Genomic DNA, 55490 nt, shown 5'->3' on the forward strand with positions numbered 1-55490 from the left:
CCGGGGTGCCCGCGTCTCGGCCCCGCTGTCCGTCCAGGGCCGCAGGGCCGGGGTGCGGCGGGTTCCGGCGCGCAGGGCGACCTGGTCGTCGTCGCCGGCGCGCAGCAGTTCGTCCACGACCCGCTCGGCCTCGTCGTCCCCGCCGTCCGGGTCGAGGTCGACGATGAGCGCGCGCAGTTCGCCGTGCTCCAGCGTGATGACCCGGGCCAGGCCCCACAGCGGCGCCTGGGCGACCGCGGTCCGCTGCTCGTCGGCGGCCTGCTGGGCGCCGCGCGTGAGCAGGGTCAGGCGGGGCGCGGCCTCCCGCTCGGCGAGGAGCCGCACGAGGTCGAGTACGGGCAGGCAGGCGGCGTCCTGGGCGGCGAGGAGCTGCTCGGGCGTGGCGTCCTCGGCGAGGACGAGGTCCAGGGCGCGGGCGTCGAGGATCCCGTCGAGGCCGTTCGGGAGTTCGGCGCGCAGGGCGCCAAGGGCGTCCTCGCGGACCGTCACACAGATACCCCCGCGTGCGGTGAGTGCCGCCGCGACGCCGCCGCCGACCCCGTCCCGGTCGGCGAGCACCAGCCAGCGCCCCGGGGACCGGTCCCCGACGGCTTCGGCCTCGGTCTCCTCCCACGCGACGCGGTACACGTCCCGCCCGGCCGGCTCGGTGGCGCCACTCCCCTGCACGCGGCGCAGCGCGACGCCGGTCAGTTCCCCGACCACGGCACCGGAGTCGTCGTAGAGCACGACCTCGGCGCCCGTGATCTCCTCGGCGTCCGCGTCCGGCGCGCTGACCGAGGCGTGGGCCCAGCGCGGGAACGCCCGCTCGGCGAAGAGGGTGAACGCCCCCACCCGCACCGGCAGATACGTGGCCTCCCCCAGGGAGTCGCCGAGGGCGGCGCCCAGGGTCTGCAGGGCGCTGTCCAGAACGGCGGGATGGATCAGGTGGGCAGCAGAGTCATCGGTCAGCTCCGCCCGGTCGCGCAACCGGGCGAGCGCCTCCCCCGCCCCGCGCCACAGCTCGGCGGCACCCTGGAACGCCGGACCGTAGGACAGTCCCGCCCGCCGCATCGCGGCGTAGTGGTCGCCCGCGTCGACGGCGTCGGCGCACCGCGCCCGCGCCTCGGGCAGCGGACCGGCGGCGGGACGCCCCGCCCCACGGCGGCAGGAACCCCGCGCCGCCTCCACCCAGTCGTCGTCCAGTTCCGCCCGCGTGAACAGGCGCAGCGAGCCGGTCCCGGGCAGCAGGACCAGTTGCACGGTGTCGCCGTCGCAGCGCTCGGGCAGTGCCGTCAGCCGGGTCAGGTGCAGGTCGGTGACGGTGGCGTTCGGTCCGAACCGGGTGCGGGCCGCGGCGAGCGCCGCGTCCAGGACCAGGGCGGCGGGGAGCACCGCTGCCCCGGCGACCTTGTGGTCCGCCAGGTACCGGAAGCCCTCCAGGTCCACGGGCGCGGACCAGTGGTCGGCGTGCGGGGCGAGAGCCGAGCGCACCGGGGAGCGCAGGACGGGGTGGCCGTCCCCGGCCGGGCGGCGTACGGCCCTGTCGTCGCCGAACCAGCACCGGGTGCGCTGCCACGGGTACGTCGGCAGCGGTGTCACGGGGCCGGGTGTGCCGTACAGCCGCCGCCAGTCCACCGGGAAGCCGGAGCTGTACAAGCGCCCGAGGCCGGTCAGCAAGGCGGGGCGGCCCGGTTCGTCGCGGCGCAGCGAGGGCACGGCGACGGTGTCGTCGTACGAGTCGTACGAGCCGCTGGAGTCGCTGGAGTCTCCGGAGGTGAGGCGTTCCGTCAGGGCGTCGATGAGCATCGGGTGCGGGGAGAGCTCGATGAACGTGTTGTGCCCGGACTCGGCGAGCGCGGTGATCACCTGGTCGAAGAGGACGGGGCGGGTGAGGTTCGAGGCCCAGTACTCGGCGTCCAGGGACTCACCGGCCACCGGCTCTCCGGTGACCGTGGAGTGCATGGGTACGGCGGCGGCGCGCGGGGTCAGTCCGGACAGCAGCCGCCACAACTCGCTCGCGACGGGTTCCATCAGCGGGCAGTGCGAGGCGAAGTCGACGGACTCCAGGAGGCGGCAGTACACGCCCTCCCCCTCCAGGGTGCGGGCCAGCTCCGTCAGGGCGGCGGCCTCGCCGGACAGGACGGTGGCGTGGGGGCTGTTGGCCGCCGCCACCCACACCTGGCCCGGCCTGCGCTCGGCGAGCATGCGGCGCGCGTCGTCGGAGGGCAGTCCCACGACGGCCATACGGCCCCGGCCCGCGGCCGAGTGCAGCACGGTGCCCCGGTGCAGCGCGACGAGGAGGGCGTCCTCCAGGGACAGCGCGCCCGATATGTGGGCGGCGCTGATCTCGCCGACGCTGTGCCCGACCACCGCTGCGGGTTCCACGCCCCAGGACCGCCACAGCGCGGCCAGCGCGATCTGGACGGCGACGAGGGCGGGCTGTCCGACGGCGGTGTCCGCCAGCCGGGAGTGATCCTGGTCGGCGGTGAGCTGTTCCAGCAGGGAGAAGTCGGTGTGGCGGCGCAGCAGCGCGTCGGCGCGTTCGACGGCGGCCCGGAAGACGGGCTCCTCCGCGAGCAGGTCGGTGGCCACGGGCCACCAGCGCGGACCCTGTCCGGCGCAGACGAACACGGGCTTGGGGCGGCGTCCGACGCGCCGGACGCCCGCCGTGAGGCCGGGGGCCTGCTCGCCGCGGATGAACGCGGCCAGGGCGGCGCGGAGTTCGTCCAGGGTGGTGCCGGTGCAGGTCAGCCTGTGCTCGTGATGGGTGCGGCGCAGCGCCGCCGCCGCGGCGAGGGCCCCGGGGGCGAGATCGGTGTCGGCGAGGTGGGCCTCGTAGCGGGCGGCGAGGTCGCGCAGCGCCTGTTCGGTGCGGGCCGAGACGGGCAGCAGCACCGCTCCCTCGGGCACGGGCCGGGGGTCGGCCGGCGGGGCGGCCTCCAGTACCACGTGGGCGTTGGTGCCGCCGAACCCGAAGGAGCTGACGCCCGCCACCGCGGGGGCGTCGTCGTCGGGCCAGGGCCGCAGGGTGTCCGCGACCCGCAACGGCAGCTTGTCGAAGGGGATGTGCGGGTTGGGCGACCGGTAGTGGACGGTGGGCGGTACGGCCCGGTGGTGCAGTACGAGGGCGGTCTTGATCAGTCCGCCGATCCCGGCCGCCGACTCCATGTGCCCGAGGTTGGACTTCACCGAGCCGATCAGGCACGGCCGCCCTGGGTCCCGCCCCTCGCCGAGCACGGCGCCGAGCGCCTTGGCCTCGATCGGGTCGCCGAGGCTGGTGCCGGTGCCGTGCGCCTCGACGTAGCGCACGTCCGCCGGACTCACCCCGGCCCGTGCGTACGCGTCCCGCAACACCGCCTCCTGTGCCTGCGGGTTCGGCGCCATCAAACCGTTGCTGGCCCCGTCGGAGTTGACCGCGCCGCCGCGGATCACCGCGTAGACCCGGTCGCCGTCCGCCAACGCCCGGCTGAGCGGCTTGAGTACGACGATCCCGGCGCCCTCGGAACGGACGTAGCCGTCGGCGGCGGCGTCGAAGGGCTTGCAGCGGCCGTCGGCGGACATCGCGCCCGCCTTGCTGAAGTTGATGGCCTGCGCCGGGGACAGCACCAGGTTCACCCCGCCGGCGAGCGCCAGCTCGCAGTCCCCTCGCTCCAGGCTCGCGGCGGCCTGGAGGACGGCAACGAGAGAGCTGGAGCAGGCGGTGTCCACGGCGATGCTGGGGCCGCGCAGGTCGAGCAGGTAGGACAGGCGGTTCGCGGCGATGCTGAGCGCGCTGCCGGTGCCGGTCCAGGCGTCGATGGCGTCCAGGTCGCGCAGTTGGCGCATGGCGTAGTCGAAGGTGGAGATCCCGACGAAGACCCCGGCGCGTGCCCCGGCCAGCCGGTCGGCTGGCAGTCCCGCGTCCTCCAGCGCCTCGTGGGCGACCTCGGCGAGCAGCCGCTGCTGCGGGTCCATGCGTACGGCTTCCTGGCGGGCGATGCCGAAGAAGCCCGGGTCGAACCGGTCGACGCCGTCGAGGAATCCGCCCCAGCGGCTGTTGGTGCGGCCGGGTGTCCTCGGGTCGTCGGAGGTGAAGTCGTCGGCGTTCCAGCGGTCGGCGGGGACCTCGGTGATCGCGTCGCGTCCTTCGCGGAGCAACTGCCAGAAGTCGTCGGGGTTGTCGGCGCCGCCCGGGAAGCGGCAGCCGATGCCGACGACGGCGATGGGGTCGGCCTCGGCGGGCGTCACCGGTGCGGGTGTGGCGGCCTCTTGGAGGGGGGTCACCGACGCACGACGTGCGGGCTGCTGGACGGGCGTCCCCGGCACAGGAGTTGCGGCCCGCCGGACGGGTGTCCCCGGCGCGGAGGCGGCCCCCGGCTCCCCACCCGCCAGATGCGCGGCGAGCCTCTCCACGGTGGGGTGTTCCCACACCACCGTCGCCTCCACCGGCCGCCCCAGGCGCCGTTCGAGGTCTCCGGCCAGGGTGACCATCTGCACCGACTGCAGGCCGTACGCGGCGAGCGGCAGCGTCGGGTCGACGGCTTCCGGTCGGCTGCCGGTCGCCTCCGCCAGAGCCTCCCTCAGCCACCGCTCGATCTCGGGGGCACTCGCGGTCGAGAACTCCTGCCCGCCGGTGGGCAGGGCCCCGTCCCGGTCCTGCCGCCATGCGGCGATCTCCCTCAGCTCGCCGCGCAGGAAGGCGTCGAGGCAGGCGCCGCGCTGGAGTTTGCCGCTGGTGGTCTTCGGCACGGTGCCCGCCCGTACGAGGGTGACGGCGTAGGCCTGGAGGCCGTGTTCGCGGGCGAGTTCCTCGCGGATCGCGGCGATGATCCGCCGGTGTTCGGCGGGGTCCTTGCTGCCGCGGTACTCCTGGACGACGATCAGCCGTTCCTCGCCGTCGAGGTCGCGGGAGCCGGCCACTCCGCAGCCCTGCCGCAGTCCGCGGTCCACCGACTCCACGGTGCGTTCGATGTCCTGCGGGTAGTGGTTGCGGCCCGCGATGATGATCACGTCCTTGGCCCGGCCGGTGACGTAGATCTCCGGGCCGTCGGTGAAGCCGACGTCGCCGGTGCGCAGGAAGGGGCCCTCGCCGGTGCCGGCCAGACGGGCGCGGAAGATGTCCTCGGTCTCCTCGGTGCGGCGCCAGTAGCCGTGGGCGACGCTGGGACCGGCCACCCAGATCTCACCGACCCGTCCCTCGGGCAGTGCGGTGCGGGTGCGGGGGTCCACGATGACGACCCGCTGGTCGGCGACGGAGGTGCCGCAGCCGACGACCGTGCGGGCCGGTCCGTCCGGCGCGGCGATCTCGGCGCGGCCTGCCTCCAGGGCGTCCGGGGTCAGGTCCCGCCACAGGGCGTCGGCGCGCACATCGCCGGTGGAGACCATCAGGGTGCCCTCCGCAAGCCCGTAGGAGGGCAGGTGGGCGGTGGGGCGGAAGCCGCAGTCGGCGAAGGCGGCGGAGAAGCGCTCCATGGTCTCCCGGCGCACCGGTTCGGCGCCGTTGGCCGCCGCCCGCCAGCGGCTCAGGTCCAGCGTGCCGCGCTCCTGCTCGGTCACCTTGGCGACGGCGAGGTCGTAGGCGAAGTTGGGCGCGGCGCTCGCGGTGGCGCCGGTGTCGGAGATGGCCTTCAGCCAGCGGTAGGGGCGCTTGAGGAAGGAGTACGGGGCCATGAAGGTGACCGGGAAGCCCGCGTAGGCGGGGGTCAGCAGGCTGAAGATCAGGCCCATGTCGTGGAAGGGCGGCAGCCAGCTGACGACGTGCTGGCCGGTGGCGTCGTGGTCGAAGAGCCGGTCGAAGAGGGCGTCGATGTTGTGCAGCAGATTGCCGTGGCCGACCATCACGCCCTTGGGGCGGCTGGTGGAGCCGGAGGTGTACTGCAGGAAGGCGATGTCCTCGCGGCGGGTGCCCGGGTGCCGCCATCCGCCGGCGGCGCCGGTGTCCACCTCGTCGACGGCGAGCCAGGCGATGTTCCGCAGTGCCGGGGCGTGTTCGGCGAAGGTGTCGGCGAGGGCGACGGTCTTCGCGGGGGCGAGGATCACGACCGGCTCGGCGTCCTCGATGACGGCAAGAAGGCGCGGCAGGGTCCGTTTGAGGAAGGCGGGGTCCGGCGGGTAGGCGGGAACCGCGATGACGCCGGCGTAGAGGCAGGCGAAGAACGAGACCATGTAGTCCAGGCCCGACGGGCAGAGGATCAGGGCCCGTTCGCCCGCGCCCCACCGCTCGCGGAGCGTCGCGGCGATGGCGCGTGCCCGCAGGTCGACCTCGGCGTCGGTGAGGGTGTGCGGCTCGCCCTCGCCGTCCACGAGGAAGCGGAAGGTCCGGTGCCGCGGATGCTCCGCGAAGGTCAGCCGGAAATGGTCGACAAGGGATTCGGAATCACGGCCCGGCATCGGACGTTCCTCTCACGTTGGGCAGCTCGAAAAGCCGTCGCGGGACGCCGCGGGAATCCGTCATGCGCACGGAGTTTCCCGGACCTCATGGGTCCGGGCGCGGCAGGTCGGCGGTCAACGAATGAAAAGGCGCCGGGGCAGTAACTAATTTCGTGATGAATTTCCCCGTTCGGCAGTCAGCATCCAGGAGCCCGCGCGACGCGTCAAGCAACGCCCGCAGCACCGGAAGCCGGACGGAATTCGGCGGTGTTCAACTGACCGGATCGGACAGTTGAACACCCCGGTGCGGGATTGTGTGAGTACCCCTGGACTCAAGCGCCGGTGGAGTGCAGCATGAATGGAATTTCCCCGTACCGAACGTGACCGAAGCCGTGCTCCGACGACCGAAGGGAATCCGAATATGCAGGCGGCCGTGCGTGGACGCACCGCGCCCCGCCTGGGTGCCGGGACGGGATCCCGGGACCCAGGCGGGGCGCGAGGGGGTGATCTATAGGTTCCCTTGAGGAGCGCTCAGGCGCCGGAGGAGAGCTGACGCACGTTCCGCTCCTCCGTCCCGCCCTCGGCGGCCGTTCCCCTGCACTCGATGTCGATGGCGAACTCCAGCCACCGCGAGGCGCACACCCGGGCCATCTGCGCCACGTCCGCGGCGCGGTGGGCGGGGATGCCGGCGATGAGGTCCTGGCGCTGCTCCGTGGTGAGCAGGTGGGCGCGCAGCAGTTGGAGCAGGGTGCGGCCGATCTCGGACATCCTGAGCGAGGGGTCGCGGCGCATGCTGGACAGCACGCCCTCCCACACCGGCTGCGGAGCGGCCGGTTCGGCGGCCTCCGGCCGGTCCGCGGGCAGCTCCTCGCGGGCGGGTGCGCCCAGGGCGGGCGAATGCAGCGCGGTGGGACGGAACTTGGGTGCCACCGGGTCCTCTCCCAGCCGGATACGGCGTCTTACGTCGCGTGCGGTGGCCACCGCGATGCCCGCTCTGCTGGCGATCTCACGCAGGGAGGCGTCCGGGAACTCCGCGATGACCCTGCTGGCGGCGAGCCGTCCGGCGGTCGCGTCAACAGGGCGTTTCCGGCCGTCCCTGCCGATGCGCAGGGTGAGTTGAGGGGTGTCCTGGGCGTTGGCGCGCAGGGATCCCACCGCGCCGGGCGACAGCCCGGTCACGGCGGCGATGCGCCGGTCGGACCAGGCGGGGTGGCTGCGCATGATGCGTACGGCGGCCGCCGTGCGGTCCTGCCGGGACAGCGGCATCCCGTGCTCGGCGTTGAGCTTCACGGCGAGGACGAAGGCGTCCTCGACACTGCCCTCGACGAACCGGGCCTCGATGAGGCGGTCGCCGCGCAGCTCGGCCGCGCGCAGCCGGTGCATGCCGTCCACGACGCGCATGGTGGGCCGGTGGACGACGATGGGCGGCAGCGCGGCCCCAGACTCGGCCAGCGACCTGGCGTGTTCCTCGATCTCTCCCGCGAGCCGAGGAGAGTCGGCCGCCGCCAACGAGTCGACGGGGATCCACTGGGTGGGTTGAGTGAGGTGATTCTCGTCGATGGGCGACTTCGGCTTGCCGTCCGGCCGTGAGTCGGACACGCGGCGCTCCCTCCATAGCTCTGCACTGGACGGGGTACGTGTGGTGCGTCCCGCCGGAACTCCGGCGGGTTCCGGGGCGCATGGGGGGTCCAACAGAATTTGACGGCCTAATATCGGTCGCTCCGGAGGTGGGTGTCAAGGCTCACAGCGGAGGTAAAGAATTCGGTATCTACGCGCGTCCAACTCACTGAGCACTCTCAAGCACCCGACGTCCCACCGAGGTTGCCGAGACATCACCCACAAGTGGCCGAATAATTGCGGTCGGTTCACCCGCACGCCCCTCTTCCCGGGCCGCGGCGTGGACATGCGAGCGACCCTTGACTGCACGGAACCCATTCCTGGAATGTGGGGTCAGCACACGTCCAGCATTTTGAGCCCTTGAACGACATGGCGCGTGCACGGAGGATTCCGCGTACGTACCCCGGTTCGTAACCCCCGGTAACTTTGCGGCCCTTTCCGTCTGGAGCGAGGACGAGCATGCGTATCGAGGCCGATCCCGAGGTCTGTATCGGCTCGGGCATGTGTGCGCTGACCGCACCCGATCTGTTCGACCAGTCCGAAGCCGACGGCACCGTGGTGGTGCTCAGTCCCGAACCGCCGGCCGCCCGCGTCACCGCGGTCCGGGGCGCCGTGGGCCGCTGCCCGTCCCGCGCCCTGAGCCTGCGCGAGAACTGACCGCCACGCGCCCGGACCACCCCCGCCGAAGGAGCAACCCGCCGTGAACAACCCGTGGTTCGGCCGCTGGACGCCCCGAGAGCAAGCCTCATTCCGGCTGTTCTGCCTCCCTTACGCGGGCGGCGCGGCCGCGGCGTACCGCGAGTGGCACGCGCTCGCGCCCCCGCACATCCAGGTCTGCCCGCTGGAACTGCCCGGCCGGGGCAGCCGCTTCAGCGAGCCGCCGGTCAGCAGACTCCGGCCGCTGGTGGACGGGCTGGCGGGCGCGGTCGAACCGTATCTGGGACGGCCGTACGCGATCTTCGGGCACAGCATGGGCGGTCTGCTGGCCTTCGAACTGACCAGGACCCTGCGCCGCCGCGGACGCCCGCTCCCCGCCCATCTGTTCGTCTCCGGCCGCTCCGCGCCCGACGCGCCCCAGGAGTTCCCGCCCCTGGAGGGCGCGCCGGACGAACGCGTCCGGGAGCGCCTGCGCGAGCTGGGCGGAACCCCTCAGGAGGTCCTGGACGACCCCGAGTTGATGGATCTGGTCCTGCCCGTGCTGCGCGCCGACTTCTCCGTCCTGGAGAGCTACGAGTACCAGGAGGAGCCTCCGCTACCGGTACCCCTGACGGTGTTGGGCGGCACCGCGGACACCCTCGTCACTCCGGCCCGGCTGCCCGGCTGGCGGCGCCAGACCAGCGCGGGCTCCCGGCTGCGCATGCTCACCGGCGGCCACTTCTTCCTCCACACCACCGCTCCGGCGATCATGTCGGAGATCTCCGCCGCCCTGCCGAGGACGGTCGCGCGGGACACGGCCGCGTCCTGAGGGCCCGGCCGGTCCGCTCATCACTAGTGCCAGTCGCTGATCCGCACGTCTCGCGGAGAGGGGTCGCCCTTGCCGGTCTCGGCCAGTTTCTTCAGGCTCATCAGATAGACGGCCCACTTGGTGGAGCAGTGGTACATGAATTCCACCTGCTCCTTCCAGCCTTCGTGCCGGAACAGCACGATCGTGAAGTCATCCTGCCGTTTCAGTTCGAAACGCACCCGCGTCCCGATCCACTCCTCGGGTCCGTCGACGACTTCCCAGAGCACGAGTTCGGCCGGCTTGGCCTCCAGCACCTTCATGTCGAAGCCGCCGGGCAGGAAGCGGAACCGGATCACTCCCCCGACGTCGCTGTCGCCGTCGGTGTCCTCGGTCCACCAGCCCGCGAGCCCGTCGACGGTCGTCAGGGCGTCGTAGACCTTCTCGGGCGACGCCAGCGCGCCGACCCGGTGCAGGATGTCAACCATCTCACTGCCTCATTTCCACTCGTGTGTGCGGTGTCATTCCTCGCGCTCCCGCTGGATCGCCTCAGCGATCCGCTTGATGCGCTGCAACCTGGCGTCCCACATCGCCCCGACGGCCGACAACTGGGCGACGGCTCGGGCGAGTTGCGCCTCGTCGACCTCGTAGCGGCGCTCACGCCCGGCCGGTGTGACGTGCACCAGGCCGACCCGGTGGAGCACTCCGAGGTGCTTGGTGACGGCCTGCCGGGTGACGGGGAGCTGCCCGCTCAGACTGGTCGGCGTGCCGCCGCCGTCGGCCAGCAGTACGTCCAGCATCCGCCGCCGCGTGGGGTCCCCGACCGCGGACCAGAGTTCGTCGTCGACGGTGACGCTCATCGCGTCGACACCACCCGGGCCACGTACGCGACGAGCCGGGGCAGGAAGTAGTCCCAGCCGGTGACGTGGTCGCGGTACTGCTCCTCAAGTACGGCGGCCTCCCAGCCCTTCTCCCGGAAGCCGGTCTCGCTGAAGCGCAGCAGCGTGCCGGTGCCGGAGGGGATCAGCTCGAAGGTCACGAGGAGGGAGTTGTCCGGCGCCGCCGCCCGGCCGTCGTCGTAGACCCACCGGAAGGAGAAGCGGCGGGGCGGGTCGGCCTCGACGACCGTGACGGGGACGACCTTGGCCTCCGGGCCGGACTTGTCGCCGAAGGTGATGGCCCCGGTGGCGCCGGGCACCGGAGCGAGGTCCGCCTCGTCCGGCCACCACTGCCGGATGTGCTCGGGCCGGCTGACGACCTCGTAGACCACTTCCGGGGCGGCGGCGATATTGATCTCCCGCTCGATGCTGCCGTACTCCATGGGGCACTCCCAGCTATTCGCAACCTTTGGTTGCGTATAACCCTAGGGCGCTGCGGAGCGTCGCGCAACCGATGGTTGCATATTGGGTCTCAGGCGGCCCTCGCCCGGGCGGTGGCGGGGCCGACCCGGTACGTGGTCTTGCCCGGATCGTGCACCGGGTTCCCCAGTGTGATCCGCCCCGCCGACCGCAGCTCCTCGCACACGTCCGTCGGCAGGGCGACGTAGCAGCCGCCGGCCGCCCGCCAGTACCCGTACCGGAGCCGCCCGCCCGCGTGGGCCGTGACGAAAACCGGGGTCCGCGGGTCGGAGACGATGCGCAGCACATCGGCGGCGGGCGCGGCGAGCGGTGTCGCGGGCCGTCGCGGACGGGAGGTGTACGGCATCGGTACGACCTTTCCGGACAGAGGACGGGACACCGTTCACCCCGTCAGGGCCCGGTGTTGATCATGCTGTGCCGCATTGTTGCCCACCCCTGTGACAACGGCCCTCCCTCACCCTCGCGCCACCCACCGCTCCGTGATGGCGAGCGCCGCTGCCATGATGCTGACCTGCGGATTCACCTCCGGGCAGCTCGGCAGGACGGAGCCGTCGGAGATCAGGACGCCCTGGATTCCGCGCAGGTGTCCGGCGGGGTCCGTCGGCGCCGACTCGGGGGCCGATCCGGCGGCGGCCGTGCCGGTGGGGTGGAAGGCGGACACATGGAGGTGGCGGGCCCGGACCTTGCTCAGCAGTTCCCTCAGTTCCCGTGGCGTGCGGGCGCGCGGGGCATGGGGGACGCCGGTGAGGACCTCCTCGGCGCCGGCCGCGAACAGCAGCTCCCCCATGGCCAGTTGGGCGCGCAGGAGGCGGGAGGCGTCCCGGGGTGACAGGTCGTAGCGGAGCAGGGTGTGCTCGCGGCCCAGGACCCGGCCCGAGGGTTCGTCGGCGATCATGGCGCCGAGGGTGGCGAGGTGGTCGGCGGTCTCCAGTTCGCGGCGGAGGGAGCGGCCGACGCCGGGGAGGACGAAGGAGGTCATGCCCGGGGGCGCGGCCGTGGCCTCGATCAGGATGCCGTCGGAGTGCAGTTCCTCCACTCCGACGCTCTGCAGCACCGCCCGGCCGTCGGAGACCGGGTCGCCGAACCGGCCCGCGACGCTCAGCGCCGGGTGCACGCTGAGGTTGCGGCCCAGCATCGGGTGCCCGCCCAGGCCGGAGCGGCGCAGCAACTGCGGTGTCTGGAGGGCGCCCGCCGCGACCACCACCAGGGGGCTGAGGATCTCCAGTTCGCTGCCGTCGGGCCGGCTGGCCACCACGCCCGCGGCCCGGGGGCCGCCCGGCCGGTCGGGGTCGGTGAGGATACGGCGGACCCGGGCCCCCGTGACGATCCGGGCGCCGTTCGCGCAGGCGTCCGGCAGCACGGAGAGCTGCACGCTCTGCTTGGCGCCCGAGGGACAGCCGACCACGCACTGGCAGGAGCCCCGGCAGCCGGGGGCGTTCCGGCGCAGGGGCGCCGCCTCCCAGCCCAGCTTCCGCGCACCGGCGAGGGCGAGCCGTCCGTTGGTGCCGAGGACGTCCGTCGGCTGGCGTGCCACCCGCAGGGTGCGTTCGACCTCGTCCAGCGCGTCGGCGAATCCCTCGGCGGCGGCGAAGCCGTACCGAGTGCGCCAGCGGGCGACCACATGGTCCGGAGTGCGGTAGCAGGTACCGGAGTTGACCACCGTGGTCCCCCCGACGGCCCGCCCCACCGGGAGCACCAGCGGCGGGCTCCCGAGCGCGATCGTGGCGCCCCCGTCCCGGTAGAGGTCGGTGAACCGGTCCAGCGGCGCCCGCCGCCCGAAGGAGGCGGTGGAATGGTGCTCGCCCTCCTCCAGGACGACCACGCACAAACCCGCGCGGGCCAGGGTACGGGCGGCCATGGCACCGCCGGCGCCCGAGCCGATGACGACGGCGTCGGCGGTCGACCGGCTCGGCCAGTCATCGGAGGGAGTCAGGTCCAGCGGGGGGTCGTCCAGGGCGGTCTGTCGCCGCAACGCGGCCTGCTGCAGGGCACGTTCGGTCCCGGCCGCCAGCAGCACCGGCACCTTCAGCGCCTCCAGGAGGGGCAACAGACTTTTGCTGGAGCCGAGTTGTGCCATCACCCGCTCACGTCGGTCCCCGTCGAGTGCGCCCAGGCGCTTACCGGTCCGGGCCAGGGCATAGGCGTCGATCGCATGGGCCGCACCGCGAATCCCGGCGCGGGCGGGGGCGGGCAGCGAGTCGAGCAGCCCTCGCAGACGACCCGCCCACGGTGCCGTTCCGTCCTCGGCGATCAGGGCCGCGGCCGCGGCGGCGACGGTGGGGTTCATCGGGTGCCCACCTCCGCGTGTGCGGTGCCGGACAGCCGCCACTCGGCCTCCTGCCGCCATGCGCCCCGCCACTTCTCCAGCGTCACCACCGCGTCCGCGGTCTCGCTGTTGCGGCAGACCGCGCCCGATCCGTCGGGGTCGGTGTAGTCCAACGCCAGCGTCCGCTCGGGCGGTTGGGTCACCGTCACCCGGATACGGCGCCTGCCCGCCCGTCCCGTCACCCGCCACTCGGGCAGCCCCAGCTCCGCCCGGAACCGTCCGAGGCCCGCCCACCCCACAGCCGCGCGCTCCGAACGGCTGGGCCAGGCCCGCCCGTTGCGCAGCAGGCGGAGGAAGACCAGGGGCGGCAGCCGGTCGAGGCCGGGGCGCATGGAGACGGCGGCGACGATCTCCAGGACGTCGCCGCCGCCCAGGTCGGCGTGGAGCCAGGCCCAGCGCCGGGCGTTGCCGTGGCCGTAGATCCGGGCGCTGGCGCCGACGGCCCGCTCCAGCCGGAGTTCGCCCCACTCGCTGTGGCGGAGGGTGCCGTGGTAGACGCAGCGGGCGGCGGGGAGCATCTGGCTGGCCGGCAGCAGGGGGCGGCGCCAGGACCAACGGGGAAAGGTGTGCAGGGGCGGCGCCTGCGGTGTCTCGGTGAGTTCCCAGGCGAACGGGCCCGCCGAGCCGGTCAGCAGGCCGGGCTGGGCGAGGATGCCGTCGGCCGTGTATCCCGCTCCCTGTCCGGTCCACGGCACGGGCCCGAAGCGGGCGTGCTCGACGGGGCCGTCCTTGGGGAAGAGGGCCACCCAGCCGTGCGCGTGGGCGCGGGAGCCGTCGGTGGGGGCCACGACTTCGTGGTGCAGCCAGATTCCGGCGCCGGTCGCCGGGTCGGTGAGCGTCGTGTACCAGACCTCGGTCCGGCCGGGCTTGCCGTCCCAGCGGGGGGTGAGGTCTCCGGCCCCCTCGGTCGCGCGGGGGAAGCGGAAGCTCGCCAGGAAGGGGGCGAGGCCGGTGGTGAGGGGGAAACGCAGTCGGCCCTCGCCCACCCGTTCGCCGTCCTCGTACAGGGTGAAGGGCAGGACGGTCATCGAGGCGACGGGCCGGGCGGGGGTGATGGACTTCCAGCCGTCGAGGGCCAGGCGGCGGCCGTCCAGGGTGAAGCGGATCCGGTAGCGGATGCGGCGGCGGGCGAGCGGCGATATCTCCAACTCGCCGACGGCTTCGGCGTCGTCGGCCCGGCCCGCGATACGGACCCGGCCGGTCACTCGTGCCCGTGTCGTGCGGTGGGGCAGCAGCACGGACTCCGTGCGCACCACCAGGTCCAGTCGCATCGGGCGGTCGCTGTCCTCACCGGCCAGGCGGACCCGGCCCAGCATCGTCTCGCCGAACGTCGTCGTCCGGGCGCTCATCAGGCACCGGCCCGGCGCCGGCGGGCGCGGGCGAGGTCGTCGAGCATGATGCGTTCCGTGGTCGACAGGTAGACGCCGGCCGCGGCGCGGGCTGCCGCCTCGTCGCGCGCGGCCACCGCTGCCACCACCGGGGCCAGCCGGTCGTGTGCGGTGCGCGCGTCGGCGAAGGGGCCGGCCAGAGCCGCCCGGACCGGCAGGTAGGCGTTGAAGAGGGTGTTGGTGAGCAGGACGTACACCCGGTTGCCGGTGGCGCGAGCCAGTGCCCGGTGCACCTCGGCGTCCGCCAGCTGGGCCGCCTCGCCGCCCTCCGCCTCACCGACGGCCGCCAGCAGGCGGCGCAGGTCGGCGGCCTGGGCCGGGGTGGCGCGGGCGGCGGCGCGCTCGGCGATCAACTCGCCGATACTGCGCCGCACTTCGAAGATCTCGCCGATCCAGTCCGGGCTGTGCCCCACGAGCATGGGCAGCAGATCCGCGCCGCCGTGGCGCAGGAAGTCCCGGACGCGGGTGCCGACTCCGTGCTTGGTCTCCAGCAGCCCGGACTGCACGAGCCGTCCGAACGCGTGCTTGAGCGTGGTGCGGTTGACCCCGAACTCGTCCGCCAGTTCCCGCTCGGGCGGCAGATAGCTCCCGGCGGGGCGGCGGCCGCCGAGGATGTCCTCCCGCAGCCGCTTCTCCAGTAGGTCGACCGTGCTCTCGCGCGGCAGTGCGCCCATCCCTGCCTCCCAGCAGTGCAGTGGTCCAGTGGCTCAGCCACTCAACCACTACGTAGACAGGGCGTCAACAAGTCGGCTCGTGTGGGGCAACGCAAATGGCCCGCCCCGGAGTTCGGGACGGGCCATTTTCTGGAGCGCCGGGCAGGCCTTGCACCTGCATCTCCCCGCAGGAAGCGGGGCGTCTTTCCTTGGACCACCAACGCATCACCGGTTCCCCGGATTTGGGGTGACCAGCGCAAGATCGACTATACCGCATCCGCTCGGCGCCGCGCGTACACCTCGATCTCGATCTTCATCCGGGGGTCGGCCAGCCCGCACACCATCATCGTCGCGGCCGGGCGGACCGCGCCGAACCGGCGGCGCAGCACCGGCCAGCAGGGCTCGAAGTCCGCGCGCTCGGGCAGCAGATAGCGCACCCGCACCACGTCCGCGAAGGTGCAGCCCGCCTCGGTGAGCGCGGACTCGATGGTGCGCAGGCACTGTTCCGCCTGCTCCACCACATCGTCGGAGATGGTCATCGTGGTGTAGTCGAAGCCGGTCGTCCCGGACACATGCACCCAGTCGCCGTCCACCACGGCACGGGCGTAACCGATCTGCTCCTCGAACGTCGAGCCGCTGAGGATCACGCGTCGCTCTGTCATGCGCCGAACGCTAGGTGACCAGGGTCGATACGTCGAATACTGTCAATGGCATCGACCGATATCTCTACGCGTATGGAGACACGCAGAGGGAGGACCATGGAGCGCCCCGAACTGCCCCTCCCCCAGCTGCACGCCTTCGTCGTCCTCGCCGAGGAACTGCACTTCGGACGCGCCGCCGCCCGCCTGGGCATCGCGCAGCCGCCGCTGAGCCAGCAGATCCGCCGGCTGGAGGACAGGGTCGGGCACGCGCTGTTCACCCGTGAGCCGGGGCGGGTCGCGCTCACCCGGGTCGGGCACGAGCTGCTGCCCGCCGCGCGCCGGGCCCTGAGCGACCTCGCCGACGGTCTGGCCGCCGCCCGCGCGGTCGGCAGCGGCCGGACCGGACGGCTGCGGATCGGGTTCGCCGCCTCGCTCGCCCTGACCGTGCTGCCCGGTCTGCTGCGCGACTTCCGGCACAGGTTCCCCGAAGTGCGGCTGGAGATCCGGGAGATGACGACCGCTCCGCAGCTCACCGCGCTGCGCGAGCGGACCCTCGACATCGGTCTGCTGCGGGAGCCCGAGAAGCCGGACGGGGAGCTGGACTTCCGCACCGTGCTCACCGAGCCCTTCGTCGCGGTCCTGCCCAGCGGGCACCCGCTGGCCGCCGGGCGGACCGTTCGACTCGCCGACCTGGCCGGCGCACCGTTCGTCCTGCTGCCCCGGGAGGTCGGTCCGGGGCTGTACGACCGGATCCTCGACCTGTGCGCCGGGGCCGGGTTCGTACCGGACGTCGTCCAGGACGCGGTGGAGTGGCAGACCGTGTGCGCCCTGGTGGAGACCGGGCTCGGCGTCTCGCTGGCACCGGCGAGCATCCGGCGCATCCGCCTCAAGGGGGTCGCCTTCCACCGGATCGAACCCGGCACCGCGCGGACGCGGGTCGCTGTCGCGTGGCGCACATCCGACCGGAACCCCCTGGTCGCCCATCTCCTGGGGACCGTCAGCCCGAAGGCGGCCCAGTGAGCCTGCCGGACACGGTGCGTGCTCCGCGCGAGTGAGCCCGCGTGCGCCGCCCCTGCGCCCCCGAGGCGCGCTTGTCAGCCGAGCTGATCAGGCATTACTGTCACCAGGCCTTGGTGAACGGGAAATCCGGTGCGAAACCGGTGCGGCCCTCGCCACTGTGATCGGGAAGTCCGGCTCCGGCCCTCGCGGGCAGCCACTGGATCGTAGTGATCCGGGAAGGCGGAGCCGGGCGGTGTCACCCGTCAGCCAGGAGACCGGCCAGGGCACGTCAACCATCCACGAGGTGCTGGAGAGGGTCTGCTGCGCCATGCACATAGCCGAGGGTTTCCTGCCACCGGCGCACGCCGTCGCCTGGGGTGTCGCGTCCGCGCCGTTCGTCGTCCACGGAGTCCGCTCCCTCACCCGTGAGGTCAGGGAGCATCCCGAGAGCACCCTGCTCCTCGGCGCCTCCGGCGCCTTCACCTTCGTCCTGTCGGCACTCAAACTGCCCTCGGTGACGGGGAGTTGTTCCCACCCCACCGGCACGGGCCTGGGCGCCATCCTGTTCCGGCCGCCGATCATGGCGGTGCTGGGCACCATCACCCTGCTCTTCCAGGCCCTGCTGCTGGCGCACGGCGGGCTGACCACGCTCGGCGCCAACGTCTTCTCGATGGCGATCGTCGGCCCCTGGGCCGGATACGCCGTCTACAAGCTGCTGCGGCGCTACGACGTCCCGCTGATGGTCGCCGTGTTCTGCGGCGCCTTCGTCGCCGACCTGTCCACGTACTGCGTCACCAGCGTCCAGCTCGCGCTCGCGTTCCCCGACCCGGGCAGCGGATTCCTGGGCGCGCTCGGCAAGTTCGGCTCCATCTTCGCCGTCACCCAGATCCCGCTCGCGGTGAGCGAGGGTCTTCTCACGGTGCTGGTGATGCGGCTGCTGGTGCAGTCCAGCAAGGGCGAGCTGACCCGGCTCGGCGTGCTGATCTCCGGCGGCAGGCAGGCCCGCACCGGGTCGACGGAGACGGAGGCGGTGGCCCGATGAACCGCAACACGAAGATCAACCTGCTGCTCCTGCTCGCGGTCGTCCTGCTCGCGGTCGCGCCGCTGGTGTTCGGGATGGGCGATCACAAGGAGGAGCCGTTCACCGGCGCCGACGGCGAGGCCGAGACCGCGATCACCGAGATCGAACCGGACTACGAGCCGTGGTTCTCGCCGCTGTACGAACCACCGTCCGGCGAGATCGAGTCGGCGCTGTTCTCCCTCCAGGCGGCCCTCGGGGCCGGTGTCCTCGCCTACTACTTCGGCCTGCGGCGCGGCCGCAGGCAGGGCGAGCAGCGGGCCCTGGAGCGCGTGGGCGGCACCAAGGAGTCCGACGGCGAAGAGGGCTGACGCCCCGTGCTGCCGATCGACGCGGCGGCGCACAGCAGCCGCTGGCGCCGCCGCCATCCCGTGGACAAGGCCGTGCTCGGGCTCGGCCTGACCGTGCTCGCGATCTCGCTGCCGCCCTGGCCGGGTGCCGCGCTGGTCCTGGTGACCGCCCTGACGGTGCTGCTGGGTCCGGCGGGTGTGCCCGGCCGGAAGCTCTGGCGGGCCTACCGGGTGCCCCTGGGCTTCTGCGTCACCGGCGCGGCCACCCTGCTCATCCAGGTGGGCGGGCCCGAGGGATTCGTGTCGTACGCCGACGACGGCGCCGTACGGGCCGGGGAACTGATGCTGCGCACCTCGGCGGCCTCGCTGGGCGTGCTGCTGTTCGCGTTCACCACGCCGATGTCGGACCTGTTGCCACGGCTGGTGAAGGCCGGGGTGCCCCCGGCCGTGGTGGACGTGGCGCTGGTGACGTACCGGATGAGCTTCCTGCTGCTGGACTCGGTGCGACGGGTCCGCGAGGCGCAGGCCGCGCGGCTCGGGCACACCACGCGGGCCGCGACCTGGCGGTCCCTGGGCGGGCTCGGGGCCACCGCGTTCGTGCGTGCCTTCGACCGGGCGTCGCGGCTCCAGGCCGGGCTCGCCGGGCGCGGCTACGAGGGCACGCTGCGCGTGCTGGTGCCCGAGGCCCGGGTCTCGGTCCGTTTCACGGTGGCGAGTTGCGCGCTTCTGCTGACGCTGGTCGCCCTCACCCTCGTACTGGAAGGTCCCCTGTCATGACCGAGCTGGTGGCCCTCGAAGGCGCGTCCTACGCCTACGAGGAAGGGCCGACCGTCCTGGACGGACTGGACTTCGCGGTGTCCGAGGGCAGGTCGCTGGCGCTTCTCGGCCGCAACGGCAGCGGCAAGACCACGCTGATGCGGCTGCTGAGCGGGGGACTTCGGCCGCGCGAAGGTCGACTGACCGTCGAGGGGCGGCCGGTGTCGTACGACCGCAAGGGGCTGACCCGGTTGCGGACGACCGTGCAGCTGGTGGTGCAGGACCCCGACGACCAGCTCTTCGCGGCCTCCGTCGGGCAGGACGTGTCGTTCGGCCCGCTCAACCTCGGCCTGTCCGACGCCGAGGTGCGCACACGGGTCGAGGAGGCGCTCGCCGCCCTGGACATCACGGCGCTCGCCGAGCGGCCCACGCATCTGCTCTCCTACGGTCAGCGCAAGCGGACCGCGATCGCCGGTGCCGTGGCGATGCGGCCGCGCGTGCTGATCCTCGACGAGCCGACCGCGGGCCTGGACCCGGACGGGCAGGAGCGCCTGCTGGCCACCCTCGACCGCTTGCGCGCCGGCGGCACCACGGTCGTCATGGCCACCCACGACGTCGACCTCGCCCTGCGCTGGGCCGACGACGCCGCCCTGCTCACCCCGGGAGGCGTGCGCACCGGCCCGGCGCCCGCGATGCTCGCCCGCACCGATCTGCTGGCGCGGGCGGGGCTTCGCCTGCCGTGGGGTGTGGCGGCCGCCGAACTGCTGCGGGCGCAGGGCCTGTTGAGCGGTGCCGCCGTCGGCCCGCGTACGCCGGAGGAGCTTGCCGCGCTGGTCGCTGCGGCACCGGCCGATGGCTGACGCTCCCCGGGGTCGTCCGGTCGAGGTGGACGGGCAGGAGCTCATCGCCGTGTCCGGCGAGGAGTTCGCCCGTCTGCTGGCCGCCCGCCGTCAGGTGGGTGGCCAGAATGCCCGGGTGCGTGTGCTGTCGGGCACTGTGGAGAAACTCCGCCAAGTACTGGACGAGGTGGCGGAGGCGCTCGCCGAGGTGGGCGCCGTGCACGTGTGCGCGGGCACCGGCTGCGCGGTGTGCGCCGTGCTCGGCGAGGTGGCCGGGCGGGTGCGGGACACCCGCGAGGGCGACGGGCGCCGTCGGTCAGGCCGCTGAGCCGGGGCCGATCAGCTCCTCGGCGGTCCAGCGGGCGACCTGCGCCGGGTACGGCGCCGGAAGCCCGAGCACGAGGTGCCCGAACCCGGCGTCGACCGCCTCCCGGATCGCCTTCCGGGTCTCGGCGGGCCGGTCGTAGGAGACGGGCAGGTGGAGGGAGCGGGTGAGGGTGCCGGGGTCGCGGCCGAGGTCCTCGCAGTAGCGGTCCAGCAGGGCGCTGCGCTCGGTGACGTCATCGATGTCACCGCCCGGGATGTTCCAGACGGCGGCGTGCCGGGCGGCCACGCGCAGGGTCGCCTTCGACCGGCCGCCGATCAGGATCGGCGGGTGCGGGCGCTGGACGGGTTTGGGGCTGCCGAAGGCGCCGGTGAGGTGGTAGTGGGTGCCGTGGAAGTCGAAGGGCTCCTCCTCGGTCCAGATGCGGCGGATCACTGTGCAGGCCTCGTCCAGGGCGGCGACCGCGCGGGCGGCGTCGTGGAAGGGCAGGCCGTGGGCGTCGTACTCGCGGCGGGCGAGCGGGTGGTCCGGGCGGGACCCGGCGCCGATACCGAAGTCCAGACGGCCGCCGGAGACGATGTCGACCGTGGTGGCGATCTTCGCCAGCAGGGCCGGGGGCCGGAATCGGTTGCTGGTGACCATGACTCCGATGCGCAGCCGCCGGGTGTGGGCGGCGAGGGCCGCGAGCAGGGTCCAGCCCTCGTAGGTGGGCCCGTCGGGGGCGCCGAAGATCGGCATGAGGTGGTCGAAGAGCCAGGCGTGCGCGATCTCGGGGATGGCGTCGGCCTCGCGCCAGACGCGGAGGATGTCGTCGTAGTGCACCTGTGAGGGTGCGGTCATGATGCCGAAGGTGGGCGGTGCCATGACTGCGGTCCCCCTTCAGTGGCGGCGGCGCAGGGCCGGGTCGAGCAGGGCGGGCGGGGTGTCGTGCCGCTCGTCGGGGGCGAGGTCGGTGCCGGGGGCGACGGCGGTGTCGATGGCGTCGAGGACGTTGGCGGGGAGCACGGTGTCGGCGGCGGCGAGCTGGGCGTGCAGGTGGTCCAGGGTGCGGGGGCCGATGAGGGCGGTGGTGACGGCGGGGTGGGCGGTGACGAAGCCGAGGGCGAGCTGGATCATGGTGAGTCCGGCCTGGTCGGCGATGGCGGCGAGGCGTTCGACGGCGTCCAGCCGGGCGCGGTTGACGGGGCGGGAGAGGTCGAAGCGCTCCGGGAGCACCTTGGAGCGGCTGGTGGTGATGTCGCGGCCCGCGCGGACGGCGCCGGACAGCCAGCCGGAGGCCAGCGGGCTCCACACCAGCACCCCGAGGTCGTACTCCTCGGTGACGGGCAGGACGTGTGCCTCGATGCCGCGCTGCAGGACGGAGTAGCCGGGCTGCTCGGTCACATAGCGGCTCAGGCGGTGTTCGCGGGCGGCCCACTGGGCCTGGACGATGCGGTACGCGGGGAAGGTGGAGGAGCCGAAGTAGCGGATCTTTCCGGCGCGTTGGAGGTCGGTGAGGGCCGAGAGGGTCTCCTCGTCGCTGGTGCTGGGGTCCCAGCGGTGGACCTGGTAGAGGTCGATGTGGTCGACGCCGAGGCGGCGCAGGCTGTCGTCGAGGGCGGTGGTCAGCCAACGGCGGGAGCTGCCCTGGTGGTTGGGCTCGTCGCTCATCGGCATGGTGGCCTTGGTGGCGAGGACGATGTCGTCGCGGCGTCCGGCGATCGCCTTGCCGACCATCTCCTCCGACTGGCCGGAGCTGTACCAGTCGGCGGTGTCGATGAGGTTGATCCCGGCTTCCAGGGCGGCGTCGACGAGAGCGGTGGCCTCGTCCTGGGTGGTGTTTCCGATGCGACCGAAGTTCATGGCGCCGAGGGCGAGGGTGCTGACCTTGACTCCGGTGCGGCCGAGCGTGCGGTACTGCATGACTGCGTCGCCTCCATGGCAGGAGATAAGGGCGAAAGGGTGAGGTGAACAGGGCACGGCTTGGTGAGCGGTCGTTCGCTCTGGCATCATGGCCAAACGGAACCGCGTCCCGTTTTGACGATACGGAACAGTGTCCCGTTTAGCAATGGCAGCAGTGTCCCGCTGGCGATGGCGGTCAGCGTCCCGTTGGCGACGGCGGTCGGGGAATGGAGTGGCGCGATGAGCGAGGGAGCGGGACGGGCGGCCCGGCCCAGGAGGGCGGACGCCCGGCGCAACGAGCAGACGCTGCTCGACGCCGCCGCGTCGGTCTTCGTGACCTCAGGTGTCGACGCGCCGGTGCGGGACATCGCGGCCGCGGCCGGGGTGGGCACGGCGACGATCTACCGCCACTTCCCCACCCGGGCGGACCTGATCATCGCGGTCTACCGGCACCAGGTGGAGGCGTGCGCGGCGGCGGGCCCGGAGCTGCTGGCCTCGTGTCCGACCCCGTACCACGCGCTCGGGCAGTGGATCGACCGGTTCGTGGACTTCCTGGTCACCAAGCACGGCCTGGCCGCCGCGCTGCACTCCGACGAGGCCGGCTTCGAGACGCTGCACGCCTACTTCCTGGACCGTCTGGTGCCCGTGTGCACGGAACTCCTGCGGGCCGCGGCGGCGGCCGGGCAGGTCCGCTCCGACATCGCCGCGATCGAACTCATGCGGGGCGTGGGGAACTTGTGCATCGGCGCGGAGAACAGCACCGACTACGACGCGCGGAAGGTGGTGGGCGTGTTCGTGGCCGGGCTGCGCGCGGCGAGTTGATCTAGACTTCGGGTCCACCACCGCCCATCGCCGCCGCCGGCGCGAGGCAGGAAGAGGACCGCGCACATGGCCGCCGACACCGTCCCCCACCTCGTCGACCGCAGCGGCCGACGCTACCCCTGCGACGAGCCCCGCTGGCGCGGCGACGACGGCTCACCGCTGATGACGGAGCCACTGCCGGGCATCACCCGCGACGCGATCGACACCTCGGTCAACTCGCAGTGGCGCTACCGGGCCGCCCTCCCCCTGCCGGAGACCGACCCGGTGTCCCTGGGCGAGGGCCGCACCCCTCTCCTCCCGCGCACCCTGGCCGGGCTCCAGGTGGCCGTGAAGCCCGAGTCCATGAACCCCACCGGCAGCTTCAAGGACCGCGGCAGCTCCGTCCTCATCTCAACCCTGCGCGCCCAGGGCGTCGGCCGCCTGCTGGAGGACTCCAGCGGCAACGGCGGCTCCTCCATCGCCGCGTACTGCGCCGCCGCGGGCCTGGAGGCGCAGATCATCGCCCCCGCCTCCACCTCCCCCTCCAAGATCGTGCAGAGCCGGCTGCACGGAGCCGGGGTGGACCTGGTCCCCGGCAGCCGCCAGGACGTCGCCGACGAGGCGGTACGCCGCTCCGGCTCCGTCTTCTACGCCAGCCACAACTGGCACCCCCAGTTCCTCCAGGGCGTCAAGCTGATCGCCTACGAGATCTGGGAGGACCTGGGCTTCACCGCACCCTCGGTCGTCCTGGTCCCGGCGGGCGCCGGAAGCCTCGTGCTGGGCTGCGCGATGGGCTTCGCGGAACTCCACCGCGCCGGTGAGATCGACCGCGTACCGCGCATCCTGATCAGTCAGCCCGAACAGTGCTGCCCGCTGGTGCGGGCCTTCGAAGCAGGCGCCGACGAGGTCGACCCCCGGACCTGGCCCAAGACCCTCGCCGAGGGCACGGCCATCGCCCAGCCGGTACGCGACCGCGAGGTCCTCCGCGCGATCCGCGACAGCGGCGGCGCGGCCACGTCCGTAGCGGAGACCGACCTCCTCCCGGCGGTGACCGAACTGGCCCGAACCGGCCTCTTCGTCGAGCCCACCAGCGCCCAAGTCCTCCCGGCGCTGCGCCGGTTCCGGGAGGCGGGCCGGGTCACGGAGTCCGACACGGTGGTACTGGTCCTGACGGGCTCGGGCCTGAAGGCGGCGCAGACGCTGAGCCAGCTACTCACCGACTAGGTCGCGTCCGGGCGGCAGACGGGACTTTACGGGCACGGCCCAGCGCCCGGCAGGCCACGCCCCGCTCGGCGACGCCACCGTCCCCCACGGGCTCCACCCGGTACAGCCGGGCGTCCGCCCTCCGCGCGACGGCCGCCTCCAGCCGCCCGCCCCTGAAGTGCACGGCCACACCGTCCTCCAGGGCCCAGCCGCCAGGCAGCGCCCCACTGGCCACGGCCTGCCGGTACCCGTCACGGCGGCCCGGCTCGCTGTCGTAGTGCGGACAGACCGACCCGGGGAGCAGCCCCAGCCCGTCGGGCAGGAAGGTCAGCGGGCCGAAGGAGTCGGTGTGCGAGGCCTCGGCCCAGCAGTTGGCACCGGCGCTGATGCCGCACAGCAGGGTGCCCCGGTCGTGGGCCTCTCGCAGCAGCCGGTCGATGCCATGGGTGCGCCAAATCGCCAGCAGGTTGGCGGTGTTGCCGCCGCCGACGTAGACGATGTCCTGGGCGAGCAGGTGGCCGCGCAGGGCGGTGTCGTCGAGGTCGCGCGCGAAGAGCCGCAGGACGGACGGTTCGCAGGCGCGGGGACGGAAGGCGGCCAGGAAGCGGTCGATGTACCCGGGGGCGTCGCCGCTCGCCGTCGGGACGAAGCAGATCTTCGGGTGCGGATTGGGCACGCGGGTCAGCAACCAATCGTCCAGCAGCCCGTCCTCGTCCGTGGAGAACCCACCACCCAGCAGCACGATGCCGGTTTCCGGTCCCGCCATCCCCCACCCCCTGGCTATAACGACCGTCATAGTCTACCGTGACGCTCGGTCTATAACACTCGTTATAGACCGCGCCGGGAGAGAGGTATGCCCCATGCCGATGATTCGGCTCACCGTGCCCGCTGGTTCGCTCACCGACGAAGGGCGACGGACCGTCCAACAGGACTCGGCTGCCGTGCTGTTGAAGTGGGAAGGCGCACCGGACACCGCCTTCTTCCGGGCGCAGGCGTGGAGCTACCTCGTCGAGTTGCCCGAGGGCGCACAGGTCACCGCGGAAGACGCGGCACCGAGGTTCCTCGTGGAGGTCACCGTCCCGCAGGGCGCGCTGTCCGAGCGGCGGAAGGCCGGGCTCGTGAAGGACGCGACGCGGGTCGTCCTGGACGCCGCCGGGCTCGGGGAGGAGGAGGCGCTGCGCGTCTGGGTGCTGGTGCACGAGCAGCCGGACGGCACGTGGGGTGCGGGCGGGTCCGTCATCCGGTACGAGGAACTCGTCGCCCTGGCGAAGAACTCGGCGGAGGAGCAGGCCACCCGTGCGTGAGCTCACCTACGTCGCCCGCCGTACCGTCGAGTGGCGCGAGGCCACCGACCCCGAACTCCGCTCCGATCGGGAGGCGATCGTCGCCCCCGTCGCCGCCACCCCCTGCGACGTGGACTCCTCCATCCTGGCCGGCCACGGCTTCATCGAACCGCCCTTCGCGCTCGGCCACGAGTGCGTCGCCCGAGTCGTCGAGACCGGCGCCGCCGTCACCGCCGTCGTCCCCGGCGACCTGGTCGTCGTGCCCTGGTCCATCAGCTGCGGCACCTGCGACCGCTGCCGGCAGGGCCTGACCGCGCACTGCGCGAGCGTGCCGTACATGGCGATGTACGGCGCCCCCATCGGCGGCAGTTGGGGCGGACTCTTCTCCGACCTGGTCCGCGTCCCGTACGCCGACGCCATGCTCGTCAAGCTCCCCGCGGGCCTCGACCCGGTCGCCATGGCCTCCGCCAGCGACAACTGGTCCCTCGCCTGGCGCCTGGTCGCCCCGCACCTCAGGTCGCGCCCCGGCGCACGGGTGCTGGTCGTCGCCCGGGGCAGTATCGGCCTGTACGTGTGCGACATCGCGCGTGCGCTGGGCGCCTCGGACGTCCTCTACGTCGACCCCGACCCGCACCACCGGGCGCTCGCCGAGGACTTCGGCGCGACCACCGCCGAGGCCCTCGAACCGGCCGCGCACAAAGACGGCTTCGGCATCGCCGTCGAGGCGACGGGTCGCGTCGAACAGCTCGCTCTGACCGTCAAGTGCCTCGCCCCGGAAGGGATCTGCGAGAGCGCGGGCAACCACTTCCGCCCCGGCGAACTGCCCCTGCTCGACATGTACCTCACGGGCGTCACCCTGCGCATCGCCCGCGACAACGTCCGCGCCCACATGCCCGACGCGCTCGCCCTGGCCGCGTCCGGCAAGGTCAACCCGGAGAAGGTGGTCTCCGACGTCATCGACTGGGCGGACCTGCCGAACGCCCTGCCACGCAAGCTCCTCAAGCCGGTCTTCGTCCGCTCCGAGAACTGATCACGCCCTCACGCACCGGCAGCCGCGTCCGCGCCCCGCGCCTCCCGCACCCGCGACACCGCGAGCACCCCCGCCTGCGCCACGGCACCCGTCAGCCCGACCCACAGGGCGAACCGATAGCCCACCTGATCGGCGAGCACTCCCCCGAGTGGCGCACCCACCGCCACCATCCCCCAGTTGAAGGACCGGATCGTGGCGTTCATCCGCCCCCGCAGCCCCTCCGGGGGTAGCCGGGGACGTCCATCAGGCCGGGCACGATCGGGACGGTAGCAGTCCATCGGGCTGACGGACCTTCACCAGCTCGCCACAAGTGGCCTGTTGACGCGCGTAGCGCGGACCTTCAGTCTGGCTGCAATCGAGAGCAGTCGACGGACTGGAGGTCGGATGTTCAGACGGACGGCACGTTCCCTCCTCGCTTTTGTCATGATCACGGCAGGTACAGTACTCGGGGTCGGTGCGACCGCCGGTGCCGCGCACGCCGACGAGTGCTACACGTGGAGCCGCACCCTGTCCCAGGGTTCCTCCGGCGGCGATGTCACGCAGTTGCAGATCCGGGTGGCGGGCTGGGTCACCTCAGGCGAACGGCTGTCCTACGACGGCCAGTACGGCGCCCGCACCGCCGCCGCCGTGAAGAAGTTCCAGGCCGCCTACGGCCTGCCCGCCGACGGGGTCGCGGGGCCGCAGACCTTCGGCAAGATCTACACCCTCCAGGACCCGGACTGCACCCCGGCCCACTTCAGCTACGGCGAGCTCAACCGCTGCAACTCCGACTGGTCCGGCGGAGCCGTGTCGGCCGCGACCGCCAAGGCCAACGCGCTGAAGACCATGTGGAAGCTGGAGGCCATGCGGCACGCTCTCGGTGACGTCCCGATCAGCGTCTCCAGCGGTTTCCGTTCCTACGCCTGCAACCGAGCCGTCGGCGGGTCCGCCACCAGCCGCCACCTGTACGGCGACGCGGCCGACCTCACCGGTTCCCCGTCCTTCTGCCGGCTCGCCCAGCAGGCCCGGACGCACGGCTTCTCGGAGATCCTCGGCCCGGGCTACCCCGGCCACAACGACCACACCCACGTGGCCTTCGACCCCTCCCCCTACTGGTCCGCGCCCAACTGCGGCATCTGACGGCGCTGTTGGGCACTCCTCAGCGCCTCCCTCAGTGCCGCCACCGCGCCGCCCGCGTCCTCCGCGTAGAAGCGGAGGACGCGGGCCTCGGCGAGTTTGCCCAGGGGGCGGACGTACGCGACTGGCTCGGTGAGTTCGACCGTGACCGTGGTCTGGCCCGCCACGGCGATGTCCGCCACGCCGTCGGCGTCCACGGCGCCCGGCCTGCCCTCCGGGAAGCTGCGCTCCACGCGGACGGACGCGATGCGGTCGGCCGGGACCCGGATGTCCAGGAGGGCGCCGTAGCGCAGCCGCAGGGAGCCGTCGGAGGCGATGACATGCGGGCGGACCACGCAGGAGGCGTGCAGGGCGATGACGAAATAGCAGCCCCAGATGTCGAGGACCAGGGTCACCGCGTGCACCACCGGCCAGGGGATCAGGAAGGCCAGGGCCACCGTCTCCACCACGCAGACGAAGAAGAAGCCGAACATCGTCGCCGACTGACCGGGCGCGTACGGAACGGCCACGTCTCCTGCGCGTACGCCGTGCGGGCCGCGGCGGGTGATCCAGCGCAGGAAGCTGGTGGAGAGGAACACCTCGTGGGTGGTCAGTCTGCGCACCGGCGCCGGGACCGTGTCGGCGATCGCCGCGCGCAGGGCCGTACGGCGGTCCAGTCCGGCGCGGCGGTGGCGGCGGTGGTCGAGGAAGAGCAGGGCACTCGCCGCGATCAGCAGGAGCAGCGCCGCCGACCGCGTCACCGTCCGGGCGGCGGGCGGGACCGACACTCCCCCGGCCAGGCACAGGATCAGCACCAGCTCGCCCGGCACCAGCGCCGCCGACGACCAGCGCACGGCCTTCCTCAGCAACCACGTTCGGCTCCGCATGCGGCCAGTAGAAACGTTGCCGTTGCGTCAAGGTCAAGCCAAGGCGCGAAGTGTACGGTCGTACACATGGCGACGGACTACTTCGCGGACGATCCACGGACCAACCTCGAACGCATGCGGGCCGGTGATCTCTACATCGCCGACGACCCGGAGATCGCGCACCGGCAGCAGCGGGCCGCGCGGCTCTCGGCCCGCTTCCAGGCCGCCTACCCCGAGGACCCCGGCAAGGCACACGAGATCCTCGCCGAGCTGCTCGGCTCCCTGGGGGAACAGGCGCACGTACGGCCGCCGTTGTTCGTCGACTACGGCAGCAACATCACCATCGGCGCGCGCACCTTCGTCAACTTCAACCTCACCGCGCTGGACGTCGCCGCGATCACCATCGGCGCGGACTGCCAGATCGGGCCGAACGTCCAACTCTTCACCCCCACACACCCGTTGGAGCCTCAGCCGCGGCGCGACAAGCTGGAGGCGGCGCGCCCGATCGGCATCGGTGACAATGTGTGGCTCGGCGGCGGGGTGATCGTACTGCCCGGGGTCAGCATCGGCGACGACTCGGTGATCGGTGCCGGTTCGGTGGTGACGAGGGACGTGCCCGCAGGTGTGGTCGCCGTCGGCAGTCCCGCCCGCGTCGTCCGCACCCTGTGAGGCGCTACCCGATGATCTCCCGGAGGCGGGCGAGGTCCGCCTCCGTCACGTTGGGCGGGCGCAGCACGGCGTTCCAGGCGTCCACGTACTCGCTGCGGTACCGGTGGCCGTGCCCGGACGGGACCTCGGTGGCGAATGGCAGGTCGGCGGTGATCTGCCAGAAGGTCACGAACGGCACCCAGAACATGTCCTCCAGTACGTCCCGGCCGGGCGCCTCGCCGATCCAGTCCGGCTCGTCGAGGATCAGGTGCGGGCCCCACCACACGATCGGGTCGGAGGCGTGCAGCAGGTACAGGACCCGGTTGCTGTCCCAGGGTCCGTCGGCCGGCGGGATCGGCTCGCGGGCGTCGCTGGCGAAACGCACGGTCCGGCCGTCCTTGAAGACGGGCTGCACCTCCGGGGTGCCGGACTCCCGGTGGTCGGTGAACTCCCGGTAGAGGGAGTTGAAGTTGGGCGGGCCCGAGAAGAGGGTGCCCGAGGTGCGGTTGCTGAGGTCGTACTCACCGCTGAAGGCCGTCTCGCCGCCGAAGGAGCCGAGGCTCTCGCCGGTGGCGTAGAGCCGGGGGCGTTCGTCGGCGGGCAGTTTCGACCAGGTGTCGTAGACGGCGTCGAACAGTTCGCGGCCCGCCGCCCGCGCCTTGGACTGGTCGACCAGGTAGGACAGCCAGGACGGCAGGAACGAGTACTGGAGCGCGACGATCGCGGAGTCGCCGCCGGTGAGGTACTCGAAGCTGTCCACGTTGGCCGGGTCGACCCAGCCGCTGCCGGTGGTGGTCGCGACCAGGAGGTACCCGCGCTCGAAGCCCCCGGCGCGGCGCAGGTCGGCGACGGCGCGTGCGGCGCGCTCCTCGGTGTCGTCGGCCGTGTCGAGGCCGGCGTAGGCGCGCACCGGTTCCTGCGCGGGTTCCCCGCTGAAGCGGGTGATGTCGGCGGCGGAGGGGCCCGAGCCGATGAAGACCCGTCCTTCCCGGCCCAGGGAGTCCCAGGGGACGAGGGAGCCCGGTCCGCCGGAGCGGGTGCTCGTGGTGGGCTTCCGGATGCCCTCCGGGGTCTCGGTGTCCCTGAGCGAGAAGGCCTCGTTGGCGGCGCCGACCAGGCCCTCCAGGAGGAGTCCGCTGATCAGCAGCCAGGACGTGGCCGCCACGAGGAGCCAGCCCACCGCCTTGGCGGCCCGCTCGCCGATCCAGCGCATCAGCCGGCGCGACACCCAGCGGTACACGGCGCGCACTCCGCGCCCGAGGAGCAGGAGCAGGGCGAAGACCAGCAGGGCGATCAGGGGTGAGAGGACCGCCTGGAGCACGTTGTACTCCCGTACGCCCATGAGGTCGCGGATCTCGTGCTGCCAGTACTGGCCGAGTCCGAACGCGACGGCGAACAGGACGGTCCCGCCGATCCAGAACACCGGCCACGACCAACGGCGCGGCTCACGCGGGTCACGGTCGGCGAAGGCACGCCAGACGACGGCGGCGAGGACACCGAGGCCGTAGCCGATGGCCGCGGAGATCCCGCAGATGAGGCCTTGCAGCACGCCTGGGCGCGGGAGGAGCGACGGGGTGAAGGACAGGCAGGCCAGCAGGAGCGCGCCCCAGCAGCCGGGGAGCGTGACACGCAGCTGCCCACGCCATCGGGCCGGTGGTGGCGTGGGCTCGTCCTGCGCGGGTTCGTCCCGCGCGGGCTGCGCTGTCGGTGGGGGCTGCGAAGCCTGGTCGCTCATGGCGTCCTCCGGGTCAAATCGTCCCCCGGAGGTGGTGGCGCCGCCAGTCAGGCCGCCTGGCGGACCCCGTCCCGGCCGGCGGCGGCGCGCAGGCGGCGTCCGCGGCGGGTCCGGCCCCAGGGCTTGAGGATCGAGATCACGGTCATGAAGACGTACGCGGTCAGGGAGACGATCGGGCCGAACAGCACCTCACCGGCGTCGGGCAGGGGTCCGCCCGCGGAGACGGCGTCGACCGCCTCGTTCACGCCGGGGCGCAGCGCGAAGGCGGTGGCTGCCGTGGTGACCAGGGTCAGCCAGAACTTGGTGTAGACCCAGCGGTGCCGGGCCAGCCCCCACTGTGTGCCCAGGGCGAGCAGCAGGCCGCTGAGGAGGGTCAGGAACGCGACGGGGAGCAGGAGCCAGTCCGCGAACAGCTTCATGGCCCGCACCGATGCCTCCACCGTCACCGGCGTACCGGTGCTCGCCGCGGTCGCGCCCAGGGCGAGCAGACCGAGCGTGAGCCCGAGCCAGGAGGCGGAGGCGACGACATGGACGACGAGGGTGGCCCGCCGTGCGGGTCGGCTGAGTTTCATGCGGTCCAGACTGGCGAGCGGACGCCCGGAGGACGTCTGACGGCAGGAGCAACCTCGTGTACTCACGGCGGCGTACGCACCGGGCCGGGGCCTGCTCCCCCCGGACCAGGGGACTACGACTTCGGTTCCCCGGGACCCGGGCCCGCGGCCCGATGGGGACGAACACAAGGACCTCGGGCTTCCCGTGACGGACCCGGACGAGACCGCCGCACACGCGGAGGTCCTGGTGAACCCCACACCGGGCAACATCTCCGTCGGGCTGCTGCGCTCCATCGGCGCCCCTGCCCTGGCCGGTACCCCGCTGATCGATGTGGGCGTCGGCATGTCCGACAGGCTCGCCGGACCGAGCACCGTCTTCCTCCACGGCGACGACACGGAGGCCAAGCGGGCGACGGGCGACCTGCTCACCGACATCGGCGGGCCGCCCGAGTCCCAGCTGGACATCGGCGGCATCACGAGTGCCCGGGGGCTGGGGCACTTCGCCTTCCTGTTCATGGGGATCGCGCACGGTCTTGGCTCCCACACGTTCCACATCCAGGTGGTCGCCAAGGCGTGCATCAACACCCGTGGTCACCCCTGACGCTCCGCCAGCCGGGCGGCGGCCGTCTCCGCCCGGCGGCCGGCCTCCCGCACCCGCCGCTCCGCCGCCCGCAGTTCCTCCCGCGCCCGGCGCTCCTCCTCCAACGCCTCCCGCTGCCCGGCCTTGGCGCGGCTCAGTTCCTCGGTCAACTGACCGACGCGTTCCTTGAGTTGCTCGGCGCGTCGACGCTGCTTCGCCGCCTCCTTCTCGGCCGCGGAGGCCTCCTTCTCCCGTGCCCGCAGCTCGCGCCGGGCCGCCTCGGCGTCCTTGCGAAGCCGGGTCAGCTCCGTGTCGGCGCCGCGCTTCCCGGGACGGGGCGGGGGTTTGCGCACAGCCGCGCTCGGGCTCACGTCGGGGAATCCGACCGTGCCCTCCAGCGGCTTCACCAGCCGCCCGGTGGCCCATTCCGCCGCCGCATCGGCATCGGCCAGTACGGCGTGCAGGGTGCCCTCGACCTCGCGGCCGACGTCGTCGCCGACCGGATGGCCCGCCTGCGCGGCCAGTTCCCTCGCCTCGCGGGTGACCGCTCTGATCAGCGTCCGCTGCTGACCGGTCAGTTCGCGCAGCCGGGCGCCGTCCAGATCCCTGTGGGCCTGGCGGAGGGCCTCGCCGAGCCGGAGCAGGGCCGCGGTCTCCTCCGGGCGTTCCCGGACCAGGAGGTTGCTCACCCAGGCCGCGAGGCTGGGGCGGCGCAGCTTGCCGATCCGGTCCGCGAGCGCCCGGTCCCCGGCCGTGCGGGCCTCTGCCACACGGGCGCCGCGCGCCGCGGTGAACTCCTCCGGCCGCAGCGCGTACAGGTCATCGGCGACCGTGTCGATGTCCACGGGGGCTCCTGTCGACGGGCGCACTGACTCTTCGAGCGTAGGAGAGGGGATGGGGGTGTGCGCGTCGGAGGCACCCGCCCCGGGGGCCCGAAGGATTCTCCCGCTTCCCTGTCACACCCTCGCCACGCTGACCTTCGCCATCGGGCAGGTCAACTTCTTCACCGCCGTGGCCCTGGTGACCAAGCCGGTGCCCGGCCGGTCCTTCACCGACCCCGGGGAGTGAACCGCCCGCCGGGGACGTAGGGTCACGCCTGTGGACCTGGTGAACTGGACGACCGGGCTGGCCGTCGGCCTGCTCATCGCGGTGGTGACCGCGCCGGTCGGGGTGTCGGGCGCGGTCTTCCTGCTGCCCGTGCAGCTCAGCGTCCTCGGCGTGCCCAGCCCGGCGGTCACCCCCACCAACCTCCTCTACAACGTGGTCGCCGGTCCCGGTGCCCTCCTGCGGTACGCGCGCACGGGCCTCCTGCGCGGCTCGCTGACCCGGCGCCTGGTGGCCGGAACCCTGCCCGGTGTGCTGATCGGCGCCGTGATCCGGGTCTTCGCCCTGCCCGGCGCCACGGTCTTCCGCCTGCTGGTGGCGGCCCTGCTGATGCCGCTCGGCGCGTGGCTCGTCCTGCGCACACTCCGCCCCGCCGAGCACACCTCGGGCAGGGAACCGTCCCCCCGGGCCCTGAGCACGCTGGCCCTCGCCGTCGGTGTCGTCGGCGGCATCTACGGCATCGGCGGCGGGTCGATCCTCGGCCCGATCCTGGTCGGCCGGGGCATGCCGGTCACCAAGGTGGCACCGGCCGCGCTCGCCGCGACCTTCGTCACCTCCGTGGCCGGTGCCACGGCCTTCGCCCTGCTGTCGCTCGCCGAGTCCGGCACCGTCGCCCCCGACTGGGGCCTCGGACTCGCCTGCGGACTGGGCGGACTCATCGGCGGCTACCTCGGGGCACGGCTCCAACCCCGCCTGCCCGAGACGGGTTTGCGGCTCCTGCTCGGCTCCCTCGCCCTCGCCGTCGGGGTGCTCTACGCCGTGCAGTCGGTGCGCTGAACGCCGCGCATTGTGAACGCCGTACTTCGCGTGCATGTCCCAGTGTGGAGAAATGCTTCGAGGCCGCTCGCGGCGTTGACCTGGCCGGATTTCGCTGCGAGTGTCATGTCCGTGAGCAAGAACGAGACCCCCGCCGCGCGCCTGAACGTCGATCCGCGACGTCAGTGCCGCGCCCTGTGTGCCACCGGCTGTCGCCGCCGCTGACCGGCGCGGTTCCTCCTCGCTCCCTTCCTGACCGGCGCTCCGGACGACGCCGGTGACTTCACACCCGTAGAGCTCCGCGGAGCATGCCCTCCTTCGGCATGCCCCGCGCCGCTCGACGTCCGCACGTCCCTGCCCCGCTTCTTCGAACAGGACCCCTTCATGGCCACCACGGCATCGACCCGACGACAGTTCCTCACTCTGCTCGGTCTCTCAGCAGTGGCCGTCAGCTGCGGCACGGCCGGTGCCAGTGCCGGGAAGGGCGGCACGAAGACGCTCAAGTACCAGGGCTGGGCGGGCCAGGTGACGCTGCCCGAACTCGCCGAGGATCTCGGCTACTTGGGGGATGTGAAGCTGGAGTGGGTCGGCAACACGATCAGCGGTCCGCAGGACATCCAGTCCGCGGCGACCGGCCAGGTCGACTTCGGCGGCGCGTTCAACGGCGCGGTGGTCAAACTGGCCGCGAACAACGCCCCCGTCAAGGCGGTCATCAGCTACTACGGCTCCGACAAGCACGCCTACAGCGGCTACTACGTCCTTGAGAACAGCCCGATCCGCTCGGCTCGGGACCTGATCGGCAAGAAGGTCGGGATGAACACCCTCGGCGCGCACGCCGAGGCCATGCTCGACATCCACCTGCAGCGCGAGGGGCTTTCCCCGTCCGACATCGACAAGGTCGAGCCGCTGGTGGTGCCCCCGGTCAACACCGAGCAGTCGCTGCGCCAGAAGCAGATCGACGTGGCCGTTCTCAGCGGCGTGCTGCGCGACAAGGCGCTGGCCACCGGCGGTATCCGGCCGCTGTTCACCGACTACGAGCTGCTCGGCGCGTTCAGCGCCGGCACGTACGTGATGACGGAGCGCTTCATCCAGCAGAACCCCGAGACCGTCCGGACCTTCGTCACCGCCGTCGGCAAGGCGATCGAGTGGTCGCGCTCCACTCCGCACGAGGAGGTCATCGCCCGGATGACGGACATCGTGAAGCGGCGCAAGCGCAACGAGGACACCGAGTCCCTGAAGTACTGGCGGTCCTTCGGCGTCGGCGAGAAGGCGGGCCGGATCACCGACAAGGAGTTCAAGCTCTGGATCGACTGGCTGTCGGAGCGCGGCGACATCGACAAGGGCCGGGTCTCCCTGGCGGACCTCTACACCAACGAATTCAACGACGCGACCGGCCGGAGCTGACTGCCATGACCATCGTCTTCGAGAACGTACGGAAGGAATTCACCGTCAAGGACCGCTCGGGAAAGCGGCAGAGCAGCCGCTTCACCGCCCTCGACGGTATCGACCTGGAGATCGCGGACGGGGAGTTCGTGGTCCTCGTCGGACCCAGCGGCTGCGGCAAGTCGACCCTGCTGGATCTGCTCGGGGGTCTGACACAGCCCACCTCGGGGCGCATCCTGCTCGAGGGCGAGCCCATCACCGGGCCGGGCCTGGACCGGGGCATCGTCTTCCAGCAGTACGCGCTGCTGCCGTGGCGCACCGCGCAGGGCAACGTCGAGTTCGGTCTGGAGGCCACCAGGGTCCCCCGGCGCCAACGCGCCGCACGGGCGCGGGAGTTCCTGGACCTGGTCGGCCTGACCGGGTTCGAGGACCGGCACCCGCACGAACTGTCCGGCGGTATGCGCCAGCGCGTCGCCATCGCCCGCAGCCTCGCCTACGACCCTCAAGTGCTGCTGATGGACGAGCCGTTCGCGGCGCTCGACGCGCAGACACGGGAGTCGCTGCAGGACGAGCTGCTGAGCATTTGGCAGCGCACCGGCAAGACCGTCGTGTTCATCACCCACGGCATCGACGAGGCCGTCTATCTGGGGCAGCGGGTCGCCGTCATGACGTCCAGGCCGGGCCGGATCAAGCAGATCGTGCCGGTCTCGCTCGGCTCGCGCACGGCCACGGACGACCTGCGCTCCAGCCCCGAGTTCGCGCGGCACCGGCACGAGATCTGGTCACTGCTGCGCGACGAGGTGGCCAGGGCCCAGCAGTTGGAGAAGGAGGCGGCAGCCGTATGAGCACCACCACTACCGAGACGCGGACCGAAGCGGTCCCGCGGGTCCCGGTCGTCAAAACCCCCGAGCCCACGCCGGTGTCGGCCGGGCGGGCCCGCCGGGCGGGGCGGCTGCTGCTGACCACGGTGACGAAGTCCGCGGCCATCGCCGCGCTGCTGCTGCTCTGGGAGACCGCGCCGCGGCTCGGCCTGGTCGACCGGACCTTCCTGCCCCCGTTCAGTGAGGTCGCCGAGGCCTGGTGGGGGCTGGCCAAGGACGGTCAGCTCGCCGACAACGCGCAGGCCAGCCTGGTCCGTTCGTTCAGCGGCTTCGGGATCGCCGTGGCCGTCGCCGTACCGCTGGGGCTGCTCATCGGCTGGTACCGGCCGGTCGCCGACCTGCTCGGGCCGCTGTTGGAGGTGTTCCGCAACACCGCGGCCCTGGCCCTGCTGCCGGTGTTCGTGCTGCTGCTCGGCATCGGCGAGACCTCGAAGATCTCCATCGTGGTGTACGCGTGCACCTGGCCGATCCTGCTCAACACGATCAGCGCCGTGCGCAACGTCGATCCGACCCTGCTCAAGCTCGCCCGGTCGATGGACCTGTCCGCGCCCCGGCTCTTCCAGAAGGTCATCCTGCCGGCGTCGGTGCCGGTGATGTTCACCGGTATCCGGCTGACCGGAACCGTGTCGATCCTGGTGCTGGTGGCGGCCGAGATGATCGGCGCCAAGGCGGGCCTGGGCTATCTGATCAACGCCTCGCAGTACAACTTCGCGATCCCGCAGATGTACGCGGGGATCATCACGATCTCCGCGATCGGCGTCGCCTTCAACCAGCTCCTGGTGAGCGTGGAACGCCGCCTCAGCTCCTGGCGCGTGCCCACGGGCGCCTGAACACCCTTCCCTTCCGTCTGCCACAGCTCCAGAGGATCCCCATGACCGCGTCCCGCCCCCGTCAGCTCCACCTCAACGCCTTCCTGCTGAACGCCGGACACCACGACGCCGCCTGGCGGCACCCGCGCACCGAGCCCGAACGCATCGTCGACCGGCGCTACTTCCAACAGCTCGCCCAGACCGCCGAACGCGGCCTGCTGGACTCGGTGTTCCTCGCCGACGGCCTCGCCCTGTGGGGCAACGCCCGCTACAACGCGCTCGGCGGCTTCGAGCCGCTGACCCTGCTGTCCGCGCTGGCGGCGGTCACGGAGCGGATCGGACTGATCGCCACCGTCTCCACCACCTTCAACGAGCCCTTCCACACCGCCCGCAAGTTCGCCTCCCTCGACCACATCAGCGAGGGCCGGGCGGGCTGGAACATCGTCACCTCCGGCACCGTGCAGGAGGCCCGCAACTTCGGGCAGGACACCCACCTGGAGCACCGGCTGCGCTACGAGCGGGCCCGGGAGTTCGTCGAGGTCGCCACCAAGCTGTGGGACAGCTGGGAGGACGACGCGATCCTGCTGGACCGGGAGCGCGGGGTGTACGCCGACACCGACAAGGTGCGCGAGATCGAGCACCGGGGCGAGTACTTCGGGGTGCAGGGTCCGCTGAACGTGCCGCGCTCCCCGCAGGGGCATCCGCTGCTGGTGCAGGCCGGTTCGTCGGAGGACGGCAAGGAGTTCGCCGCCCAGTACGCCGAGGCCGTCTTCACCGCCCAGCAGACCCTCGCCGACGCCCAGGCCTTCTACAAGGACCTCAAGTCCCGGCTGCCCCGTTACGGCCGCAGCGAGGACCAGTTGCTGATCCTGCCCGGCATCGCCCCGGTCATCGGCTCCACCGAGGCCGAGGCACGCGCCCTGGAGCGGGAACTGACGGAGCTTCAGGTCCCCGAGTACGGGCTCGCCCAGCTCTCCGGGATGCTCGGCACCGATGTGACGGGGCTGCCGCTGGACGGACCGCTGCCCGAGCTGCCCGAGGAACGGGACATCAACGGCAACAAGAGCCGCTTCACGCTCGTCGCCGAGCTCGCCCGGCGCGACAACCTCACCCTGCGCGAGCTGATCGCCCGCCTCGGTGCCGGACGCGGCCACCACGTGTTCGCCGGTACGCCCGAGCAGGTGGCCGATCACTTGGAGGAGTGGTTCACCGAGGGCGGCGCCGACGGCTTCAACATCATGCCGCCCCATCTGCCGGGCGGCCTGGAGGACTTCGTCGACCACGTGGTGCCGATCCTCCAGCAGCGCGGCCTGTTCCGCACCGAGTACACCGGCCGCACCCTGCGCGAGCACTACGGGCTCGCCCGTCCCGCCAACCGGCTGACCGCGCCGGCCGAACCGGCCACCGCCTGAACCTGCCGGAACCTGTCGCCGCCCGAACCCATCGCACCCGAAAGGAATACGCCTCCCATGACCACCAGCACCGGATTCGACGTACGCCGGATCGGCGGGCGCATCGGCGCCGAGATCGTCGGCGTCGACCTGTCCGCCGAGCTCTCCCCCGCTCTGTTCGCCGAGATCAACTCCGCGCTCCTGGAGCACAAGGCACTCGTCTTCCGCGGCCAGGACCTGGACGACGAGGGGCAGCTCCGCTTCGCCTCGCTCTTCGGCGAGCTGACCACCGCGCACCCCACGGTCCCCTCGGCCGACGGCCGCCCCAACGTCCTGCCCGTGGACGGGGAGGAGGGCGTCCGTGCCAACCACTGGCACACCGACGTCACGTTCGTCCGCACCCCGCCGAAGGTGACCACCCTGCGCGGCATCGTGATCCCGCCCTACGGCGGCAACACCCTGATCGCCAACTCGGCCGCCGCCTACCGGGACCTGCCCGAGCCGCTGCGTGAGCTGGCGGACAAGCTGTGGGCGGTGCACACCAACGACTACGACTACGCCGCCCCGAAGAGCGACAAGGCCGCCGAACACCGTCGGCAGTTCGTCTCCCGCACGTACCGCACCGCCCACCCGGTCGTCCGCGTCCACCCCGAGACCGGGGAACGGGGCCTGTTCATCGGAGGGTTCGCGCAGAGCATCGTCGGGCTGAACGGGTCCGACTCCCGGGACCTGCTGCGCCTGTTCCAGTCGTACGTCACCCGACCGGAGAACATCGTGCGGGTCGCCTGGTCGCCGGGCGACGTGGTGGTGTTCGACAACCGCATCACCCAGCACTACGCCCCCGACGACTACGGCGACCTGCCCCGTCTGCTGCACCGCGTGACGGTCGCGGGCGATGTCCCCGCCGGGCTCGACGGCACCCTCAGCCATGTCATCGCGGGCGACGAGGCGACGCACTACACGCCGTCCGCGGCGTAGGCCCCACAGCACACAGGTCGGCCTCCCGTCCGCGACGGGAGGCCGACCTGTGGAGGCAGCGGGCCCGGGTCAGGCGCGGCGCCTCATCTGGCGCAGCAGCACGATGCCGCACAGGACGAGGACCGCACCGGCGGCCGCGGGCCACAGCTTGGCGCCGGTGTCGGCGAGGCTGCCGCCCACCGTCTGCGTCCCGGTGTTGTTGTTCTGCTGGTCGGCGCCGACGGCCGCCTGGGTCTGCGTCGGCGTGGCCGTCGCCGTGCCGACCTCCTCGGCCGGGGCCTCCTCGGCCTCGCGGGACGGAGGGGTGTCGATCTTCGGCTGGTCGGCGGTGGCGTCGTCGGTCGGCTGGTCGTCCGCCGGGGCCTCGGTCGCGGGCTCCGTCTGACCACCGTCGTTCTGACCGCCGTTGTCCTTGTCGCCGCCGTCGTTCTGACCGGCGTCGTTGTTACCGCCGTCGTTGTTCTGGCCGCCGTCCTGACCGCCGTCGTTGTTCTGACCGCCGTCCTGACCGCCGTCGTTGTTCTGGCCGCCGTCCTGGCCACCGTCGTTGTTCTGACCGCCGTCCTGACCGCCGTCGTTGTTCTGACCGCCGTCCTGGCCACCGTCGTTGTTCTGACCGCCGTCGTTGTTCTGGCCGCCGTCGTCGTTACCGCCGTTGTTGCCCTCGTCGCCGCCGTTCTGGCCACCGTCGCCGTTGCCGCCGTCGTTGTTACCGCCGTCGTTGTTACCGCCGTCGCCCTCGCCCGGGTTCTGCGGCTCCTCCGGCAGGGCGCCGGCGTCGCACTTGCGGCCCTCGTTGATGCAGTCGACCATCTCGTTCATCAGCGCCTCGTCGAAGACATTGATGAAGTCACCGTGGTCCGTGACCGGCTTGTGCAGCTGCTCGGGGAAGGAGTCCACGGCGAACAGCGGGGTCGTCTGGCCGCCGTCGTCGAGGCTCGGCGCGTCCACGTCGTAGACGATGCGCTGGACCAGCTGCGGGATGGCCTGGAAGCCGCCGGGGCAGGAACCGTCGGCGGCGGCGAACGCCACGTGGGTGCGGTGGTTGGCGCTGTCGATGTTGCGGCCGTCCCAGCAGCTCTGGAACTTGAAGGTGCGCACCACGTCACTGCCCTGGGGGCACAGCGGGTACTTGTCCTTCAGCTGCCGGTCCTCGAAGCCGGTGCAGCTCCAGGACGCGTTGGCGTTGGCGGTCCCGTTGACGAAGGCCTTGGCGTCACCGGTGATGATGCGCAGCAGGCGCGGCATGGCGGTCACATCGCCCTGCGGGCTGCCCTGGAAGGTCAGGGTGACCTCCTTGGGCGTGATGATCTCACCGGCGTTGCCCTCGATACCGCCGCCGGGCGAGTTGGCGTCCTGCTCCTGGGTGCCGTTCTGCAGGCGCAGCACGGGCCAGTAGTAGGTGGACTTGTCGCTCTGGTTCTCGCAGCTGGTGTCGGCGTTGGCCAGGTCCTCGTCGCTGGCGAAGGCGTCGTTGGACTGGTTGCCGATGTAGTCGTGGAAGTGGTGGGCGCCGTTGGAGACACCCGGGGCGACGATCACGTTGTCCGAGTTGAACAGGCCGTTCTCGTTGACGCCGCAGCTGGTGGTGAAGGTGCCGGTGGAGGCGTTCTGTGCGGCGGGCGGCGCCTGCACGTTCGGCTCGACGCTGTTGATGTCGACGAAGTCCTCGGCCACGGGGCCGTTCCCGGCCTGGCCGGCCTGCGGCTGCTCCTGGACGGACAGTTCACAGCCCGCCAGCGCTTCGAGGCCCTCGGGGCGCTCGCCCGCGTTGCCGATCGCCACCGCGATGCGCTCGATGGTGGCGCCGCGCTTCTCCTCCAGCGGCTTCATGATGGAGCTGTCGGTGAATCCGGAGTCCTGCTTCTGTTCCTGCGTGGCTGCCTGGAGTTGCTGGTACGCCTCGGCTATCTGGCCGTCCAGGGAAGCGAGTTCCTTGTCGACGTCGGCTCTGGCCGCATCCGGGACCTGGGTCAACTCGGCGCCCACATCGGGGCAGTCGATGGTGGCCCCGGCCTTCTGGGCGGCTTCGTCGCCTCCGGTGGCGGAGGCGTAGATATTGGTGGCCATCAGCCCGCCGCCACCCAGGATCAGCGCGAAAGCGGCAAAGGTCGCGCGTCGTGGGCCGGTCGGGCGCCTGCGCGTATTGCGTGTCAAGGCAGTACTCCTACGTTCGGGGGCGAGCGAGCGGACATACAAATCCCTCGCCCCCATACGCACCACGGGCCCGCCGTGTTCAACCGGGCCCCAAATTCTTATCAACCTTTCAGAGAACCGGGACATCCCGGTCGATCTCTCCCCCCAAGAACACCACCACTTGCATTTAGCCCGCGTAAGCAACTATTGTTGTCGCTTGTAAGCGCCAGACGCAATCGAGCAGCCGCACAAGAACATCCCCACCCCTGAGGAAGCACCACCATGACCACGGTCCCCACCGTCACCCTCAACAACGGCGTCGAGATCCCCCAGCTCGGCTTCGGCGTCTTCCAGGTCCCGGACGCCGAGACCACCGCCGCCGTCACCGAGGCCCTCCGGGCCGGCTACCGCTCCATCGACACCGCCGCGATCTACGGCAACGAGGCGGGCACCGGAAAGGCGCTGGCCGACTCCGGGATCGCCCGCGAGGACCTGTTCGTCACGACCAAGCTGTGGAACGCCGACCAGGGCTACGACGCCACCCTCAAGGCGTTCGACGCCAGCCTGGCCGCGCTGGGCCTGGACTACGTCGACCTGTACCTCATCCACTGGCCGACCCCGGCCCGCGACCTCTACCGCGAGTCCTGGAAGGCGATCGAGCGCCTGGTGGCCGACGGCAAGGTCCGGGCGGCCGGGGTGTCCAACTTCCAGCCCGCGCATCTGCGGCGCCTGATCGACGGCGCCTCGATCGTGCCGGCCGTCAACCAGATCGAGCTGCACCCCGGCCTCCAGCAGGCCGAACTGCGCGCCCTGCACGCCGAGCTGGGCATCGCCACCGAGGCGTGGAGCCCGCTGGCCCAGGGCGCGGTACTGAAGGACGAGGCGATCGTCACGATCGCCGAGCGCCACGGGAAGTCCCCCGCCCAGGTCGTACTGCGCTGGCACCTCCAGCTCGGCAACGTCGTGATCCCGAAGTCGGTCACCCCGCACCGCATCCGGGAGAACCTCGACGTGTTCGATTTCACACTCGCCGACGAGGAGATGGCCGCCCTCGCCGCCCTGGACCGCGGCCTGCGCACCGGTCCGGACCCCGACACCCTCAACTGACGCGGAGTTGGGCGGCCACGCCGCGCACGTGGCCGCCCGCCGAGCCGGACGGGACCCCCCTGCGCCCCCCTCGAACAGGCGGGTTAGCATATGAGCACCCTCTAGCTCGAAAGAGACTCCTGTGACTGTCAACGACGACTCGTTCACCAACTGGAAGAACCGCGAGGAGATCGCGGAGTCGATGATCCCGATCATCGGGAAGCTGCACCGGGAGCGGGACGTGACGGTCCTGCTGCACAGCCGCTCCTTGGTGAACAAGTCGGTGGTCAGCATCCTGAAGACGCACCGGTTCGCACGGCAGATCGCGGGCGAGGAACTATCGGTCACCGAGACGCTGCCCTTCCTGCAGGCGCTCACCACCCTCGACCTCGGCCCGTCCCAGATCGACATCGGCATGCTGGCCGCCACGTACAAGACCGACGACCGCGGACTGTCGGTGGCCGAGTTCACCGCGGAGGCGGTCGCCGGGGCCACCGGCGCCAACAAGATCGAGCGCGGTGGCGGCCGCGACGTCGTGCTCTACGGCTTCGGCCGCATCGGCCGGCTGGTGGCGCGGCTGCTGATCGAGAAGGCGGGCTCGGGCAACGGCCTGCGGCTGCGTGCCATCGTCGTGCGGGGCGGCGGCGAGCAGGACCTGGTCAAGCGCGCCTCGCTGCTGCGCCGCGACTCCATCCACGGCCAGTTCCAGGGCACGATCACCGTGGACGAGGAGTCCTCCACGATCCTGGCCAACGGCAACGCGATCAAGGTGATCTACGCCAACGACCCGTCCGAGGTCGACTACACCGCGTACGGCATCAAGGACGCGATCCTCATCGACAACACCGGCAAGTGGCGGGACCGCGAGGGCCTCTCGCAGCACCTGCGCCCCGGTATCGACAAGGTCGTGCTGACCGCGCCCGGCAAGGGCGACGTCCCAAACATCGTGCACGGCGTCAACCACGACACGATCAAGCCGGACGAGCAGATCCTGTCCTGCGCCTCCTGCACCACCAACGCGATCGTCCCGCCGCTGAAGGCGATGGACGACGAGTACGGCGTGCTGCGCGGCCACGTGGAGACCGTCCACTCGTTCACCAACGACCAGAACCTGCTGGACAATTACCACAAGGCGGACCGCCGTGGCCGCAGCGCGCCGCTGAACATGGTGATCACCGAGACCGGTGCCGCCTCGGCCGTGGCCAAGGCACTGCCGGACCTCAAGGCCCCGATCACCGGCAGCTCGATCCGCGTCCCCGTCCCGGACGTCTCGATCGCCATCCTGAACCTGCGTCTGGCCCGGGAGACCACCCGCGAGGAGGTCCTGGACTACCTGCGCGACGTCTCGCTGCACTCGCCGCTGAAGCGCCAGATCGACTTCACCACGGCTCCCGACGCCGTCTCCATGGACTTCGTCGGCTCGCGGCACGCCTCGATCGTCGACGCGGGCGCCACCAAGGTCGACGGCGACAACGCCATCCTCTACCTCTGGTACGACAACGAGTTCGGCTACTCCTGCCAGGTCATCCGGGTCGTGCAGCACGTCTCGGGCGTGGAGTACCCGACGTACCCCGCGACCGCGGTCTGATCCCGCTCGCCTGATCCCGCTCACGGCGGTGCCGGTTCTCCGGCACCGCCGTTCGGCGTTCCACGGCTCCCCGTCAGTCCATCAGGCCGGCGGCGAGCGCGGCCCCCAGCTCCCAGCACGCCTCGATGTCCGCCTTGCGCGGTTCACCCGTCACGGTCACGGGGTCGGCCGCACGGCGCCAGCCCAGTCCCGTGGTGACCGTCTCGACGGACCGGAGCGCGCCGGTGACATCGCTGCCGCCGTGCACGTAGTAGCCGAAGGGCCGTCCGCGGGTGGCGTCCAGGCAGGGGTAGTAGACGGTGTCGAAGAAGTGCTTCAGGGCGCCGGACATATAGCCGAGGTTGGCCGGGGTACCGAGCAGGTAGGCATCGGCGGCGAGGACGTCGGACACCGTCGCGGCCAGCGCCGCCCGGCGTACCACCGTGACGCCCTCGATCTCGGGCGCGGTCGCCCCGGAGAGCACGGCTTCGAACAGTGCCTGACAGTTGGGCGAGGGCGTGTGGTGCACGATCAGCAGAGTTGCCACACGAACGAACCCTGCCGCCGCTCCCCGCACTCCCGCAAGTCGGGAGCGAATACGTCCGGTTACACCCGACATCTGACGTTTCCCCGCCGATTATCCGGCGACGCGCGGTGTGTTCGGAAACCGCGATACGTGGTACCCGCCCCGCACGAACCGGCCTCGGGAGATAGGGCGGTCACATCAGGACCGTTCGGGTTTACGCGGCTGCAGATGCGTGACTACGGTGACCCGGGTCGGCACATGTGTCATACAGCCAACTCCAGTAAGAGGTGTTTCGCTCTGTCCGGGTTCCATCGAGAAGGTCTCGATCAGCAAACGCTCACCCTGCGCGCACTCGGACAGCCGAAGGCACCCCGCCCCGGCGCACACGACCGCACCGCCTCCGCGCCCACGGAACGGACTGCCCGGTCGGTCAAGGAGCGGGACGCACTCTTCGACAACGCCAAGTACTTGGCCATCGTCCTGGTGGCGATCGGCCACGCGTGGGAACCCCTCAGGGACGAGAGCCGGGCGGTCACCGCGGCCTACATGCTGGTGTACGCGTTCCACATGCCGGCGTTCATCGTGATCTCCGGATACTTCTCACGGACCTTCGACGCCACGCCGAGCCGACTGAAGCGGCTGTTGACCGGAGTCGCCGTCCCCTATGTCGTGTTCGAGGTGGCGTACACCTATTTCACGCGCTGGACGGACAACGAACCGGGGCGCGACATCAGTCTGCTGGATCCGCTGTATCTGACCTGGTTCCTGGCCGCCCTGTTCATCTGGCGGCTGACGACACCCATCTGGCGGATCATCCGCTGGCCGCTTCCCGTGGCTCTCGGCATCGCGATGCTGGCGACCCTGACCCCGAGCATCGGCAAGGACCTCGACCTCCAGCGCGCGCTGCAGTTCCTGCCGTACTTCGTCCTCGGGCTGCTGCTGAAGCCCGAGCACTTCGCGCTGGTGCGCCGCCGCGCGGTGCGGCGGGCGGCGGTACCGGTGCTCCTCGGCGCGGCCGTGGTCGCGTACTGGGCGGTGCCACGGATGAACTACGCGTGGTTCTTCCACCGCACCACCGCCGAGGACCTGGCGGCGCCCGCCTGGTACGGCCCCCTGATGACGCTGGTCCTGTTCGGCTGCTCGGTGGTCCTGGTGGCCTGCTTCCTGACGCTCGTGCCGGGCCGCCGCACCTGGTTCACGTCCCTGGGCGCGGGCACCCTGTACGGCTATCTGCTGCACGGATTCGTCATCCAGGCCGCCAACAAGTACCACTGGTCGCACCTGGACTGGACGCACGAGCCGCTCGGGGAGATCGTCGTGACGCTCGTCGCGGGAGCCATGGTGACGGTGCTGTGCACGGCGCCGGTGCGGCGGGTCTTCCGGGGGGTCATGGAGCCGAGGATGGCGTGGGCGTTCCGGCCCGACCCGGTGGCCGAGGCGCGGAGCCGCTGACCGGTCGCCCACGCCCGGCCCCGCGGATCAGCCCGCGGACACCCCGGCGCGCTCGTTGGTGACCCTGGCGACCGCCACCGACAGCTGCTTCTGCACCGGCTCGCTCAGCGCCTCGCCGCTGACGGTACCCACCAGATCGCTGGCCAGGTTGTGCAGCTTGGTGTTGGTGTTCTGGGAGGCCATCACCAGCACCTCCCAGGCGTCCTCGGGCTTGAGGCCGAAGGAGGCCATCAGGATGCCCCGCGCCAGGTCGATGGTGGGGCGGGTCTGCATCGCCCGGCGAAGCTGGACGACCTCGATACGCAGGTCTTGCAACATGCTCTCGTCCTCGGTCTCGTACGGAGAGGACCGCTCTGATGCGTCGTCCTCGTCCGCGGGGGCGAACAGGGAGTAGGTGCCGGTCAGGGTGAGCAGCCGTTCTGCCACCGGGCCGACGGATGTCACGAGCAGCGCCTTGCCGTCCCGCAGGGCACGCTCGCGCAGGCCGAGCATGATGTTGAGCGCGGAGCAGTCCCAGAACTCCACTCCGCTGAGATCCAGGTCGACGCCTCGCACGGACCGGCCGAGGGCGTCTCGCAACACATGTTCCAGGTGGGGGGCGACCTCCAGGTCGAGTTCCCCGCGCACGACCACTGTCATACGGTCTCCGTCCGGCTGGACGCCGATGTCCGCTGCGTACGACGACCGGGCTGTGGATACCGCCTCCGTCATGACCGCCTCCACCGGTCATCCCTGCAGGACTGTGGCTACCAGCCTCACCGCTCCGGCAATCACCCGTCAAGAGATACATGAAATTTTCTTCGTGTTTTTTGATACGTGTCTTGGAATACGCGAATGATCAAACGTAGACTCGACTCATGGAGGGACTCTCTGAGCCGTACACCGGGTGGACGTTCCTGACGAACCACGCCCGGGTCCTGGCCGCTATCGCCGACGACCGCAACGTGCGGATCCGTGACATCGCCGCGCGCTGCAGACTCACCGAGCGTGCCGTGCAGAAGATCATCGCCGACCTGGAAAGCGCCGGGTACCTGTCCCATACGCGGGTGGGGCGCAGCAACATCTACCGGATCGAACCCGGCAAGATCCTTCGTCATCCGGCGGAGGCCGGACTGACCGTCGCCTCGCTGCTCTCGCTCCTCGCCCAGGACGAGGCCGCGCGCACCGACGAGACCGCGTCACCTCGCGTCGGTGAGTAGTGCCGTGTGATCACACTCCCCGCGCCTCGGTTACTCTGTGCCGCCGGACGGGTGAGGGGAGAACGGCATGGGGCGTCGGGCGGTGTGCGCGGCTTTGCTGGTCGGGCTGGTGACGGGGTGCTCGGCCGAGGCCGAGGACGGCGACGCGAAGAGCGCCGCGAAGGACGACGCGAAAGTGGCGGAGAGCAGCCGGTCCATCGGCGCCAAGGGCTCCGCGTGCGAGCTGCCGGTCACCTTCGACGTGGCCAAGGGCTGGAAGGCGGAGGCCGTCGACACCAGCGACCCGGACTTCGTGCTGCGCCAGGGCCCGGTCACCCTCGTCTGCGAGATCGACGCCAAGCCGGCCGGGAACATCGGCTTCCTGCGGGCCTGGACCGGCAAGCCCGGCGACGCCGGCGCCCGTGGCGTCCTGGAGTCGTTCGTGGCCGGTCAGGACGGGGTGAGCGAGGAGAAGTACGGCTCCTTCACGGCGGACGGACTCACCGGTGCCGAGGTCACCTACACCTACACCAGCGAGCTCCTGGACGAGGACAAGCAGGAGCGCGCCCTGGCCGTCACCACCGACGAGGGGCCGTTCGTCCTGCACCTCGGCGGCCTGGACTCCGAGGAGCACGAGGCCATGCTCCCGGCGCTGGAGCTGGCCAAGAAGACCCTGCGTGCAGGCAAGGCCGAGTAGGAACACACCGCGGCCCGGCGCACTCCCCCGCGTGGGTGGAGGACGCCGGGCCGGTCCGGTTCAGCCGCGGGACTGGCGGTGGACGCGGATGATGTCCGCGTAGCGCCGGCCGCTGGTCTTCAGGGTGCGCCGCTGGGTGGCGTAGTCGACATGGACCAGCCCGAAGCGCTTGTCGTAGCCGTAGGCCCACTCGAAGTTGTCCAGCAGGGACCAGGCGAAGTACCCGGCCAGCGGGGCTCCCTTGCGCAGGGCGCGGGCGCAGGCGGCGACGTGCTGCTCCAGGTAGCGGGTGCGCTCGGGGTCGTGCACGCTGCCGTCCGGGGCGACCGTGTCCGGGAAGGCGGAGCCGTTCTCGGTGACGTACAGCTCGCGCACCCCGTAGTCCTCGGTCAGCCGCAGCAGCAGGGCCTCCAGGCCGTCGGCGTCGATCTGCCAGTCCATGCCGGTGCGCGGCACGTCGGGCAGCCGGACCTCACGGGCGTACGGCACCGGGCCGTCGGGGTCGTCGGTGACGGTCACCGGGAAGTAGTAGTTGAGGCCGTGCCAGTCCAGGGGCGCCGCGATGGTCTCCAGGTCGCCGGGCCGCTCGGGGAGTTCGACCCCGTAGAGCTCGCGCATGTCGTCGGGGAAGCCGCGGCCGTACACGGGGTCCAGCCACCAGCGGTTGCTGTGGCCGTCCATGCGGGCGGCGGCGGCGATGTCCTCCGGGCGGGTCGAGGCCGCTTCGACGGTGGAGTGGTTGGTGACCAGGCCGATCCGAGCGCCGGGGACGGCGGCGCGGACCGCCTGGGTGGCCAGTCCGTGGCCGAGCAACAGGTGGTACGAGGCCCGGACCGCCGCGGTGAGGTCGGTGAGGCCGGGGGCCATCCTCCCCTCCAGGTGGCCGATCCACGCCGAGCACAGGGGCTCGTTGAGAGTGGCCCACCGGGTCACGCGGTCGCCGAGCCGTCCGGCCACGACGGAGGCGTAGGAGGCGAGGTGCTCGGCGGTCTCGCGCACGGTCCAGCCGCCGCGGTCCTGGAGGACCTGGGGCAGGTCCCAGTGGTAGAGGGTGATGTTGGGGGTGATGCCCGCCGCGAGGAGTGCGTCCACGAGCCGGTCGTAGAAGTCCAGGCCGGCCGCGTTGACCGGGCCGTCGCCGCCGGGGACCACCCGGGGCCAGGCGATGGACAGGCGGTAGGTGTCGACGCCCAGCCGGGACATCAGCGCCACGTCCTCCGGCCAGCGGTGGTAGTGGTCGCACGCCTCGTCGCCGTGGTCGCCGTTGTCGACCTTCCCCGGGGTGTGGGAGAAGGTGTCCCAGATGGACGGCGACCGGCCGTCCTCGGCGACGGCGCCCTCGATCTGGTAGGCGGAGGTGGCCGTGCCCCAGCTGAAGTCGTCGGGGAAGGCGGCGAGATCTATCGGCTCGGGCACGGAGAACCTTTCGGAATCGGGACGGGCGGTCACTTGACGGCTCCCGCTGTCAGTCCGGCGACGAGATAGCGCTGGAGCAGCAGGAACCCGGCGACGACGGGCAGGCTGACGACGAGTGAGGCGGCCATGATCTGGTTCCAGTACACGTCGTTCTGGGTGGAGTAGCCCTGGAGCCCGACGGCCAGGGTGCGGGTGGTGTCGTTGGTCATGACGGAGGCGAAGAGGACTTCTCCCCAGGCCGTCATGAAGGCGTAGACGGCGACGGCGACGATGCCGGGGATCGCGGCGGGCACCACCACCCGGAACAGCGCGCCGAGCGGGCCGCAGCCGTCGACCTTCGCCGCCTCGTCCAGGTCCCTGGGCACCGAGTCGAAGTACCCGATCAGCATCCAGATGGAGAACGGCAGCGAGAAGGTCAGATACGTGATGATCAGGCCGCCGCGGGAGCCGAACAGGGCGATGCCGGTGGCGTTGCCGATGTTGACGTAGATGAGGAACAGCGGCAGCAGGAACAGGATGCCCGGGAACATCTGGGTGGACAGCACGGTGACCGTGAAGACGCGCTTGCCGCGGAAGTTGTAGCGGCTGACCGCGTATGCCGCGAAGACGGCGATGGTCACCGAGCAGACGGTCGCCGCGCCCGCCACGATCAGCGAGTTGACGAAGTAGTCGGCGAGCGGGACGGTCTCCCAGATGTCGAAGTACGGCCGGACGGTGAGCCCGGAGGGGATCCAGGTGAACTTCCCCGAGACGTCCTCCAGCGGCTTCAGCGAGCTGGAGATCATCACGTAGACGGGCAGCAGTACGAAGCCCGTCAGCAGGGTGAGGAAGATTCGCCGGCTCCACAGGAAGGACTGGGGGGCCGCCATCGGTGAACGGGGCTCAGCCATCGGTGGCCTTCCTTCCGCGGGAGGTGAGCGCGAGGTAGACGCCGGTCACCAGGAGCAGGAACAGCAGGAGGAGCACCGACATGGCGGAGCCGGTGCCGAAGTTCCAGGTCTGGAACGACAACTGGTAGATGTGCAGCGAGATCAGGTCCGCCGACTCCGGCGCCGCCTTGCCGAACAGCACGAACGGCGTGTTGAAGTCGTTGAACGTCCACAGGAACAGCACCAGCACGAGCACCTGGTTGACCGGGCGCAGCGACGGCATGGTGATCCGGCGGATCTGCTGCCAGATCCCGGCGCCGTCGAGCGCGGCGGCCTCGTACATCTCGCGCGGGATGTTCTGCAGTCCGGCCATGATGATGAGGAAGGCGAACGGCCAGCCCTTCCACACCGAGACGATCAGCAGGGTGAAGAAGGCGTTGTCGCCGATGAGCCAGAAGGGCGGTGAGCCGGTGAGCCCGAGCTGGTCGTGGATGACGTGGTTCACCAGGCCGTTGTCGCGCTGGAACATGAACGCCCAGGTGATGACGGCGGCGTAGACGGGCAGCGCGTACGGGACCAGGAAGATGGTGCGCAGCAGGCCCCGGCCGCGGAAGGACTCCTGGAGGAAGATCGCCGCGGCGGCGCCCAGCAGCCAGCACAGGCCGACCGAGAGCACGGTGAACAGACAGGTCGTGAAGAACGACTTGAGCAGGGCCTCGCCGACGGGGGCGTCGAAGTCGACGGCGATCTCGTAGTTGCCCAGGCCGTTCCAGGGCGCGGTGGTCCAGTCCCGGATGTAGAACTGGGTGAGCTCCCGGAAGCTGACCACGATGCCGATGACCATCGGCACCAGGTGGACGAGGAGTTCGAGGAGGAGGGCGGGCAGGAGGAGCAGGTACGGCAGGGACACGCGGCGCAGCCACCCGGGGCGGCGCTTCTTGGGCGCCGCTCCGGGGTCCTGCTTCTGAGCGGTCCGCTCGACCGTGCCGTAGGCAGCGGTGGTGGTCATGGTGGTGGAGTCCGTCGTCACGAGGTGGACATCTGCTGCTCGGCCTTCTCCAGCTTGGCCCGCACTGATTCGGTGGTGACCTTGCGTCCGGCGGCGGCGTCGGCGAACAGTTCCTTCACGGCGGTGCCCACGACGGTCTCGAACTGCGACTCCTCGGGGACCTGGGGCAGTGCGGTGGCGCTGGTGGCGAGGGTGTCGCGCAGGACCTTGAGGGCCGGGGAGTTGAAGGCGGGGTCCTCCTGGGCGGACTTGACCGGCGGGATGGAACCGTAGGCGCTGTTGAGGATCTTCTGTTCCTCGTCGCTGGTCATGAACTTCACGAACTTCTTGGCGCCGTCGATGTTCTTGGTGTTCTTGAAGACGGCCATGTTGATGCCGGCGACCATGGAGTTGGTGTTCGTGCCCGTGCCGGGGGTGCCGGACTGGACGGGGGCGGGGGCGACTCCCCACTCGTCCTCGTTCATGCCCAGGGACTTGAAGGTGGCCGAGGCGGTCTGCCAGAGGACCATCGCGGTCTTGTCCTTGGCGAAGTCGCTCAGGGACTGGTTCTGCGCGTACTCGGCGTTGCCCGGGGCGATGATCTTGTCCTTGGCCATGAAGTCGACGTACTGCTTCACGGCGGCGACGGCGCCGTCGGAAGTGAAGTCGGCCTTGCCGTCGGGGGTGAAGAAGTCGGCGCCGTGCTGCTTGCCGAGGACGAACACCTGGTGGATGTTGTTGGAGAGGTTCGAACCCTCAGCGCCGAGCGCCCACTTGCCGTTCTTGGAGAGCTTCTTGCCGGCCTCGGTCAGCTCCGACCAGGTGACCGGGGGCTTCTCGATGCCCGCGTCGGCGAACATCTTCTTGTTGTAGTAGAGGGCGTAGGCCATGGAGTACAGCGGGACGGCGGCCGGGTCCTGGCCCTGGGTGCCGGTGGAGCCCAGCGCGGAGTCCACGAAGCGGTCCTTGCCGCCGATGGCCTCGAAGTTCTTCGCGTCCCACGGCAGCAGGGCGCCGGTGGCCTGGAGCGAAGCGCTCCAGGTGTTGCCTATGTTCAGCACGTCCGGACCCTGGCCGGAGGTGGTGGCGGTGAGGATACGGTTGAGCAGGTCCGACCAGGGCACGACCTCCAGCTTGACCTTGATGCCGGTCTCCTTCTCGAACTTGTCGAGCTCGGGCTGGAGGACCTTCTTGTCGACCTCCAGGCTGGCGCCCTGGTTGGAGGCCCAGTACGTGAGGGTCTTGGGCTGCTCGTTGGAGCCGCCCTCCGAGCCGGTCGACCCGCCGCCGCAGGCAGCCGAGGCGAGGGCGAGCGAGAGGGTTACGGCTGCGATGGGTGCGACTCTGCTTCTGCGCATGACTTCAGTAGGCCTTCCGGGAAGGAGCGACTGTCGTCCGCGGAGGGATCCGGAGCAGCGCCCCGCGTGCCGGTCCCGTACCCCCACGGCTTAATTTAGGACGTGAGTTAAGCGTCAAGCTAAGATCGCGTCAAGAGCCTCGACCCAGGTAGGTCGCGGCGAGTTGCGACGAGACGAGGAGCAGAGGTGACAGTGCGCAGCGGCCGTACGGTACGTGACCTGCGGCGGGAGAACCGCACCGCAGTGCTGCAACGGCTGTACTTCGACGGACCGCTCAGCCGGTTCACACTCGGGCCCGCCACCGGGCTCAGCTCCGGCTCGGTGAGCAATGTGGTCTCGGAGCTGATGGCGGAGGGGCTGGTCGAGGAGGCCGGCAGCGTCGACTCGGTCGGCGGCCGCCCGCGCACCCTGCTGCGGGTCAGCCCGCGCAGCGGGTACATGATCGGCATCGACGTGGGCGAGACCCGGGTGCGCGTGGAGCTGTTCGACCTGGCGCTCACCGAGCTGGCCCGCCTGGAGCGGCCGCTGGCGACCGGCGGGCGGCGCGTGGACCGCTACGACGTCGATGTGGTCGTCCGCCACCTGCGCGAGGGCATCGCCGAGGTGCTGGAGCGCACCGGGACGGCGGCGCGGGAGCTCATCGGTGTGGGGATCGGCGTCCCCGGCATAGTCGCGCGCACGCCCGAGGACGGCGCCATCGTACACGGACAGACCATCGGCTGGGACGCGGTGCCGCTGGAGCGGTATCTGCGGGAGTCGGGGCCGCTGCCCGAGACGGTGCCGTACTACGTCGACAACGGCGCCAAGACGCTCGGCCAGGCGGAGATGTGGTTCGGTGCCGGGCGCGGCGCGCAGAGCGCGGCCGTGGTGCTCTTCGGCTCCGGTGTGGGCGCCTGTGTGGTCTCCGCCGACATGGGGCCGGCGAAGGCCGTGGAGTGGGGTCATCTGACGGTACGGGTGCGCGGGCGGCGCTGCCGCTGCGGCGCCCAGGGCTGTCTGGAGGCGTACGCGGGCGCGGAGGCGCTGCTGGAGCGGTGGGCGGAGGCGGGAGGTCGCCCGCCCGCGGGTGTGGACGAGGAGACGGCGCTGACCGCGATGCTCGCCTCGGCCTATCCGGCCGAGGGCGAGGCGGACGGGACGGCGCTGGCCATCCTGGAGGAGACCGCCGAGTACCTGGGCGCGGGCTTCTCCGACCTGATCAACCTCTTCCAGCCCGAGCGCATCCTGGTCGGCGGCTGGGCGGGCCTGCAGCTGGGGCGCCGGTTCCTGGACTCCGTACGGGCCCACGCGACCGCCTACTCGCTGCGGTACCCGGCCGGGCACGTGCGGATCGACCTGGGCACGCTCGGCCCGGACGCGGTGACGGTGGGCGCGGCGATCCTGCCGCTCGCGGACTTCTTCGCCCGGGGCGGGCGGCCCGTGGAGGCGGAGCCGAAGGAGCCGAATCCGGCCTGGCAGGCCAACCTCCAGGACCGCGCCGCGCAGTGAGACGTGGTGGCCTCCGGGCCGGGCGCGTGCTCGCGCCGGGCCCGGAGGTGTCTGTTTACGGGAAGTTGGTCACGGTGGAGGGGACGGTGGAGCTGCCCGCCGGTTCCGTGGAGTCTCCCGTGCTGTTGATGACGTGCTCGAAGTGGCCGTTGCCGCCGAGGGAGACCACGGACAGGCTGTGGAACTTCACCCCCGGCTTCACCGGCGCCTTGAACCCGTGCTCCTGCCTGATACTCGGGTCGACGTTGTAGTAGCAGTAGCTGCCCAGGCCCCAGCCCTCGTGGGTGTTGACCGAGTCGTCGACCCGGTAGGCCGCGTAGCCCTTGGTGGAGCCGTTCTGGATGGCGGCCTGGTTGGGCGCGTCGTACGCCTTCTCGTTCTGGTAGAAGATCGTCCGGCCGCGCTCGCCGTACCACTCGACGTCGTACTTGTTGAAGTGCTCGACGAACAGTCCGGTCGCCAGCACGTCGTCGCCGTTGACCCGGACGCCGTAGTCGGCGCGGTTGGTCTCCCAGCCGACGCCCTCGCCGTGGTCGGCGCGCCACACCCAGGTGTGGTCGACGATCGTGTCGTCGCTGTTGATGACCATGCTGGTGGTCGCCTTGCCGGGGCCCGCGCCGCCGATGCGGATGTACACGTCCTGCACGGTGGTCGGGTTGCCGGCGTGGTCGGCGTTCGCGTTCTGCGGGCCGACCTCCAGCAGGGTGGGCGAGTTGACCTGTCCGGCGTCGATCAGGAAGCCGGCCAGCCGGACGCCGTCGACGTCGGCGACGCGCATCGCGGTGACCCCGTTGTCCGGGATGATCGTGGCCAGGCCGAGGCCCAGCACGACCGTGTCGGCGCGGTTGACCTGGATGGTCTGGTCGACGTGGTACACGCCGGGCGTGAACAGCAGGTGCAGGCCCTGGCTGAGCGCCTGGTTGATGGTGGCCGCGGTGGCGCCGGGCTTGACCACGTAGAAGTCGCTCAGCGGCAGGGAGCGGCCCGCGGGGGTGCCGTTCTCCCAGGTCGTGCCGCGCGCGTTGGTGCGCAGCGCGGGAACGAACACCTTGTAGTCGTTGCCGTCGAGGTAGAGGAACGGCTTCTCGCGGGAGACGGGGGTGTGCTCCAGCGTGGTGTACTTCGGCTCCGGGAACCCGGTCGCCGGGGCGCCGGTGGTGCCCGAGAAGACCTGGTTCCACACCGAGTTGGACCAGCCGCCGATGGAGCTGTCGCGGGTGTACCACTGCTGCTGCGAGTAGTTGCCGACCTCGCCGTCGATCTTGGAGTCGGCGATGTAGCCGCCGCTCGCCCAACCGTAGCCGGTGGGCGCGAGGTTGAGCCCGCCCTTGACGTGCATACGACGGAACGAGGCGGCCTGCGAGACGGCCCAGCGGTCGGTGCCGTTCACGGGGTTGACCGCGAGGTTCTCGGCCGCGCGCCAGAAGTTCTGGGTGGCGTTGCCGTTGAACCAGCCCGCGTCGACGGTGACATCCCCGTTGATCAGGGTGTCGTCGGGCTTCAGGCCGAGACCGGCGATCTGGGTGTAGAAGCCGATCTGGGCGTTGAGGTTGTTGTAGGTGCCCGGCTTGAAGAGCAGGGCGTGCCGGCCGTTGCCGAACTGGGCGTCCTCCTGCTGCTCGAAGACCTCGTCCAGTTTGGCCTGGATACCGGGGGTCGACGGGTCGAAGACATGGACGTTCGGGCCGAGGTCACCGCCGCCGGGGACGGTGGGCT

General features: G+C 71.3%; 51 protein-coding genes, 1 tRNA gene, 3 pseudogenes and 1 riboswitch (2 of these 56 only partly in view). Of the genes and pseudogenes, 28 read left to right on the top strand and 27 right to left on the bottom strand.

Translation table 11 applies throughout. The features are described 5' to 3' along the window. On the bottom strand, positions 1-6348 hold the 5' portion of the coding sequence (locus tag ACZ7L7_RS13940) for an SDR family NAD(P)-dependent oxidoreductase (RefSeq protein WP_472075904.1). Its footprint begins 2247 nt before the window's first position; 6348 of the gene's 8595 nt are visible here — the first part of the coding sequence; it begins with the start codon at positions 6346-6348; the stop codon falls past the left edge of the window. A 510-nt stretch (positions 6349-6858) separates the two neighbouring features. After that, complete coding sequence (locus ACZ7L7_RS13945) at positions 6859-7926, bottom strand: ParB/RepB/Spo0J family partition protein (RefSeq protein WP_285512544.1); 1068 nt, start codon at positions 7924-7926, stop codon at positions 6859-6861. A 477-nt stretch (positions 7927-8403) separates the two neighbouring features. Between ACZ7L7_RS13945 and ACZ7L7_RS13950 the strand changes: the two genes are divergently transcribed. Beyond that, positions 8404-8601 (top strand): ferredoxin, encoded by a 198-nt coding sequence (locus tag ACZ7L7_RS13950; protein ID WP_285512545.1) that lies wholly within the window; start codon positions 8404-8406, stop codon positions 8599-8601. A gap of 43 nt (positions 8602-8644) precedes the next feature. Next, on the top strand, positions 8645-9409 hold the full coding sequence (locus ACZ7L7_RS13955; RefSeq protein ID WP_285512546.1) for a thioesterase II family protein: 765 nt from the start codon (positions 8645-8647) through the stop codon (positions 9407-9409). 23 nt (positions 9410-9432) lie between these two features. Here the strand turns inward: ACZ7L7_RS13955 and ACZ7L7_RS13960 are convergent, their stop codons facing one another. The 9 genes from ACZ7L7_RS13960 to ACZ7L7_RS14000 all read right to left on the bottom strand — a co-directional run bounded on the left by ACZ7L7_RS13960 (position 9433) and on the right by ACZ7L7_RS14000 (position 15772). Next, a complete protein-coding gene (locus ACZ7L7_RS13960; RefSeq protein WP_285512547.1) occupies positions 9433-9873 on the bottom strand; it encodes an SRPBCC family protein in 441 nt (146 codons plus the stop codon). Positions 9874-9906: 33 nt separating this feature from the next. After that, positions 9907-10245 (bottom strand): ArsR/SmtB family transcription factor, encoded by a 339-nt coding sequence (locus tag ACZ7L7_RS13965; protein WP_093722478.1) that lies wholly within the window; start codon positions 10243-10245, stop codon positions 9907-9909. After that, a complete protein-coding gene (locus ACZ7L7_RS13970) occupies positions 10242-10706 on the bottom strand; it encodes an SRPBCC family protein (protein ID WP_285512548.1) in 465 nt (154 codons plus the stop codon). Before ACZ7L7_RS13970 ends, ACZ7L7_RS13965 begins: the two co-directional genes overlap by 4 nt. 89 nt (positions 10707-10795) lie before the next feature. Continuing rightward, positions 10796-11089, bottom strand: a complete 294-nt coding sequence (locus tag ACZ7L7_RS13975; RefSeq protein WP_285512549.1) for a hypothetical protein — start codon at positions 11087-11089, stop codon at positions 10796-10798. 108 nt (positions 11090-11197) lie between these two features. After that, positions 11198-13030, bottom strand: a complete 1833-nt coding sequence (locus ACZ7L7_RS13980) for a GMC family oxidoreductase (RefSeq protein WP_471592494.1) — start codon at positions 13028-13030, stop codon at positions 11198-11200. Beyond that, positions 13027-14418, bottom strand: coding sequence for a hypothetical protein (locus ACZ7L7_RS13985; protein ID WP_453607316.1), 1392 nt, complete (start codon positions 14416-14418; stop codon positions 13027-13029). Before ACZ7L7_RS13985 ends, ACZ7L7_RS13980 begins: the two co-directional genes overlap by 4 nt. Further along, positions 14418-15131 carry a FadR/GntR family transcriptional regulator gene (locus ACZ7L7_RS13990; RefSeq protein WP_285512552.1) on the bottom strand — a complete coding sequence of 238 codons (714 nt, stop codon included), beginning with the start codon at positions 15129-15131 and terminating at the stop codon, positions 14418-14420. The genes ACZ7L7_RS13985 and ACZ7L7_RS13990 overlap by 1 nt, the downstream gene beginning before the upstream one ends. A gap of 130 nt (positions 15132-15261) precedes the next feature. Further along, positions 15262-15334 (bottom strand) — tRNA-Gly (locus ACZ7L7_RS13995). A gap of 42 nt (positions 15335-15376) precedes the next feature. After that, complete coding sequence (locus ACZ7L7_RS14000) at positions 15377-15772, bottom strand: RidA family protein (RefSeq protein ID WP_285512553.1); 396 nt, start codon at positions 15770-15772, stop codon at positions 15377-15379. A gap of 96 nt (positions 15773-15868) precedes the next feature. Between ACZ7L7_RS14000 and ACZ7L7_RS14005 the strand changes: the two genes are divergently transcribed. From ACZ7L7_RS14005 to ACZ7L7_RS14030, 6 genes are all read left to right on the top strand, one after another. After that, a complete protein-coding gene (locus tag ACZ7L7_RS14005; protein ID WP_472076040.1) occupies positions 15869-16771 on the top strand; it encodes a LysR family transcriptional regulator in 903 nt (300 codons plus the stop codon). A gap of 94 nt (positions 16772-16865) precedes the next feature. Next, a riboswitch (cobalamin riboswitch) is annotated at positions 16866-17048 on the top strand. Positions 17049-17078: 30 nt separating this feature from the next. Beyond that, positions 17079-17792, top strand: coding sequence for an energy-coupling factor ABC transporter permease (locus ACZ7L7_RS14010; protein ID WP_285512754.1), 714 nt, complete (start codon positions 17079-17081; stop codon positions 17790-17792). After that, entirely contained in the window at positions 17789-18139 is a 351-nt protein-coding gene (locus ACZ7L7_RS14015; protein ID WP_285512554.1) for an energy-coupling factor ABC transporter substrate-binding protein, read from the top strand. Before ACZ7L7_RS14010 ends, ACZ7L7_RS14015 begins: the two co-directional genes overlap by 4 nt. 6 nt (positions 18140-18145) lie before the next feature. Then, complete coding sequence (cbiQ, locus tag ACZ7L7_RS14020) at positions 18146-18895, top strand: cobalt ECF transporter T component CbiQ (protein ID WP_285512555.1); 750 nt, start codon at positions 18146-18148, stop codon at positions 18893-18895. Then, positions 18892-19734: an ATP-binding cassette domain-containing protein gene (locus tag ACZ7L7_RS14025; protein WP_285512556.1), complete on the top strand. Its 843-nt coding sequence runs from the start codon at positions 18892-18894 to the stop codon at positions 19732-19734. The genes cbiQ and ACZ7L7_RS14025 overlap by 4 nt, the downstream gene beginning before the upstream one ends. After that, complete coding sequence (locus ACZ7L7_RS14030) at positions 19727-20041, top strand: hypothetical protein (RefSeq protein WP_285512557.1); 315 nt, start codon at positions 19727-19729, stop codon at positions 20039-20041. Before ACZ7L7_RS14025 ends, ACZ7L7_RS14030 begins: the two co-directional genes overlap by 8 nt. Here ACZ7L7_RS14030 and ACZ7L7_RS14035 read toward each other — a convergent pair. Continuing rightward, positions 20030-20902 carry an LLM class flavin-dependent oxidoreductase gene (locus ACZ7L7_RS14035; RefSeq protein WP_453607305.1) on the bottom strand — a complete coding sequence of 291 codons (873 nt, stop codon included), beginning with the start codon at positions 20900-20902 and terminating at the stop codon, positions 20030-20032. The genes ACZ7L7_RS14030 and ACZ7L7_RS14035 overlap by 12 nt on opposite strands. Before the next feature lie 15 nt (positions 20903-20917). Next, positions 20918-21940 (bottom strand): aldo/keto reductase, encoded by a 1023-nt coding sequence (locus tag ACZ7L7_RS14040; protein ID WP_472075910.1) that lies wholly within the window; start codon positions 21938-21940, stop codon positions 20918-20920. A gap of 219 nt (positions 21941-22159) precedes the next feature. Between ACZ7L7_RS14040 and ACZ7L7_RS14045 the strand changes: the two genes are divergently transcribed. Together ACZ7L7_RS14045 and ACZ7L7_RS14050 are read left to right on the top strand one after the other, a co-directional pair. After that, positions 22160-22741 (top strand): TetR/AcrR family transcriptional regulator, encoded by a 582-nt coding sequence (locus ACZ7L7_RS14045; protein WP_471429702.1) that lies wholly within the window; start codon positions 22160-22162, stop codon positions 22739-22741. Between the two features lie 66 nt (positions 22742-22807). After that, positions 22808-23944: a threonine synthase gene (locus tag ACZ7L7_RS14050; protein WP_285512561.1), complete on the top strand. Its 1137-nt coding sequence runs from the start codon at positions 22808-22810 to the stop codon at positions 23942-23944. Here ACZ7L7_RS14050 and ACZ7L7_RS14055 read toward each other — a convergent pair. Continuing rightward, positions 23934-24689, bottom strand: a complete 756-nt coding sequence (locus tag ACZ7L7_RS14055) for a Type 1 glutamine amidotransferase-like domain-containing protein (protein WP_285512562.1) — start codon at positions 24687-24689, stop codon at positions 23934-23936. The genes ACZ7L7_RS14050 and ACZ7L7_RS14055 overlap by 11 nt on opposite strands. A gap of 94 nt (positions 24690-24783) precedes the next feature. Here ACZ7L7_RS14055 and ACZ7L7_RS14060 point away from each other — a divergent pair, with 94 nt between their 5' ends. Then, a complete protein-coding gene (locus tag ACZ7L7_RS14060) occupies positions 24784-25227 on the top strand; it encodes a tautomerase family protein (protein ID WP_472075912.1) in 444 nt (147 codons plus the stop codon). Next, the gene (locus tag ACZ7L7_RS14065) at positions 25220-26236 is read left to right on the top strand and encodes a zinc-dependent alcohol dehydrogenase (protein WP_472075914.1); all 1017 of its coding nucleotides are present in this window, start codon (positions 25220-25222) and stop codon (positions 26234-26236) included. The genes ACZ7L7_RS14060 and ACZ7L7_RS14065 overlap by 8 nt, the downstream gene beginning before the upstream one ends. An 8-nt stretch (positions 26237-26244) precedes the next feature. Here the strand turns inward: ACZ7L7_RS14065 and ACZ7L7_RS14070 are convergent. Next, a pseudogene (locus tag ACZ7L7_RS14070) lies at positions 26245-26460 on the bottom strand (MFS transporter); the annotation flags it as partial. A 160-nt stretch (positions 26461-26620) separates the two neighbouring features. Here ACZ7L7_RS14070 and ACZ7L7_RS14075 point away from each other — a divergent pair. Then, positions 26621-27355, top strand: a complete 735-nt coding sequence (locus tag ACZ7L7_RS14075; RefSeq protein WP_472075916.1) for a D-Ala-D-Ala carboxypeptidase family metallohydrolase — start codon at positions 26621-26623, stop codon at positions 27353-27355. Here the strand turns inward: ACZ7L7_RS14075 and ACZ7L7_RS14080 are convergent. Further along, a complete protein-coding gene (locus ACZ7L7_RS14080; RefSeq protein ID WP_471429695.1) occupies positions 27325-28218 on the bottom strand; it encodes a hypothetical protein in 894 nt (297 codons plus the stop codon). The genes ACZ7L7_RS14075 and ACZ7L7_RS14080 overlap by 31 nt on opposite strands. A 66-nt stretch (positions 28219-28284) precedes the next feature. Here ACZ7L7_RS14080 and ACZ7L7_RS14085 point away from each other — a divergent pair, with 66 nt between their 5' ends. Further along, entirely contained in the window at positions 28285-28866 is a 582-nt protein-coding gene (locus tag ACZ7L7_RS14085; protein WP_472075918.1) for a sugar O-acetyltransferase, read from the top strand. A 4-nt stretch (positions 28867-28870) separates the two neighbouring features. On the opposite strand, the gene ACZ7L7_RS14090 is transcribed toward ACZ7L7_RS14085, so the two are convergent. Together ACZ7L7_RS14090 and ACZ7L7_RS14095 are read right to left on the bottom strand one after the other, a co-directional pair. Next, positions 28871-30580 carry an alpha/beta hydrolase gene (locus ACZ7L7_RS14090; RefSeq protein WP_453607287.1) on the bottom strand — a complete coding sequence of 570 codons (1710 nt, stop codon included), beginning with the start codon at positions 30578-30580 and terminating at the stop codon, positions 28871-28873. A 47-nt stretch (positions 30581-30627) separates the two neighbouring features. Further along, positions 30628-31152, bottom strand: coding sequence for a DUF2269 family protein (locus ACZ7L7_RS14095; protein ID WP_472075919.1), 525 nt, complete (start codon positions 31150-31152; stop codon positions 30628-30630). 160 nt (positions 31153-31312) lie between these two features. On the opposite strand from ACZ7L7_RS14095, the pseudogene ACZ7L7_RS14100 reads away from it, so the two are divergent. After that, a pseudogene (locus ACZ7L7_RS14100) lies at positions 31313-31732 on the top strand (NAD(P)-binding domain-containing protein); the annotation flags it as partial. On the opposite strand, the gene ACZ7L7_RS14105 reads toward ACZ7L7_RS14100, so the two are convergent. Continuing rightward, on the bottom strand, positions 31723-32556 hold the full coding sequence (locus tag ACZ7L7_RS14105) for a hypothetical protein (RefSeq protein WP_453607282.1): 834 nt from the start codon (positions 32554-32556) through the stop codon (positions 31723-31725). The pseudogene ACZ7L7_RS14100 and the gene ACZ7L7_RS14105 overlap by 10 nt on opposite strands. A gap of 118 nt (positions 32557-32674) precedes the next feature. Here ACZ7L7_RS14105 and ACZ7L7_RS14110 point away from each other — a divergent pair. The 7 genes and pseudogenes from ACZ7L7_RS14110 to ACZ7L7_RS14140 all read left to right on the top strand — a co-directional run. Beyond that, a pseudogene (locus ACZ7L7_RS14110) lies at positions 32675-32779 on the top strand (carboxymuconolactone decarboxylase family protein); the annotation flags it as partial. A gap of 39 nt (positions 32780-32818) precedes the next feature. Further along, positions 32819-33592 carry a sulfite exporter TauE/SafE family protein gene (locus ACZ7L7_RS14115; RefSeq protein WP_285512755.1) on the top strand — a complete coding sequence of 258 codons (774 nt, stop codon included), beginning with the start codon at positions 32819-32821 and terminating at the stop codon, positions 33590-33592. Positions 33593-33955: 363 nt separating this feature from the next. Further along, on the top strand, positions 33956-34975 hold the full coding sequence (locus ACZ7L7_RS14120) for an ABC transporter substrate-binding protein (RefSeq protein ID WP_453607279.1): 1020 nt from the start codon (positions 33956-33958) through the stop codon (positions 34973-34975). A 5-nt stretch (positions 34976-34980) separates the two neighbouring features. Further along, positions 34981-35799, top strand: coding sequence for an ABC transporter ATP-binding protein (locus tag ACZ7L7_RS14125; RefSeq protein ID WP_285512573.1), 819 nt, complete (start codon positions 34981-34983; stop codon positions 35797-35799). Then, positions 35796-36665: an ABC transporter permease gene (locus ACZ7L7_RS14130; protein WP_472075921.1), complete on the top strand. Its 870-nt coding sequence runs from the start codon at positions 35796-35798 to the stop codon at positions 36663-36665. Before ACZ7L7_RS14125 ends, ACZ7L7_RS14130 begins: the two co-directional genes overlap by 4 nt. A 41-nt stretch (positions 36666-36706) precedes the next feature. After that, positions 36707-38056, top strand: a complete 1350-nt coding sequence (locus ACZ7L7_RS14135) for an LLM class flavin-dependent oxidoreductase (protein ID WP_285512575.1) — start codon at positions 36707-36709, stop codon at positions 38054-38056. Positions 38057-38113: 57 nt separating this feature from the next. Beyond that, entirely contained in the window at positions 38114-39013 is a 900-nt protein-coding gene (locus tag ACZ7L7_RS14140) for a TauD/TfdA dioxygenase family protein (protein ID WP_453607274.1), read from the top strand. A gap of 69 nt (positions 39014-39082) precedes the next feature. Here the strand turns inward: ACZ7L7_RS14140 and ACZ7L7_RS14145 are convergent, their stop codons facing one another. After that, complete coding sequence (locus ACZ7L7_RS14145; RefSeq protein ID WP_472076042.1) at positions 39083-41083, bottom strand: DUF1996 domain-containing protein; 2001 nt, start codon at positions 41081-41083, stop codon at positions 39083-39085. A gap of 348 nt (positions 41084-41431) precedes the next feature. Between ACZ7L7_RS14145 and ACZ7L7_RS14150 the strand changes: the two genes are divergently transcribed. Further along, on the top strand, positions 41432-42256 hold the full coding sequence (locus ACZ7L7_RS14150; RefSeq protein WP_285512577.1) for an aldo/keto reductase: 825 nt from the start codon (positions 41432-41434) through the stop codon (positions 42254-42256). 121 nt (positions 42257-42377) lie between these two features. After that, positions 42378-43823, top strand: coding sequence for a glyceraldehyde-3-phosphate dehydrogenase (locus ACZ7L7_RS14155; RefSeq protein WP_285512578.1), 1446 nt, complete (start codon positions 42378-42380; stop codon positions 43821-43823). A 73-nt stretch (positions 43824-43896) separates the two neighbouring features. On the opposite strand, the gene ACZ7L7_RS14160 is transcribed toward ACZ7L7_RS14155, so the two are convergent. Beyond that, positions 43897-44349: a flavodoxin family protein gene (locus tag ACZ7L7_RS14160; RefSeq protein WP_472075924.1), complete on the bottom strand. Its 453-nt coding sequence runs from the start codon at positions 44347-44349 to the stop codon at positions 43897-43899. A gap of 321 nt (positions 44350-44670) precedes the next feature. Between ACZ7L7_RS14160 and ACZ7L7_RS14165 the strand changes: the two genes are divergently transcribed. Then, positions 44671-45780 (top strand): acyltransferase family protein, encoded by a 1110-nt coding sequence (locus tag ACZ7L7_RS14165; RefSeq protein WP_285512757.1) that lies wholly within the window; start codon positions 44671-44673, stop codon positions 45778-45780. A 27-nt stretch (positions 45781-45807) separates the two neighbouring features. On the opposite strand, the gene ACZ7L7_RS14170 is transcribed toward ACZ7L7_RS14165, so the two are convergent. After that, positions 45808-46491, bottom strand: a complete 684-nt coding sequence (locus tag ACZ7L7_RS14170) for an ANTAR domain-containing protein (protein WP_453608302.1) — start codon at positions 46489-46491, stop codon at positions 45808-45810. A 146-nt stretch (positions 46492-46637) separates the two neighbouring features. Here ACZ7L7_RS14170 and ACZ7L7_RS14175 point away from each other — a divergent pair, with 146 nt between their 5' ends. Together ACZ7L7_RS14175 and ACZ7L7_RS14180 are read left to right on the top strand one after the other, a co-directional pair. Beyond that, complete coding sequence (locus ACZ7L7_RS14175) at positions 46638-46979, top strand: helix-turn-helix transcriptional regulator (protein ID WP_285512581.1); 342 nt, start codon at positions 46638-46640, stop codon at positions 46977-46979. Between the two features lie 67 nt (positions 46980-47046). Beyond that, on the top strand, positions 47047-47655 hold the full coding sequence (locus ACZ7L7_RS14180) for a lipoprotein (protein ID WP_285512582.1): 609 nt from the start codon (positions 47047-47049) through the stop codon (positions 47653-47655). A 60-nt stretch (positions 47656-47715) separates the two neighbouring features. Here ACZ7L7_RS14180 and ACZ7L7_RS14185 read toward each other — a convergent pair whose 3' ends face one another. The 4 genes from ACZ7L7_RS14185 to ACZ7L7_RS14200 are packed head-to-tail and all read right to left on the bottom strand — an operon-like array spanning position 47716 to position 52286. Then, positions 47716-49071 carry a GH1 family beta-glucosidase gene (locus ACZ7L7_RS14185; RefSeq protein WP_285512583.1) on the bottom strand — a complete coding sequence of 452 codons (1356 nt, stop codon included), beginning with the start codon at positions 49069-49071 and terminating at the stop codon, positions 47716-47718. A 29-nt stretch (positions 49072-49100) separates the two neighbouring features. Next, positions 49101-49940 carry a carbohydrate ABC transporter permease gene (locus ACZ7L7_RS14190; RefSeq protein ID WP_285512758.1) on the bottom strand — a complete coding sequence of 280 codons (840 nt, stop codon included), beginning with the start codon at positions 49938-49940 and terminating at the stop codon, positions 49101-49103. 13 nt (positions 49941-49953) lie between these two features. Next, positions 49954-50949, bottom strand: coding sequence for a carbohydrate ABC transporter permease (locus ACZ7L7_RS14195; RefSeq protein ID WP_472075927.1), 996 nt, complete (start codon positions 50947-50949; stop codon positions 49954-49956). 17 nt (positions 50950-50966) lie between these two features. Further along, positions 50967-52286, bottom strand: a complete 1320-nt coding sequence (locus tag ACZ7L7_RS14200; protein WP_285512584.1) for an extracellular solute-binding protein — start codon at positions 52284-52286, stop codon at positions 50967-50969. Between the two features lie 186 nt (positions 52287-52472). Between ACZ7L7_RS14200 and ACZ7L7_RS14205 the strand changes: the two genes are divergently transcribed. Then, positions 52473-53774: an ROK family protein gene (locus tag ACZ7L7_RS14205; protein WP_285512585.1), complete on the top strand. Its 1302-nt coding sequence runs from the start codon at positions 52473-52475 to the stop codon at positions 53772-53774. A 55-nt stretch (positions 53775-53829) separates the two neighbouring features. Here ACZ7L7_RS14205 and ACZ7L7_RS14210 read toward each other — a convergent pair whose 3' ends face one another. Beyond that, on the bottom strand, positions 53830-55490 hold the 3' portion of the coding sequence (locus ACZ7L7_RS14210) for a discoidin domain-containing protein (RefSeq protein WP_453608294.1). It continues 529 nt past the right edge of the window; the window shows 1661 of its 2190 coding nt (coding positions 530-2190); the start codon falls outside the window, past its right edge — the gene reads right to left on this strand; the stop codon is at positions 53830-53832.

Source organism: Streptomyces sp. NPDC110618, from assembly GCF_055657065.1.

What these genes read in the sequence shown, in the direction of transcription:
- ACZ7L7_RS14190 (WP_285512758.1), bottom strand. Translation starts at nt 49,940, where the DNA reads ATGGCGGCCCCCCAGTCCTTCCTGTGGAGCCGGCGAATCTTCCTCACC.
- ACZ7L7_RS13965 (WP_093722478.1), bottom strand. Translation starts at nt 10,245, where the DNA reads ATGAGCGTCACCGTCGACGACGAACTCTGGTCCGCGGTCGGGGACCCC.
- ACZ7L7_RS13990 (WP_285512552.1), bottom strand. Translation starts at nt 15,131, where the DNA reads ATGGGCGCACTGCCGCGCGAGAGCACGGTCGACCTACTGGAGAAGCGG.
- ACZ7L7_RS14045 (WP_471429702.1), top strand. Translation starts at nt 22,160, where the DNA reads ATGAGCGAGGGAGCGGGACGGGCGGCCCGGCCCAGGAGGGCGGACGCC.
- ACZ7L7_RS14120 (WP_453607279.1), top strand. Translation starts at nt 33,956, where the DNA reads ATGGCCACCACGGCATCGACCCGACGACAGTTCCTCACTCTGCTCGGT.
- ACZ7L7_RS14040 (WP_472075910.1), bottom strand. Translation starts at nt 21,940, where the DNA reads ATGCAGTACCGCACGCTCGGCCGCACCGGAGTCAAGGTCAGCACCCTC.
- ACZ7L7_RS14030 (WP_285512557.1), top strand. Translation starts at nt 19,727, where the DNA reads ATGGCTGACGCTCCCCGGGGTCGTCCGGTCGAGGTGGACGGGCAGGAG.
- ACZ7L7_RS14195 (WP_472075927.1), bottom strand. Translation starts at nt 50,949, where the DNA reads ATGACCACCACCGCTGCCTACGGCACGGTCGAGCGGACCGCTCAGAAG.
- ACZ7L7_RS13950 (WP_285512545.1), top strand. Translation starts at nt 8,404, where the DNA reads ATGCGTATCGAGGCCGATCCCGAGGTCTGTATCGGCTCGGGCATGTGT.
- ACZ7L7_RS14010 (WP_285512754.1), top strand. Translation starts at nt 17,079, where the DNA reads ATGCACATAGCCGAGGGTTTCCTGCCACCGGCGCACGCCGTCGCCTGG.
- ACZ7L7_RS14025 (WP_285512556.1), top strand. Translation starts at nt 18,892, where the DNA reads ATGACCGAGCTGGTGGCCCTCGAAGGCGCGTCCTACGCCTACGAGGAA.
- ACZ7L7_RS14200 (WP_285512584.1), bottom strand. Translation starts at nt 52,286, where the DNA reads ATGCGCAGAAGCAGAGTCGCACCCATCGCAGCCGTAACCCTCTCGCTC.
- ACZ7L7_RS14095 (WP_472075919.1), bottom strand. Translation starts at nt 31,152, where the DNA reads ATGAAACTCAGCCGACCCGCACGGCGGGCCACCCTCGTCGTCCATGTC.
- ACZ7L7_RS14090 (WP_453607287.1), bottom strand. Translation starts at nt 30,580, where the DNA reads ATGAGCGACCAGGCTTCGCAGCCCCCACCGACAGCGCAGCCCGCGCGG.
- ACZ7L7_RS14050 (WP_285512561.1), top strand. Translation starts at nt 22,808, where the DNA reads ATGGCCGCCGACACCGTCCCCCACCTCGTCGACCGCAGCGGCCGACGC.
- ACZ7L7_RS14140 (WP_453607274.1), top strand. Translation starts at nt 38,114, where the DNA reads ATGACCACCAGCACCGGATTCGACGTACGCCGGATCGGCGGGCGCATC.
- ACZ7L7_RS13985 (WP_453607316.1), bottom strand. Translation starts at nt 14,418, where the DNA reads ATGAGCGCCCGGACGACGACGTTCGGCGAGACGATGCTGGGCCGGGTC.
- ACZ7L7_RS14000 (WP_285512553.1), bottom strand. Translation starts at nt 15,772, where the DNA reads ATGACAGAGCGACGCGTGATCCTCAGCGGCTCGACGTTCGAGGAGCAG.
- ACZ7L7_RS14125 (WP_285512573.1), top strand. Translation starts at nt 34,981, where the DNA reads ATGACCATCGTCTTCGAGAACGTACGGAAGGAATTCACCGTCAAGGAC.
- ACZ7L7_RS14180 (WP_285512582.1), top strand. Translation starts at nt 47,047, where the DNA reads ATGGGGCGTCGGGCGGTGTGCGCGGCTTTGCTGGTCGGGCTGGTGACG.
- ACZ7L7_RS13980 (WP_471592494.1), bottom strand. Translation starts at nt 13,030, where the DNA reads ATGAACCCCACCGTCGCCGCCGCGGCCGCGGCCCTGATCGCCGAGGAC.
- ACZ7L7_RS14015 (WP_285512554.1), top strand. Translation starts at nt 17,789, where the DNA reads ATGAACCGCAACACGAAGATCAACCTGCTGCTCCTGCTCGCGGTCGTC.
- ACZ7L7_RS14005 (WP_472076040.1), top strand. Translation starts at nt 15,869, where the DNA reads ATGGAGCGCCCCGAACTGCCCCTCCCCCAGCTGCACGCCTTCGTCGTC.
- ACZ7L7_RS14075 (WP_472075916.1), top strand. Translation starts at nt 26,621, where the DNA reads ATGTTCAGACGGACGGCACGTTCCCTCCTCGCTTTTGTCATGATCACG.
- ACZ7L7_RS14145 (WP_472076042.1), bottom strand. Translation starts at nt 41,083, where the DNA reads ATGGCCACCAATATCTACGCCTCCGCCACCGGAGGCGACGAAGCCGCC.
- ACZ7L7_RS14085 (WP_472075918.1), top strand. Translation starts at nt 28,285, where the DNA reads ATGGCGACGGACTACTTCGCGGACGATCCACGGACCAACCTCGAACGC.
- ACZ7L7_RS14175 (WP_285512581.1), top strand. Translation starts at nt 46,638, where the DNA reads ATGGAGGGACTCTCTGAGCCGTACACCGGGTGGACGTTCCTGACGAAC.
- ACZ7L7_RS14055 (WP_285512562.1), bottom strand. Translation starts at nt 24,689, where the DNA reads ATGGCGGGACCGGAAACCGGCATCGTGCTGCTGGGTGGTGGGTTCTCC.
- ACZ7L7_RS13960 (WP_285512547.1), bottom strand. Translation starts at nt 9,873, where the DNA reads ATGGTTGACATCCTGCACCGGGTCGGCGCGCTGGCGTCGCCCGAGAAG.
- ACZ7L7_RS14135 (WP_285512575.1), top strand. Translation starts at nt 36,707, where the DNA reads ATGACCGCGTCCCGCCCCCGTCAGCTCCACCTCAACGCCTTCCTGCTG.
- ACZ7L7_RS14080 (WP_471429695.1), bottom strand. Translation starts at nt 28,218, where the DNA reads ATGCGGAGCCGAACGTGGTTGCTGAGGAAGGCCGTGCGCTGGTCGTCG.
- ACZ7L7_RS14130 (WP_472075921.1), top strand. Translation starts at nt 35,796, where the DNA reads ATGAGCACCACCACTACCGAGACGCGGACCGAAGCGGTCCCGCGGGTC.
- ACZ7L7_RS13975 (WP_285512549.1), bottom strand. Translation starts at nt 11,089, where the DNA reads ATGCCGTACACCTCCCGTCCGCGACGGCCCGCGACACCGCTCGCCGCG.
- ACZ7L7_RS14150 (WP_285512577.1), top strand. Translation starts at nt 41,432, where the DNA reads ATGACCACGGTCCCCACCGTCACCCTCAACAACGGCGTCGAGATCCCC.
- ACZ7L7_RS14035 (WP_453607305.1), bottom strand. Translation starts at nt 20,902, where the DNA reads ATGGCACCGCCCACCTTCGGCATCATGACCGCACCCTCACAGGTGCAC.
- ACZ7L7_RS13970 (WP_285512548.1), bottom strand. Translation starts at nt 10,706, where the DNA reads ATGGAGTACGGCAGCATCGAGCGGGAGATCAATATCGCCGCCGCCCCG.
- ACZ7L7_RS14170 (WP_453608302.1), bottom strand. Translation starts at nt 46,491, where the DNA reads ATGACGGAGGCGGTATCCACAGCCCGGTCGTCGTACGCAGCGGACATC.
- ACZ7L7_RS14060 (WP_472075912.1), top strand. Translation starts at nt 24,784, where the DNA reads ATGCCGATGATTCGGCTCACCGTGCCCGCTGGTTCGCTCACCGACGAA.